The sequence below is a fragment of the Pseudoalteromonas sp. CNC9-20 genome, assembly GCF_022347875.1.
GTDB lineage: Bacteria > Pseudomonadota > Gammaproteobacteria > Enterobacterales > Alteromonadaceae > Pseudoalteromonas > Pseudoalteromonas ruthenica.
Genome location: NZ_JAKRFS010000001.1, coordinates 57,672 through 115,342 on the forward strand (window position 1 = coordinate 57,672; position 57,671 = coordinate 115,342).

General features: G+C 47.8%; 48 protein-coding genes and 7 tRNA genes (2 of these 55 cut by a window edge). 31 read left to right on the forward strand and 24 right to left on the reverse strand.

The genetic code is table 11. From position 1 onward, the window contains the following. The 4 genes from MHM89_RS00235 to MHM89_RS00250 form a co-directional block, all read right to left on the reverse strand. Positions 1-3,065, reverse strand: partial view of an efflux RND transporter permease subunit gene (locus MHM89_RS00235; protein ID WP_239407799.1) — the 5' portion only. The gene continues 97 nt to the left of window position 1, outside the view; only the first 3,065 of its 3,162 coding nucleotides appear in the window; it begins with the start codon at positions 3,063-3,065; its stop codon lies off the left edge, out of view. Between the two features lie 3 nt (positions 3,066-3,068). After that, positions 3,069-4,241 (reverse strand): efflux RND transporter periplasmic adaptor subunit, encoded by a 1,173-nt coding sequence (locus MHM89_RS00240; protein WP_138509079.1) that lies wholly within the window; start codon positions 4,239-4,241, stop codon positions 3,069-3,071. Positions 4,242-4,379: 138 nt separating this feature from the next. After that, on the reverse strand, positions 4,380-5,291 hold the full coding sequence (gene folE2 / locus MHM89_RS00245; RefSeq protein WP_239407800.1) for a GTP cyclohydrolase FolE2: 912 nt from the start codon (positions 5,289-5,291) through the stop codon (positions 4,380-4,382). A 54-nt stretch (positions 5,292-5,345) separates the two neighbouring features. Continuing rightward, positions 5,346-6,023: a DUF1826 domain-containing protein gene (locus tag MHM89_RS00250; protein WP_239407801.1), complete on the reverse strand. Its 678-nt coding sequence runs from the start codon at positions 6,021-6,023 to the stop codon at positions 5,346-5,348. Positions 6,024-6,149: 126 nt separating this feature from the next. Here MHM89_RS00250 and MHM89_RS00255 point away from each other — a divergent pair, with 126 nt between their 5' ends. Beyond that, positions 6,150-6,398, forward strand: coding sequence for a YkgJ family cysteine cluster protein (locus tag MHM89_RS00255; RefSeq protein ID WP_022946194.1), 249 nt, complete (start codon positions 6,150-6,152; stop codon positions 6,396-6,398). An 18-nt stretch (positions 6,399-6,416) separates the two neighbouring features. Here the strand turns inward: MHM89_RS00255 and MHM89_RS00260 are convergent, their stop codons facing one another. Next, on the reverse strand, positions 6,417-6,962 hold the full coding sequence (locus tag MHM89_RS00260) for a DUF4136 domain-containing protein (protein WP_235418812.1): 546 nt from the start codon (positions 6,960-6,962) through the stop codon (positions 6,417-6,419). A 349-nt stretch (positions 6,963-7,311) separates the two neighbouring features. Here MHM89_RS00260 and MHM89_RS00265 point away from each other — a divergent pair, with 349 nt between their 5' ends. The 3 genes from MHM89_RS00265 to MHM89_RS00275 all read left to right on the forward strand — a co-directional run bounded on the left by MHM89_RS00265 (position 7,312) and on the right by MHM89_RS00275 (position 9,812). Next, positions 7,312-7,521, forward strand: coding sequence for a cold-shock protein (locus tag MHM89_RS00265; protein WP_022946196.1), 210 nt, complete (start codon positions 7,312-7,314; stop codon positions 7,519-7,521). Between the two features lie 196 nt (positions 7,522-7,717). Further along, positions 7,718-8,023: an H-NS family nucleoid-associated regulatory protein gene (locus tag MHM89_RS00270; protein ID WP_022946197.1), complete on the forward strand. Its 306-nt coding sequence runs from the start codon at positions 7,718-7,720 to the stop codon at positions 8,021-8,023. Positions 8,024-8,063: 40 nt separating this feature from the next. Then, a complete protein-coding gene (locus MHM89_RS00275) occupies positions 8,064-9,812 on the forward strand; it encodes a DEAD/DEAH box helicase (RefSeq protein ID WP_239407802.1) in 1,749 nt (582 codons plus the stop codon). A 30-nt stretch (positions 9,813-9,842) separates the two neighbouring features. On the opposite strand, the gene MHM89_RS00280 is transcribed toward MHM89_RS00275, so the two are convergent. Next, the gene (locus MHM89_RS00280) at positions 9,843-10,166 is read right to left on the reverse strand and encodes a ribonuclease E inhibitor RraB (protein WP_045980333.1); all 324 of its coding nucleotides are present in this window, start codon (positions 10,164-10,166) and stop codon (positions 9,843-9,845) included. A gap of 267 nt (positions 10,167-10,433) precedes the next feature. Here MHM89_RS00280 and MHM89_RS00285 point away from each other — a divergent pair, with 267 nt between their 5' ends. Genes MHM89_RS00285 through MHM89_RS00300 form a run of 4 tightly spaced genes read left to right on the forward strand, consistent with a single transcriptional unit; the run spans position 10,434 to position 17,514 of the window. Further along, complete coding sequence (locus tag MHM89_RS00285) at positions 10,434-12,101, forward strand: autotransporter assembly complex family protein (RefSeq protein ID WP_239407803.1); 1,668 nt, start codon at positions 10,434-10,436, stop codon at positions 12,099-12,101. Beyond that, positions 12,098-15,808 carry a translocation/assembly module TamB domain-containing protein gene (locus MHM89_RS00290; RefSeq protein WP_239407804.1) on the forward strand — a complete coding sequence of 1,237 codons (3,711 nt, stop codon included), beginning with the start codon at positions 12,098-12,100 and terminating at the stop codon, positions 15,806-15,808. The genes MHM89_RS00285 and MHM89_RS00290 overlap by 4 nt, the downstream gene beginning before the upstream one ends. A gap of 3 nt (positions 15,809-15,811) precedes the next feature. After that, entirely contained in the window at positions 15,812-16,666 is an 855-nt protein-coding gene (locus tag MHM89_RS00295) for a hypothetical protein (protein ID WP_152440954.1), read from the forward strand. After that, the gene (locus tag MHM89_RS00300; protein ID WP_138509071.1) at positions 16,663-17,514 is read left to right on the forward strand and encodes a peptidylprolyl isomerase; all 852 of its coding nucleotides are present in this window, start codon (positions 16,663-16,665) and stop codon (positions 17,512-17,514) included. The genes MHM89_RS00295 and MHM89_RS00300 overlap by 4 nt, the downstream gene beginning before the upstream one ends. Here MHM89_RS00300 and queF read toward each other — a convergent pair. After that, positions 17,501-18,349 carry an NADPH-dependent 7-cyano-7-deazaguanine reductase QueF gene (gene queF, locus MHM89_RS00305; RefSeq protein ID WP_239407805.1) on the reverse strand — a complete coding sequence of 283 codons (849 nt, stop codon included), beginning with the start codon at positions 18,347-18,349 and terminating at the stop codon, positions 17,501-17,503. The genes MHM89_RS00300 and queF overlap by 14 nt on opposite strands. Positions 18,350-18,407: 58 nt before the next feature. Here queF and syd point away from each other — a divergent pair, with 58 nt between their 5' ends. Then, positions 18,408-18,950, forward strand: coding sequence for a SecY-interacting protein (syd, locus tag MHM89_RS00310; protein ID WP_130148379.1), 543 nt, complete (start codon positions 18,408-18,410; stop codon positions 18,948-18,950). Positions 18,951-18,953: 3 nt separating this feature from the next. Here syd and MHM89_RS00315 read toward each other — a convergent pair whose 3' ends face one another. The 3 genes from MHM89_RS00315 to MHM89_RS00325 all read right to left on the reverse strand — a co-directional run bounded on the left by MHM89_RS00315 (position 18,954) and on the right by MHM89_RS00325 (position 20,359). Next, positions 18,954-19,727: a Zn-ribbon-containing protein gene (locus MHM89_RS00315; protein WP_022946702.1), complete on the reverse strand. Its 774-nt coding sequence runs from the start codon at positions 19,725-19,727 to the stop codon at positions 18,954-18,956. Between the two features lie 3 nt (positions 19,728-19,730). Then, entirely contained in the window at positions 19,731-19,997 is a 267-nt protein-coding gene (locus MHM89_RS00320) for a hypothetical protein (RefSeq protein ID WP_022946703.1), read from the reverse strand. 131 nt (positions 19,998-20,128) lie between these two features. After that, a complete protein-coding gene (locus MHM89_RS00325) occupies positions 20,129-20,359 on the reverse strand; it encodes a DUF2789 domain-containing protein (protein ID WP_022946704.1) in 231 nt (76 codons plus the stop codon). A gap of 70 nt (positions 20,360-20,429) precedes the next feature. Between MHM89_RS00325 and MHM89_RS00330 the strand changes: the two genes are divergently transcribed. Continuing rightward, a complete protein-coding gene (locus tag MHM89_RS00330) occupies positions 20,430-21,065 on the forward strand; it encodes a GNAT family N-acetyltransferase (protein ID WP_022946705.1) in 636 nt (211 codons plus the stop codon). Positions 21,066-21,591: 526 nt separating this feature from the next. On the opposite strand, the gene MHM89_RS00335 is transcribed toward MHM89_RS00330, so the two are convergent. Next, positions 21,592-21,891 carry a DUF3301 domain-containing protein gene (locus MHM89_RS00335; RefSeq protein WP_022946706.1) on the reverse strand — a complete coding sequence of 100 codons (300 nt, stop codon included), beginning with the start codon at positions 21,889-21,891 and terminating at the stop codon, positions 21,592-21,594. Further along, positions 21,888-22,922 carry a DUF3549 family protein gene (locus tag MHM89_RS00340; RefSeq protein ID WP_239407806.1) on the reverse strand — a complete coding sequence of 345 codons (1,035 nt, stop codon included), beginning with the start codon at positions 22,920-22,922 and terminating at the stop codon, positions 21,888-21,890. Before MHM89_RS00340 ends, MHM89_RS00335 begins: the two co-directional genes overlap by 4 nt. 106 nt (positions 22,923-23,028) lie before the next feature. On the opposite strand from MHM89_RS00340, the gene MHM89_RS00345 reads away from it, so the two are divergent. Genes MHM89_RS00345 through MHM89_RS00355 form a run of 3 tightly spaced genes read left to right on the forward strand, consistent with a single transcriptional unit; the run spans position 23,029 to position 24,575 of the window. Then, positions 23,029-23,340, forward strand: a complete 312-nt coding sequence (locus MHM89_RS00345; protein ID WP_130148385.1) for a YqcC family protein — start codon at positions 23,029-23,031, stop codon at positions 23,338-23,340. Beyond that, entirely contained in the window at positions 23,337-24,125 is a 789-nt protein-coding gene (truC, locus tag MHM89_RS00350; RefSeq protein ID WP_239407807.1) for a tRNA pseudouridine(65) synthase TruC, read from the forward strand. The genes MHM89_RS00345 and truC overlap by 4 nt, the downstream gene beginning before the upstream one ends. Further along, a complete protein-coding gene (locus tag MHM89_RS00355) occupies positions 24,126-24,575 on the forward strand; it encodes a flavodoxin (RefSeq protein ID WP_022946710.1) in 450 nt (149 codons plus the stop codon). A gap of 45 nt (positions 24,576-24,620) precedes the next feature. On the opposite strand, the gene MHM89_RS00360 is transcribed toward MHM89_RS00355, so the two are convergent. Further along, entirely contained in the window at positions 24,621-26,180 is a 1,560-nt protein-coding gene (locus MHM89_RS00360) for a LysM peptidoglycan-binding domain-containing protein (RefSeq protein WP_239407808.1), read from the reverse strand. A 92-nt stretch (positions 26,181-26,272) separates the two neighbouring features. Further along, entirely contained in the window at positions 26,273-27,040 is a 768-nt protein-coding gene (gloB, locus tag MHM89_RS00365) for a hydroxyacylglutathione hydrolase (RefSeq protein WP_239407809.1), read from the reverse strand. Positions 27,041-27,094: 54 nt separating this feature from the next. Between gloB and MHM89_RS00370 the strand changes: the two genes are divergently transcribed. After that, positions 27,095-27,853, forward strand: coding sequence for a class I SAM-dependent methyltransferase (locus tag MHM89_RS00370; RefSeq protein WP_130148395.1), 759 nt, complete (start codon positions 27,095-27,097; stop codon positions 27,851-27,853). Here the strand turns inward: MHM89_RS00370 and MHM89_RS00375 are convergent. Both MHM89_RS00375 and rnhA read right to left on the reverse strand, forming a co-directional pair. Then, positions 27,801-28,622, reverse strand: coding sequence for an MBL fold metallo-hydrolase (locus tag MHM89_RS00375; protein WP_239407810.1), 822 nt, complete (start codon positions 28,620-28,622; stop codon positions 27,801-27,803). The two genes, MHM89_RS00370 and MHM89_RS00375, sit on opposite strands and share 53 nt — an antisense overlap. A 90-nt stretch (positions 28,623-28,712) precedes the next feature. After that, positions 28,713-29,183 carry a ribonuclease HI gene (gene rnhA, locus MHM89_RS00380; RefSeq protein WP_130148399.1) on the reverse strand — a complete coding sequence of 157 codons (471 nt, stop codon included), beginning with the start codon at positions 29,181-29,183 and terminating at the stop codon, positions 28,713-28,715. Between the two features lie 66 nt (positions 29,184-29,249). On the opposite strand from rnhA, the gene dnaQ reads away from it, so the two are divergent. The 9 genes from dnaQ (at position 29,250) to MHM89_RS00425 (ending at position 32,185) form a co-directional block, all read left to right on the forward strand. Beyond that, the gene (gene dnaQ, locus MHM89_RS00385; protein WP_022946716.1) at positions 29,250-29,963 is read left to right on the forward strand and encodes a DNA polymerase III subunit epsilon; all 714 of its coding nucleotides are present in this window, start codon (positions 29,250-29,252) and stop codon (positions 29,961-29,963) included. A gap of 24 nt (positions 29,964-29,987) precedes the next feature. Continuing rightward, a complete protein-coding gene (locus MHM89_RS00390) occupies positions 29,988-31,358 on the forward strand; it encodes a TIGR03503 family protein (RefSeq protein ID WP_138548978.1) in 1,371 nt (456 codons plus the stop codon). A gap of 100 nt (positions 31,359-31,458) precedes the next feature. After that, positions 31,459-31,535, forward strand: a tRNA-Asp gene (locus tag MHM89_RS00395). Positions 31,536-31,560: 25 nt separating this feature from the next. Continuing rightward, positions 31,561-31,637: transfer RNA gene (locus MHM89_RS00400), tRNA-Asp, on the forward strand. Between the two features lie 27 nt (positions 31,638-31,664). Continuing rightward, positions 31,665-31,741 (forward strand) — tRNA-Asp (locus tag MHM89_RS00405). Between the two features lie 29 nt (positions 31,742-31,770). Continuing rightward, positions 31,771-31,847, forward strand: a tRNA-Asp gene (locus tag MHM89_RS00410). 43 nt (positions 31,848-31,890) lie between these two features. Next, positions 31,891-31,967: transfer RNA gene (locus MHM89_RS00415), tRNA-Asp, on the forward strand. A 38-nt stretch (positions 31,968-32,005) separates the two neighbouring features. Continuing rightward, a tRNA-Asp gene (locus MHM89_RS00420) sits at positions 32,006-32,082 on the forward strand. Positions 32,083-32,108: 26 nt separating this feature from the next. Next, a tRNA-Asp gene (locus MHM89_RS00425) sits at positions 32,109-32,185 on the forward strand. A gap of 241 nt (positions 32,186-32,426) precedes the next feature. On the opposite strand, the gene MHM89_RS00430 is transcribed toward MHM89_RS00425, so the two are convergent. Further along, positions 32,427-34,352, reverse strand: coding sequence for a S9 family peptidase (locus MHM89_RS00430; protein ID WP_239407811.1), 1,926 nt, complete (start codon positions 34,350-34,352; stop codon positions 32,427-32,429). A gap of 188 nt (positions 34,353-34,540) precedes the next feature. Beyond that, complete coding sequence (gene fadE / locus MHM89_RS00435) at positions 34,541-37,000, reverse strand: acyl-CoA dehydrogenase FadE (protein WP_022946719.1); 2,460 nt, start codon at positions 36,998-37,000, stop codon at positions 34,541-34,543. 452 nt (positions 37,001-37,452) lie between these two features. Between fadE and MHM89_RS00440 the strand changes: the two genes are divergently transcribed. The 5 genes from MHM89_RS00440 (at position 37,453) to MHM89_RS00460 (ending at position 46,505) form a co-directional block, all read left to right on the forward strand. Further along, a complete protein-coding gene (locus MHM89_RS00440) occupies positions 37,453-38,217 on the forward strand; it encodes a class II glutamine amidotransferase (protein ID WP_022946720.1) in 765 nt (254 codons plus the stop codon). 108 nt (positions 38,218-38,325) lie between these two features. Beyond that, a complete protein-coding gene (locus MHM89_RS00445) occupies positions 38,326-39,276 on the forward strand; it encodes an acetoacetate decarboxylase family protein (RefSeq protein WP_239407812.1) in 951 nt (316 codons plus the stop codon). Further along, a complete protein-coding gene (locus MHM89_RS00450) occupies positions 39,269-41,485 on the forward strand; it encodes an FAD-dependent oxidoreductase (RefSeq protein WP_239407813.1) in 2,217 nt (738 codons plus the stop codon). The genes MHM89_RS00445 and MHM89_RS00450 overlap by 8 nt, the downstream gene beginning before the upstream one ends. A 68-nt stretch (positions 41,486-41,553) precedes the next feature. After that, on the forward strand, positions 41,554-43,794 hold the full coding sequence (locus MHM89_RS00455) for a TonB-dependent receptor (protein ID WP_239407814.1): 2,241 nt from the start codon (positions 41,554-41,556) through the stop codon (positions 43,792-43,794). A 20-nt stretch (positions 43,795-43,814) separates the two neighbouring features. After that, positions 43,815-46,505, forward strand: coding sequence for a 7TM diverse intracellular signaling domain-containing protein (locus tag MHM89_RS00460; RefSeq protein ID WP_239407815.1), 2,691 nt, complete (start codon positions 43,815-43,817; stop codon positions 46,503-46,505). A 60-nt stretch (positions 46,506-46,565) separates the two neighbouring features. Here MHM89_RS00460 and rsmS read toward each other — a convergent pair whose 3' ends face one another. From rsmS to dinG, 6 genes are read right to left on the reverse strand one after another with little or no spacing between them, the layout of a single operon-like run. Further along, a complete protein-coding gene (gene rsmS / locus MHM89_RS00465) occupies positions 46,566-46,727 on the reverse strand; it encodes a pleiotropic regulatory protein RsmS (protein ID WP_053910977.1) in 162 nt (53 codons plus the stop codon). Beyond that, positions 46,699-46,989, reverse strand: a complete 291-nt coding sequence (locus MHM89_RS00470; protein WP_053910976.1) for a late competence development ComFB family protein — start codon at positions 46,987-46,989, stop codon at positions 46,699-46,701. Before MHM89_RS00470 ends, rsmS begins: the two co-directional genes overlap by 29 nt. 53 nt (positions 46,990-47,042) lie before the next feature. Next, the gene (locus MHM89_RS00475; RefSeq protein ID WP_239407816.1) at positions 47,043-47,957 is read right to left on the reverse strand and encodes a histone deacetylase; all 915 of its coding nucleotides are present in this window, start codon (positions 47,955-47,957) and stop codon (positions 47,043-47,045) included. Next, complete coding sequence (locus MHM89_RS00480; protein WP_239407817.1) at positions 47,954-48,562, reverse strand: primosomal replication protein; 609 nt, start codon at positions 48,560-48,562, stop codon at positions 47,954-47,956. Before MHM89_RS00480 ends, MHM89_RS00475 begins: the two co-directional genes overlap by 4 nt. Next, positions 48,562-49,338 carry a TSUP family transporter gene (locus tag MHM89_RS00485; protein ID WP_022946729.1) on the reverse strand — a complete coding sequence of 259 codons (777 nt, stop codon included), beginning with the start codon at positions 49,336-49,338 and terminating at the stop codon, positions 48,562-48,564. The genes MHM89_RS00480 and MHM89_RS00485 overlap by 1 nt, the downstream gene beginning before the upstream one ends. Then, complete coding sequence (gene dinG, locus MHM89_RS00490; RefSeq protein ID WP_053910973.1) at positions 49,339-51,411, reverse strand: ATP-dependent DNA helicase DinG; 2,073 nt, start codon at positions 51,409-51,411, stop codon at positions 49,339-49,341. It abuts the gene before it with no gap. A 147-nt stretch (positions 51,412-51,558) separates the two neighbouring features. Between dinG and MHM89_RS00495 the strand changes: the two genes are divergently transcribed. The 3 genes from MHM89_RS00495 to MHM89_RS00505 form a co-directional block, all read left to right on the forward strand. Continuing rightward, positions 51,559-53,859: a DNA polymerase II gene (locus MHM89_RS00495; protein ID WP_239407818.1), complete on the forward strand. Its 2,301-nt coding sequence runs from the start codon at positions 51,559-51,561 to the stop codon at positions 53,857-53,859. A gap of 246 nt (positions 53,860-54,105) precedes the next feature. After that, on the forward strand, positions 54,106-56,967 hold the full coding sequence (locus MHM89_RS00500) for a TonB-dependent receptor (protein WP_235418830.1): 2,862 nt from the start codon (positions 54,106-54,108) through the stop codon (positions 56,965-56,967). Between the two features lie 95 nt (positions 56,968-57,062). Beyond that, on the forward strand, positions 57,063-57,671 hold the 5' portion of the coding sequence (locus MHM89_RS00505) for a sulfotransferase (protein ID WP_239407819.1). The gene runs 1,026 nt beyond the window's last position; the window shows 609 of its 1,635 coding nt (coding positions 1-609); its start codon is at positions 57,063-57,065; its stop codon lies off the right edge, out of view.

Genomic DNA, 57,671 nt, shown 5'->3' on the forward strand with positions numbered 1-57,671 from the left:
ACATATTGGCAAGGAATGAGTACCAAGGTGATCACCGTTGCAAAGAGCACCCCGAAAGCCAAGGAAACCGCCATAGGGATCACAATTTGTGCCTGCAAGCTGGTTTCAGTGATAATCGGGATAAGGCCGATAAAGGTGGTGATTGAGGTAAGCAAAATAGCGCGAAAGCGCTTGCAACCTGCTTCGACCACCGCATCTTTTATAGCGATACCCTGGGCACGCGCTTTATTGACAAAGTCCACCATGACCAGTGAATCGTTAACCACCACACCGGCCACGGCGATGATGCCAAAGAATGACAGGCTACTCATGGTCATGCCCATAAATACATGGCCATAAACCGCGCCGACCACGCCAAAGGGGATCACCGACATGATCAACAAGGGCTGGGTGTAAGAGCGCAAAGGAATTGCCAATAACGCAAAGATAATCATCAGCGATAGCACTAAATCGCGGATTTGCTCGGCAACGCTTTCCATTTCCTCTTGCACGCGCCCAGCAACCTTGCTTTGTACGCCGGGGTAGTTCTTCAATAAAGCTGGCAGATACTCATCACGGATCTCTCGGGCAATGGTGAAAGGTTCAGCTTGATTGGGGTCTACCGCAGCCCACACGTTAACCGTGCGTTTGGCATTTTCGCGACGGATGCGGTTAACACCGTCGACCAGCGTTACCTCGGCTACTTCTGCCAGCGGCACTTCTGCGCCAGCAGGCGTGATAATGCGCACATCATTGATTTCACTGATGGAATTTCGCTGTTCAATGGGGTAGCGGATCATCACTTTTAACTCTTCGCCATCGCGAAGAATGCGCTGCGCCTCTAAACCATAAAAGCTAAAGTTCACCTGCGATGCAACATCGGCTAAGGTCAGCCCTAAGCTGTAGGCAATAGGTTTTAAATCCAGCTGTACTTCTTCGGTGGCACTTTGCATGGAGTCATTGATATCACCCACACCGGCCATGGTGGCAAGTTTGTCTTTGAGTTTGGCGGCCACTTCTTTCAATTGTTCGTTATCTCGACCCTCTAAACGGAAGCTGATATCGCCATCATCACGACCGCCGCCATTCATGATGCTATCGTCGATGGTCATTGATTTCAGTCCCGGCAGTGGCGGCATATTTTCACGCCACAGAGCACTGAGCGCAAAGGTATCCATAGGACGCAAATGCGGCTCTACCAATACCATCATCAAGCGAGCGTTAGTGCGCCCTTGCATGTTGACAGAAATATCGCGGATCATTGGCTGGCCGTATTGCTGTTCAATTTGTTTTTCAACATCGAGCACCACTTGCTCAACTTTGCGAGCCGTTGCCAAGGTTGCACTCTCTGAACTGGCGAGATTCATTTCGATATTAATGCCAGGGAAATCATGAGGGATTTTTGGGTTGGCGATAAACTTAATGAGTCCACCGGCGAATAGCCCCGCACTGACAATTAAAATACCCAAAAAGCCCACAATGACGGTGTAACGGTAGTGAATACACCAGGTAACCGCAGGGCGGTATAGTGATTCAATCACGTACTTTAAGCCCGCATCAAAGCGACTGCGCAAACGATGCAACGGGTTGCGTGGGTTAACCGGGCGGTTTTTCATCGCCGCCAAGTGCGCTGGAAGGATCAGTTTTGATTCCACCAAGGAGAACAGTAAGCAGAGGATAATAACGCCGCCTATGGCTTTACTGAATGCTGCGCCAGGGCCGGAGGCGAGTGTTTGTGGTAAAAAAGCGGCGACGGTGGTGAGCACACCAAAGGTGGCGGGCACGGCGACGCGTTTTACGCCGCGTACGACGTTATCTAAACTTTGGCCATGCTTTTCTATCTCCGCATGGGCCGACTCACCCACCACAATGGCATCGTCTACAACGATCCCCAGAACCAAAATAAAAGCGAACAGTGAGGCAAGGTTAATGGTGATGTCTAGCCCCACGGGCATCATCAGGAAAGCGCCGAGAAAGGACACCGGTAACCCCATCATCACCCAAAAGGCCAAACGAATGCGTAGGAACATCGCCAGCATCAGCATGACTAACACACCGCCCCAAATCATATTCTCGATCATCATATCGAGACGCCCTTCGAGGTAGTAGGTTAAATCGACCATAGGCGTTAATTTAACACCTGCGGGTAATTCGGTTTCTTTGCGCTTGAGGTAGTCATCCATTACCGCAGCAACGCGGGTGATGTCTTGATCTTTGGAGGCTGCCACCTCGAACATCAGCGAGTTTTTACCATTGTATTTCGAATATTGTAGGCCTTCTTCAAAGCCGTCTTGAATGGTGGCCACATCCCCCAAAAAGACTTGTGCGCCATCTTCAAGGGTAATTAATGGCAGCTTCTCAAATTCATTACCGCGATAGGCTTGTTTTTCCACGCGCATGGATATGTAGCCGTTATCGGAGCGGATTTGTCCGGCAGACATATTGGCCGAGAAGTTACGCACCGCCGTGGCGATATCGCGGAAGGTAAGGCCATATTCGCGCAGCTTATCGGGGCTGACTTCAATACTTATCTCGTAATCCAAGCCGGAGTTAAATTCGACTAAGTTCACTAGCGGCAGACTGAGCATTTCATCATGCAGCTTATTCCCGAGCTCCTTAAGCTGATAATTACTCATATCGCCGTAGAGAGCCAAAATCATGACTTCCTGAGTAAACTTTTGCCGGCGAATATTAGGGCGCTCCATCTCCGCAGGGAAGCTGGAAATTGCATCGACCTGCATTTTTACTTCATCGAGCACTTCTTGCGGGTCGTAAGACTCTTCGACCTCAATCCAGCTTTGTGAGTAGCCACGATTAGAGTAGGTGATCAAACGTTTGATCCCCTCCAATCCCTGTAAAGACTCCTCAACCTTGATGGTGATCCCTTCTTCAACCTCTTGAGGGGCCGCACCGGGATAAACCGCCTGAATACTTAACCAGTTATTCTCAAACTGTGGGAACATTTGTTTGCGAATAGATAGGGCGCTAAGGATACCGCCAACAATGATGAATACCATCAATAAGTTGGCTGCCACCGGATTACGCGCAAACCAAGCGATTAAGCCTTTTTCTCTTTGCTGCGTCATCACTTAGTCCTCTTTCAGTGCCAATTGCGTGTGTGGCTTCTGGGTTGGCTCATCATTTAAGCGCAGCGCCATGCCCTCAGTAGGGTATTCAAGCGCTGAGGTAATGAGTTGCTCTCCGGTAGTCAAACCGGTGTCAACATAAGCCATACCGTCTTGTTCGCGAATAACATTAAGGGCACTGAATTCCAAAGTATTGTCGTTATTCAACAGTGCGACGCGATTTTCTTTGATTAAGTGGCTGGGGATTATTGCCGCATTTCGCAGTTGTTTGCCGGTAATAGTCGCATTGGTGTAGGCACCAAAACGCAGCGGTACGCTGTGTTGGTAAGGGGTGTTTACATAGGCGACCAGATAGGTCATGCGTGAACGTTTATCAACCACGCCTTCATTACGCACTATGGTGCCTTGCCAAGTCACCGCTTTGCCGGCGATATCGCTTTGTAAACTGACTTTCGCGCCGACGCCGCCGTCGACAAGATACTGCATATCGTGATTGGCAACCGGTAAACGCACTTTGGCAATGTCGGTGGCATCGACTTGACCCAGTTTACTACCTGGGCTGACAACACTACCTAAACTAATATTTTTTGCTGTTACTAAGGCATCAAAGGGAGCACGAATCGAGGTGCGCTCTAAATTGCGTTTGGCGCGTTTCACTTGCGCTTGTGCAGCTCTAAAGTTGGCGAGCTTTTCTGCCAGTTGCGGTTTGCGTAAATACAGCTCTGAGGGGATCACCTCATTGGCATTGTCTTTAATACGCTGCCATTCAGCTTTAGCCACATGTGCCTGTGCCTGTTCAATTTCTAGTGCTGATTGAGCTTGAGCTAGACCTGCCTGCGCCTCAATGAGCGCCGCTTCATAATCATTCGGGTCAATACGCAGCAATTCATCGCCTTTGGCAACAAAGCCACCTTTTACAAATTGCTCAGAAACAGAGACTACCTGACCGCTTACTTGCGCCACAAGCTCCGTTTGCTCTTGCGCCATAACCTCGCCATACGAATGCACTTTTAATGTTACGTCCGTTAATTCCACTGGCGTTACCTCAACCAGAGGGGCGATATCCTGTTGTGCTTTTTGTGGTGGCGGCGACTTCATGGCGCTGAGGGCGACAAACACCCCGATGGCGCCTGCCAATACCCCTAGCGGCAAAAATATTTGTTTTTTACTAGCCACAGTGTTGCTCCCGTATATTTCGATGACAGCTTAATACTATCGTGAATGATGTTTACAGGTATGTGGAAGATGTAACAAACCATGAATTGTGTGTCAGCAGCGCGCAAATAATAGGCGGCAACTTCAATGCAACGCTGTTTATTCCAGCGTTGACATCCGTTTATAGTCAACGACGACTGCGTTATGGGCATGCAGACTTTCTTGGTGTTCAACCTTGAACCAATAACCGAGTAGCCTGGGTTTGTACTGCAACGCCTGTTTTATACGCCGGGCGGCGTCTTCACAAAACAGCAGGTTTTCGGCATTGAGCTTGGCAAAGGCTTGCTCGTCCTCTCTTTTCACTGCGGTTTGCACGGCGGTGGCAATGACGGCCTCGAACTCGGTGATAAGATCACTGATATAGCCCAAGGTATGACCTTGCATCTGCATGTGAATGTAGGCGAATGAACGCTGACTGTGCGGCGTGGCGATAGAGCCTTGTTCGCTACTTAGCCAGTTGAGCAATGTGTTCTTGTCGATGGCATCGTCTGTAAACTCGCAGGCAATAGCGTCGCTCAGAGCTTGGCGCGATAATGCAGCGGAGCAAGGGCAGGTGCTGGAATAAGGAATAGACAAGCCGAGCTCAATAGTAAACTGGCCTTGGTGATATTCACAATGTAGCGTCACCGGGTAGCCTTGGTAGCCGCTCTTATCGCTGATTAAGGCTTTTTTCTCGAGTATAAGGTCAAAACTCAGCTGCAGCTTGGCACTGTGGCTTAGCCCTTGCTGCGAACTGATAAGCTCGCGAAGCAGATGCTCTAAGCGATGGGGCGTCATCGCTTTGTTGCTCAAATGCTGGTTCAGTATTTGATAAAGCCGTGACATATGAATCCCTTTTGCCTGCTTACTATCTAGGCTGACAAAAACATCTGCTTGTGCATGAGTTTGCTGTATCTGCGAGCTGGAAATTGGAACGTGTATGGGTAGGGCAATGTGCTCCATCCCGACCCATTTCAGCGTTAAAGCGGTATCTGCTGGTTGCACTGCAGTAATATCAGGTAAATGGCCCATTTTTTCCTCATTTGGTTAGTCGGTGTGGGGGTTATTAAATACAGCTATACAGGGCTAAAAAATGCCATCGAGAGTCAGTAATAGCCTCGGTTGCTGATCATGTTGTGGGGGAGAGCGATGCACCAATGCGCTATGCTCACCGTCAGGCCAAAGTTGTCCTTTGAGCAGTGCCACATCACCTGCTTGTAATTGATGAATATGCTCAGCATGGCGATACAGCCCTGATTTTTCGTCACTGAGCCCTTGATTGCCGCTGCCAAGCTTGCTGTAGTCTGCATCGGCGTGGGCTAGCCACTGCGACCCCGGGCCTTGGTAAGTGGTTACTAAGCGCACGGGCACGCGGTCAATGTGAAACCGAGGGCACATGGCTTGGCTGATCACTTTGAGCCGTAAACCAACGTGTTCACAGTCAAGCAAACAGCTGAACATATCCACTAATGTAGAGATATCGCTGAACAAGGCCTGATAATCTTGGTGGTTATCAAAGTTACTTTGCAAGGTGTGAAGTACTGACTTTGCGCTCACCGTCGAAGTCAATGCGAGATTTGGCTGCGCCTGAATAAGGGTTTGGATTTGCCCGCGTATCGTTGAGTCGAGTGCGCGTTTCCAAATGACGATGTTATGAGCTGGCTGGTAAATTGAAGGTAATACATCAACATTGCTTGACACTCTCGCTGTTTTTGGCTGATGCACGGGGGGCGCATCAGGGGCATGGGACTGTGTTACTTGCATAGCATCTCTCGTTATTTATAGTTTGTTATAACATATCATTTATATTGTACTCTGCATAGACAGAGTCATGGCTCGAAGCGGGCTATGGTATACTGCGAATTTATATCATGAAGAGGTGAGCGATAGATGGATTGCCGTTTAGGGTGTGGCGCTTGCTGCATCGCACCGAGTATTTCCAGCGCCATTCCGGGTATGCCGAACGGCAAGAAAGCGGGAGAGCGTTGTGTTCAACTGGATACTAACAACTTATGTAAGTTGTTTAACCAACCTTCGCGGCCCGCTGTATGCAGTCAGTTTAGTGCCACCACGGATGTGTGTGGTCGCACTGATGCCCAAGCAATGTGGCGCATCACCCAATTGGAGGCGCTCACGTAAAGCGCCTCTGTTTGAGCTTTACTGAGCTTGAGGAGGGAAGTTGCTGAGAATATCTGCCACTGATTCACGTACCACTTCGGTGCGCTCAATCGGGGTTTGATTCTTTTTCAGGCGTCCCTCTTTAGCTGCCCGCCACACTAACTGGTTTGAAGACTTATCAACGACATCAATGACTAACGTACCTACCTCATACTCACGCGTGGTGGTTTGCACGTTGTAACCAATGCCCCAATAGTCCCAGCGAGCGCCGTAACCTGTAGAAAACGTATCGACATCGACCTTGGTATCAACGGATGCATGGTAATTAATTAACACATCTGCTTGTTGCGGGGATACCAGTTCCATGCCCTTGGCGCGAAGCTCATCATTGACCGCTTGTTGCACGCGGCGTTCCATTAGCTCACTAATTTGATAATTATTAGTGCCTTTGGTGAGGCTGGCATTGGGGATCCATGCGAAGGTTTTATATTGCGAGAAATCGACCGATTTGTCGTAGTCAAAATCCGGGTGCGAAGCACAGGCGCCCAGTAATAGTACCAAACCGGCTAGCAGAAGGTTTTTCATTGAATGCTCCTTAGTTGGGCAAAGTGTAAGTCCTACGAATAACATAACACAGGTTCTTAGAAAGCGAGAACTGCGTAGTCTGTTAGTTTTTTACCGCAGCCGTTAGTTCCCCGTAAAGAGAAAATTCGAATTTATTTAAAGCTAATTATATTTTTCTGTGGTAGTCTTTAACTTGCCTTGAGTTAAGGCGTGTAATGTGACGGTTTTGTGCGGCCAATGCTGTAAGAGTGACTATTTAGCTAGTGTGCCCTTAGTACTGTACCTGACCCATCGGCGGCGACACTGGCTCAGGGAGGATAGTGCCTAATTTTAGGCGATTGATACAAATTGACTTACAGGAAAACTAAGTATGTCAGCAGAAGCACAAGGTAAAGTAAAGTTTTTCAACGAAGCAAAAGGCTTTGGCTTTATCGAACAAGAAAATGGTCCAGACGTGTTTGTTCACTTCAGTGCCATTAACGGTAACGGTTTTCGTACTCTTAACGAAGGCCAGCAGGTAACTTTCGGCATCAAACAAGGCCAAAAGGGACCAGAAGCGGAAAATGTAACACCCGTTTAATGCTTATTTGCTCACGCCTGTGAGCGAGTAATTGGTGAAGTCGACTCGGCTTCACTTTTCCCCCTCAAATTACACCTTCTTTGTCATATTAATTTAAAATAAGCCTTCCCAGCGTATAGTGCCTTTTTATTTTTGATATATTATCAATCTTCAATTATTATTTAATCTCCATGTTCAACAATTAAAAGAGACCATAGTGAGAGAGATCAGAGCCTTTGCCAAAACGGCATCGATGAATGAGTTAGAGAAAGCAATTAATATTCTGAATACTGCGCTCGAAAGTCAGCAACAGCAGGAAAAAGCGAAACAGGAAGTTCTCGAACTGATGAAGGAAAAAGGGCTCAGTGTGGATGATATTGTTGACTCGAAACAGGACAAGCGAACTAAGGTTGAACCTAAGTATCGTCGCGAGTTTGAAGGAAAAGTAGTTGAATGGTCAGGCCGTGGTAAGCGTCCCAAAGCATTCCAAGATGTTGACCTAACTAAATACCTCGCAAAATAATAACCTCCAAGGCCCGGTTTCGGGCCTTTTACTCACTTGGGTGTTAGTTGTGTTTACACTCCGAGATTACCAACAAAAAGCCGTTGATAGCACCTTAGCCCACTTTCGCCGCTCAGATAGTGCAGCCGTGATCGTACTTCCCACTGGGAGTGGCAAAAGTGTGGTTATTGCTGAACTTACGCGCCTTGCGCGATTCCCTATTTTGGTGCTGACTCATGTTAAAGAATTAGTACAGCAAAATGCCGAAAAATATAAAGCATTGGGATTAACACCGGGGATCTTTTCTGCAGGTCTTAATGAGAAAGAGTTAAACCAGCAAGTCACCTTTGCCAGTATTCAATCTCTCGCTAAAAGTAGAGATAAGCTAAAAAGGCAATACTCACTTATTATAGTCGATGAGTGTCACCGTATTAGTGACGATGAAAACAGTCAGTATTCACAGCTTATTCAGCATTTAAAAAAAGCAAATAGCAGATTGAAAGTGCTAGGTCTAACCGCGACCCCATATCGCTTAACATCAGGATGGATATATCACCGCCACTATCATGGCTTTGTGCGTGGCTCGGCAGGTGCGCCATTTAGCGAGTGTATATATGAATTACCGCTGCGTTATTTAATCAATAAAGGCTATTTAACCCCGCCGAATTGCGTTGACGCTGCAGTGCAAAACTATGACTTTAACTCATTGGCATCCGGCCCCTCAGGTATACCCAGTGAAGGCGATATGAATACACTATTGCAATCGAGTACCCGGGCAACAAAAAGTATTGTCAGTGATATTCAAGCGCAAGCAAATGCTAGACAAGGGGTGATGATATTTGCTGCTACAGTCAAACATGCTTATGAAATAGCTGACTATTTGAGTAGTGAGTCAGTAGCGGTTATAACTGGTCAGACACCGGCGGCTGAGCGTGATGAAATTATCCTTAGGTTTAAACGCAAAGAGCTAAAATACCTTGTTAATGTATCGGTATTAACCACGGGCTTCGATGCTCCACATGTGGATTTCATCGCCATTTTAAGGCCCACCGAGTCGGTTGGCTTATATCAGCAAATTGTGGGTCGAGGTCTGCGTTTGTGCGAAGGGAAAAAAGACTGCCTAGTGATCGATTATGCTGCCAATGGCTTCGATTTATTTTATCCAGAAGTGGGAGCGAAGCGCCCAGACCCATTAAGTGAACCCGTTCAAGTCGTATGCCCTGGGTGCGGGTTTGCCAATATTTTTTGGGGAAAAACGGATGCCAGTGGTCAAGTTATCGAGCATCATGGTCGGCGCTGCCAGGGGCTGCTTGATGATGGTGAGCAAACGCAGCAGTGTGACTATCGCTTTAAATTTAAAGAATGCCCGCAGTGCGGCAGCGAAAATGACATTGCTGCGCGCGAGTGCAGCGCCTGCCAGCATCAGCTGGTTGACCCAGATGATAAACTGCGAAAAGCACTTAATTTAAAAGAAGCCATGGTACTGCGCTGTAGTGGCTTAAGTTGTCAAATTACTCAGCCAGGCAAACTCAAAGTTACCTACTTTGATGAAGATGGGGCCAGTGTCGATGAGAGCTATGACTTTAATAATGCCAAGGTAGTGGCTCGATTTAATCGCTTTTACGCTAAGCGGCACACCGTTAGCGGAGTCACAACTTGGCACCATGCTCAGCAGGTGGTTGACCATCAGCACTGCCTGCAAGCACCTGATTTTGTGGTGGCGCGAAAGTCGAAACGATATGGGTGGCAGGTGAGTGACAAACTCTTTGACTATGAGGGCGCTTTTCGCAAGGCAAACGCCCTGTATTAGGGCGTGTGAAATGCTCCTGTACGGAATGCTTTAAGCCATTAGCCCCCAGCCGTCACCATAACCATTGTGCTTATCAGCTAGACTTTCCAAATAGGCTTCGGTATCCATGATAACATCATGTTGCGGCACCATTTTGATACTTACTTTGACTTCAAATACGCCAGTGTCCGGGCAAGTTCCCAATTGTGAATCGGCGCTTAGTTCGGAACTTTTCAGTGCTTCTTGGTAACTAATAGCATGTTCTTGCTTTTCAAATAGAATAAAGAAGTCCAATGTATGAAAGCCTGTCAAGTCCACACCTTCATCGTGTATTTGCTGTAACATGTGTCCGGTGTCGTCGTCGGGAAATTGCATACCATGTCTCGTTTTTTTAAGAATCGATAAATTGTCTATTATCTTGTAAGAAATAAAAAGCCTTGAAGGCAAATTTTATTTATTCAGTGGGTGCGCGAAGTCAGTGGCATTTGTTAAACTGATGGACCCACTTTGGGACGTATGAGTGATCTGACCATTCATTGTTGCAGTATTCTTAGATCATGGAGTTCTAGTCGTTTGATTTTCTGCCGCTTTTTCATTCTTCTATCTATTTTAATATGGCCTGCTGTCACTGCACATGCTGCTGTGCAACAAGCAACAACCATTACTGGCTACAGCATTAACGGGTTATCAGGAGAGTTAGAAGAAAATGTTGCGCTTTATTTAGTGCAATTAAAAGGCGAGGTCCCCTCCAGGCAATTACAGCGCTATGCAAGTGCACAAGTTAAAGCGAGTATGCGCGCACTGGGGTATTACCATAGCGAAGTAGAACTCAGCTTAGAGCGCAGCGAAGGCAAAGCGCAAGTAATTGCGAACATCACACCCGGCAAAGCGACGCGCATCGCTAGATTGGATTATCAATTTAGTGGTCCCGGAGAAGACGATCAGCAGCTTAAGGCGGTGCTTGATAGCTTACCTCTGCAGCAAGGGCAGGTTGTGCACCATGGCCAATATGATAGTGCTAAATCAGCCATAGATAGGCAGTTGTTAGAGCTTGGCTACTTTGACGCTAAGTGGCAACAATCTAAGTTGGCGATTAATCGCTCTCAACACAGTGCAGAGGTAGTGCTGCATGTGCAAACGGGCCCACGCTATGATTATGGGCCGATTAACATCAGCTCTGATACACCAGCAAGTAACTATATTTATTCTCTGGCGCATTTTAAAACCGGGCAGCCCTACCGTGCTACTAAGGTGTCAGAATTCAATCTTGCGTTATCGCAAACGCCTTACTTTAGCAGCGTCCGCGTTTATGCTGATATTCCCGCTCGGACTAATGGCGAGGTGCCGATTCGTGTGGAAGTCTTGCATAAACCACAAGATAGCTTTGAAGTGGGGGGCGGCTACTCAACGGACTTAGGCCCCAAAGCCAGATTCAAATGGTCTCGTCCTTGGATCACCGAAGACGGCCACTATCTTGAGAGTAACCTGAACATTTCCAAACGTCAGCAAGACATCAGTTTTGCCTACACCGTGCCGGTGGACGACCCTAATGACGATATCTGGCGCTTTAGCCTCGGCTACAAGCTCGAAGATAATGTCGATACGGATATCTTCTCGAAAACACTGACTGGCTTAGTGCAAAGACAGTGGAAAGTGGGAGAAGATTGGATACGCACCGCATTTTTGCGTCGAGAGTATGAAGAGTTTCGCATTGGCGAGCAGCATCAGCGCACTAAGATGTTGCTACCCGGAGTGAGCTTTGCCCGCAAGCAAAGTAAAGGAGGCACCACGCCGTTTTGGGGTGAGCAATGGTTAATCAGCACCGAAGTCGGCACTGAGCACTTGGCTTCGACCACCGATATTGTCAGAGTACAGCTACAGTATGCGTGGTTAAACACTTATTGGCAGCGCCATATGTTTTTTACCCGAGTCAATCTGGGTGCTATTTACGTGGATGATATTAATGACGTGCCGGTTTCTATGCGCTTCTTTGCCGGCGGCGATCAGAGTATTCGCGGCTATAAATATGAGTCTATCTCGCCTGAGCGTAATGGCTATAATATTGGTGGTAAATACCTAGCCACCGGCACCTTGGAGTATAATTATCAGTTTGCTGAGAATTGGCGGGCGGCGCTATTCGTTGATGCCGGAACCGCCACCAATGACTTCTCTGAATCATGGTCGGTTGGCACCGGCTTCGGGGTGCGTTATTTAACCCCAGTGGGCCCCATTCGTATTGATCACGCATGGGCATTATCCACACCTAATAACACCACTCGTTTGAGCATTACTGTGGGGCCGGAATTATGAGCAAAGGATATAAGCATATTCTCCGATGGTTTGGCGGCCTTGTGGGCATTATTTTAGTCACCTTGTTTTGTTTGTTATTTACAGAGGTGGGTAACAAGGGCATTGCTTATGTGGCCAATCACAGCGTTGATGGGTTGCGCATTTCGCTCAAAGAGGGGCGGTTTTTATATGATGACCCATTTGATATCTCTTTTACCAGCGAACAGATAAGCATCGACGCTGAGGCTGTGCGTATTGACTGGCAGTTATTGGGTTGTGCTGGGCTGTGCTTTCGCCAAGTTGGGGCTGAGTCGCTGACGGTGCAAGTGGCTGATCAGCAAAACGATAAGGCGGCAGCGACTGATGTACAGCCGCCGGCCAGCGAGCCAATATCATTGCCGACTATCACCATCAAAAGTCTATTTTTAGGACAAGCCAATATCCGTGCTGCGGGCCTTAGCGTGTCAGCACGGGATTTTAAATCAGCGCTTGAGGCGCATCAACGAGACGTTAAGGTGCAGCCGTTGCGTCTGCGCTCGCTTGAACTTACTTTACCTGAGAGTGAGCAGCAGCCTTCCTCAGCACCACTTGAGGCGCTGCCACCGTTACCGCCTATCGCTTTTGATTTGGGCATCAATGCGCAGCTTAAAAAAGCACAGGTTGATGACATTATTATCACTCAAGGGCAGCAAAGCCACCGTATCAGTGATTTAAAAGTGGCTGTGGCACTGCAACAACAACAGTTGTCCGTTTCACAACTATCCGCCGCTTACCAATTGCCTGCTGATATCGCGACAAACGAAGGGGATACACTTGAGGCCCAAGCTCAGGGTCAATTCTCTTTTGCTGATGGCAACCCTTTAACAATGTCGCTGCAATTAGCTGCCTTGGGCGAGCGCAGCGAGCTTTCATTCACGGGCAGTTTAGATGAACTTAATGTTCAGGCGCGTAATCAAGGCAAATATACCTTCGAATTAGACGCACAGGCACAATTGCGACAGCAAAATTGGCCTTTTGAATTAGCGTTTGCGCACACACCTTGGCAGCTTGAGGTGCAAGGCCAGCCGTTACAGATAGAACGCACCAACATTAATGCATCGGGTACTTTAGATAACTACCGCGTCGATGTCGATGCATTGACACAGCTAGCAGCATACCCACAAGTGAGCACTTCTTTACAGGCTCAAGGAAGCCTTACCGGCATCAACGCTGCGCCGTTACAATTGCGAGCGAATGATAGCCACGTTGAGGTAACAACATCGGTAGCCTGGCGCGATGGTATTAGCGCCAATTTTTCTGCGCAGCTAACTAATTTACACAGTGAGTACTTATTAGACACCGTGCGCAGCGACCTATCGGGCCAGCTGCAAGGCCGAGTGAGTGTTGAATCACCCCAGCAGTGGTGGGTGGAGCTTAAACCGTCGTCATTATCAGGCACGATAAACGAGCAACCGCTCACATTTAATGCCGAACTGAATATTGATAGCGATCTCAGTGGCGATATTCATGCCTTTAGTGTGCGCCAAGGCGAGAATACATTGGTTATCAATGGCCGCATTGATGAGCAGTGGCAACTAGCCGGCGAATTAAACTTGTCATCATCATCGCCACTTTATCAAGGTTATTCAGGGCAGGGACACGCTCAGTTTAGTATCGAAGGGCAACGTTTATCTCCTAAGCTGCAATTGCAATTGCAATTAGCGACTCTGCAAGGTGAGGGATTGCGAGTGAGCGACGCAACATTAGATATTACAGGGCAATATCAACAAGCCGACTTAGAATATGACCTGGATGCAGAAGTAGCTAACGTTAGCCTTGATGGCCAAGTTATCAAGGGCATTCAAGTACAGTCTCAGGGCTCCCAACATCACCAACAAAACCATATTCGTGCTGGATTAGCTCAAGGGCAAGCGCAGTTGGCGTTTCAGTCTGAACTGCAACAGCGGCAATTGAGCTTGGCAATTACCGAGTTGGAATTGCGCGGCGACGAGTTTCAGGTCGCACTGGAGCAAAGTACCCAGTTGGACATTGATCTGGCCCAGCAGAGCGTGCGCACTAAGCCCTTTTGTTTGCAGGGCAATGCCATGCACTTGTGCATAGAGCCCAGTGATATCAGCGCCAAGCAGGGACACGTCAATGCTAAGCTTGACTACTTTCAGTTACAGTCTCTTACCACTTTGCTGGGACCCAACCTGGGTATAGAGGGGCAAGCGCAAGGACATGCGCAGTTGGCATGGCAAGACAACCAAGCAATGCAGATTGATGCTGAGTTCCACACCCAGCAATTACAAGGGTTGTATCGAAACCAAGGGCAGTTGCAGCGATTGCCTGTGGAAACCTTAATGATAAAGCTAAGCAGTGATGCAAAAAATGCCAATGCTAAGCTAAGCATAGACTCCTCAGTGGTTGGCAGTATTGACGCTGATTTAGCCGTAGAGGATATCACTCAAGCGCAACAACTCTCTGGAGAGGTGCACCTAACAGATACCGACATTAGCAAATTCGCTCACTTTGTGCCTGATGTGAGAAAGTTAGCGGGCAGGTTAAGTGCTAACCTCACTCTCAGCGGTACGCTAGCGCAGCCCTACCTCAATGGTGAGCTCAAGGCGCATGAATTGGCAATTGAAGGGGACGCACTGCCAGTAGCACTTGCTAACTCTCGTCTCGAAGCTGAACTCGAAGGTGAGAGTATGACCTTGGAGGGGGAATTGCTCACGCCCGATGGTGGCAAGCTTGCTATTGACGGCTCAGGTGTGTGGCTCAGTGATAATCCGGAACTTACCATTTCACTCTCGGGCGAGCGCTTTATGGTGGTACCGCAGCAAGGGGTCAATGTCGCTATTTCTCCGGATTTAAACATAGATATTAGCGCCCAAAGTGTGCAAGTTGATGGTCGTGTTGATGTTCCTTACGGACGTATCAAAATCAAAGAGTTACCTAAAGGAGCGGTACAGGTCAGTGATGATGAAATCATTGTGGACGCACCACAAAAGCAGCAAAGTGCGCCTTTCGCTTATCAAGTGCAGTTAGATGTGGGTGTACATGACGATGTGTATATAGACTCGTTTGGCCTGAAGTCCTACATCATGGGCGATTTGAAGCTAACCGCGAGTAATGAAAGTCCGCCATTGGCAAGTGGCGAGTTAAAACTGGTGGATGGTAAATACCGTGCATTTGGCCAAGATTTAGTGATCCGTACCGGGCAAATTGGGTTCAGTGGTGCGCTTGATAAACCTTACTTAAATGTGCGCGCGATCCGTAATCCAGACACCACCGCCAACGGGGTGATAGCGGGTATCGAGTTAATCGGAAATGTTGAACAGCCGAAATTAAACGTGTTCTCGGAGCCTGCCATGGATCGTTCACAAGCGCTTTCTTACGTGCTTAACGGTCAGCCTCTTGGTGATGGTGATACGAACACCGATGCCATGCTAACGCAGATTCTTCTAGCCCAAGGTCTCAATCGCAGTGAGGGGTTTGTATCGCGAGTAGGGGAAACATTTGGCCTCAGCGATATAACCTTAAATTCAAAAGGCAGTGGTGATGATACTAAGGTTGAAATTGCTGGCTATATCGCGCCGGGGATCCAAGTAAAATACAGTGTTGGTGTCTTCGAGTCTATCAGTGAAGTGGCTGTGCGCTATCAAATACTGCAAAAACTATATATAGAGGTAACCAGCGGGCTTTATGATACCTTAGATATATTGTATCGGTTTGATGTGGACTAACGCATGTTTAAATGCTGGCTATGGGCATTGTCTTTATTACTGGTGATATGCGAGTGTGGTGCGCAGCAGTCAGTGACGATGCGTGTCGCACAGGCCGATCATCCTTATATGCAGGCATTATTTACTAAACTAGCTGAGCGCATTGAGTGTTTGCACCAAAAGCAGGTCACATACCAGTATGTTGACCATCTGCCATCACAGCAACGAGCGATTCAACTGTTGGGGGATGAGCACGGTATTGATTTATTCTGGGGTGTGACTTCGCAGCAGCGAGAGCAACAAGGGTGGGCGATTTTAATCCCGATAGCCAAAGGCTTACTGGGTTATCGCATTGCGCTAGTGCGCTCTGATAATCCCGATATCCTGGCGCAAAAAAAGTATATAAGCGATTTTTCATCATTACGAGTGGGTCTAAGTGAAGATTGGCCGGATGCCAACGTGTTCAGCCGTAACGGTTTCACGGTGGATGCATTTTCTAAATCATCGTCTCATTACGATATGCTGAGAAAAGGCCGCTTCGACTTTCTGCCTGAGGAGCTCACAGCATTTGACCCCCAATCACTGCCTAAGGGGCTGATGTACGACAAACACAATGTCTTTTATTACCCGTCGGCGGTGTACTTGTTTGTTGCAAAAGGTGATAAACAGCGCCACCAATTGCTGAGCTCGGCGCTGCGAAGCTTATTTTCAGATGGCACCATAGAGCGCTTACTGCACACCCATTTAGTCCCCAATATTGATGCGGCGGAACTGGCAACACGCAATTATATTCGCTTGACCAATCCGTTATTACCCGCCTCAGCACCGTTACATATTTCTCATTATTGGTATAACAATAAACAAGGAACTCGCCAATGATCACACGCCTACTTATAGTTGTGAGCTTATTTTTAAGCGCGACTACCAGTGCAGACGACAATCCCTCTCCTACAACCATTATTGATAACGCCGATGCCAGCGAATGGCGAGCCGTTACTGATGAAAACCTAATGATGATTACCTTAGCGACAGGGATAGTGTATCTGGAGGTAAACCCAGAGTTGGCGCCGGCGCATGTTGAGCGCTTGCGCTCACTAGCTAGCCAAGGCTTCTATCGTGGGCTAAGTATGTATCGTTTTGTCGAAGGCTTTGTTGCCCAAGGCGGCGCTGGAGACAAAGACACGGATGTGCCGACGCTGAAAAACGAGTTTGTCAGTCACAGCGAAACAACGCGGCCGTTAGATATCGTCATCAATGAAGATGATGGTTACAGCGCGCGCAGTGGTTTTATTAATGGCTTTGCCGTCGGCCAAAATAAGCAGGGCACACAAACGTGGCAAATTCACTGTCCTGGCGCATTAGGTATGGCGCGGGGCAATGGAGTCGACAGCGCAACCAGTGAATTTTTTGTAGTGCTTGGTCAGGCACCGCGTTACTTGGATAAGAACATTAGCGTATTTGGTCGCGTACTTGCGGGCATGGCCCATATACAGCAGCTACAGCGCTCGCCAAAGCCAGGACAGCCTTTTAACCCAATTGTTGATATCCAATTTGCCGATCAACTGCCTGCCAAGCAGCGCCCGGTAATTAAAGTAATGCGCACCGACTCACACAGCTTTGCAGCGCTCGTTGCAGCGCGTAAAAATCGCCCCGAGGCGTGGTTTGTGACCACGCCTGATTATATTGATACCTGCGCCATGAATGTACCGATGATTATTGGCGGTTAATGCGCACGTCAAATAAGGTTTTGTCGCTGTGTGTGGCGCGGTAAGGGTTAATATCCAAGCCGCCACGGCGGGTGTAGCGGGCATAGACCTCCAGAGACTGCATGGGTGCACAGGCCATAATATCGGTAAAAATGCGCTCCACACACTGCTCGTGAAACTCGTTGTGGCTGCGAAATGAAATCAGGTAACGCAGCAGCGACTCATGACAAAGAGCCGGGCCTTGGTAGCGTATGACCACGCTGGCCCAATCGGGTTGTGAGGTGATCAAGCAATTAGACTTCAATAAGTGACTATGCAGCGTTTGTTCAACTTGCTGCGCATCCTCGGCTAGGCGCAGTAAGCTTGGTGTCAACTCATAGGTATCGACGGTGATATCGAGCTCGTCAATGCACTGACCTGGTAACGCGGTGGCTGCGAAGTGCTGATAATCCTCAGGGCCATACAGTGTTACTTGCACCTCACTTTGGGTCGCCGCACTTAAGTCTTTAGCCATAGTTTGCTGCACTGCTTGCATGCTTTCAAAACGGCTTTGATTGAAGCTATTTAAGTACAACTTAAACGATTTAGACTCAATAATATCCGGGCTTTGACAAGGGAAGGTAAAGGTGGCCACCGCGACCTGTGGTTTGCCTTTAGGATTAAGCCACGATAACTCGTAACCGGTCCAAATATCCTCCCCTTTAAAGGGCAGGGCACGCTCATCTATTTGCAAATCATCACGATTAAGCTTGCGTGCTATGGGATAAAGTAGGGATGGATCGTAGCTGTCTTTATACTCAGTTGCCTTGCCGAGTAGGCTGGCTTTTAACTCTGGGGCGTTGCTGTAATCTGTCATGCTGTGCTATTTGGCGTTACAATATGGCGTAATTATACCTAAATTATTTGAGGCATGCATGAGCGTAAGCACAGAACTTCAGCGCTGTTTACAGGCACACATTAGCAACGAGCAACAACAGTATGGCCGTAACCCGCTGGCGTTTTTCGACCCGGACTCGCCAAGCCCTGCAGCCATTGCCGGCACTGAACAACAGCAGCAAGTTCAATGGCAAATTCATGAGCGTACCCCCAGTGCTGACTTAAATGAATTGGCAGCGGCCCTGGAAGTGCCTTTCCCACAACAACTGAGCGAATTATTTGGCAGCTACTACAGTGGTAATCTGCCGGCGAGCATCGACGGTCATGGCGTGGAGCTCCTTTTACCTTGGAACGAGGACGACTTTGTGCGCTTACAGCAAAATATAACCGGTCATGTATTAATGAAACGCCGGTTAAAGCAGCAAGACACCGTGTTTATTGGGCTGACTGAGCAGGATGATTTGTTGCTGAGCGTGCGATTGAACGATGGTGCAGTCTGCTTAGAATATGTCGGTAAAGAACCGCACCATGTTTTGGCGGATGATATCAGCTCGTTGTTACAGCAATTAGACGTGCTGTAAATACTATTGGTGATCCCAGGAAATATTAGATACCAACTGACATTGTTCACAGCGAAAGTCGAACAATCCAAACCATGGCTCTGCTAGATGCCAATGACCATCGCAGCTTGGGCAGCGACGTTGTTGCTCGGCTGTCAGGCTCTCACCACCGACACGGTACAAGTAATAGTAGACTGGCTTTTTGGTTAGATAACGGATCCGCTTTGCCAAGTCCAAGCCGCGACGAGTCAGGTCGCTATCAAAGGCGCTGATCTCATGCAGCGCCGCAAATTCGCAGCGTGTTGCACCATTAATTTGGATTTGATCGCATGCCTGCCAGTCTTCTTGCCATTTTATCAGTGTCTTGTAATCGCCATTGGCGATAGCAGGAATGTGATACAGCGGCACCGGTAAAAAATCATCACCACAATACAACGGGCTGCACGTATGCAAATAGGTGGTGTAAAGAATGTAACTGCTCGGTGCAGCGCAGTTATCTGCACTATTGGCGTGAATATCTTGCCCTATTACCTTGACCTTGGGCGCTAACAACCCGGCATCGTTTAACTTATCGAGCGCAAACTTCACAAACGGACTGTGGTTGAGCGGGTGCAATGAGTCCTCTTCTGGGCACATTACCCGAGTCACGAAGAAGCCTTCTTTCAATACGGTTGGAAATTCATCGCCGATGATTTGGCCATTGGCTCGAAGCGCCACCACCGTCTGATTTATCGCCTGTTCGGCAGCGCTGAGTTGGGTGTCTTGGTAACAGTCAAAAGTGAGGTCTACAACAAACATTCGCTATTTTGAGTTCTCGAGCAAAGCGAGTAGTTTATCAAGTTTTTCCTCAATGCGATCAAGTTGTGTCGACTTTTGTTCGTTATTCGGCAATTGTGGCTCTATGACCATGTTTTTGAATGCCTCGGGGTTATTTTTATATTGGCTTACAGCGGCAATAATCATTGGCATCGGCACGGGCTCTTTGAGCATCGCTTTGGTCATTGCTACGGTAGGTGTTTTGTTTTGTGCTAATAAGGCTTTGATGGCGTCAAAAACCACAGGGTTCATACAAATGGATTCCTTCTTTTTAATCGCTGAACAGTATAAAGCAAAGGGCCGCAAGGACCCTAATTTTGGATGTTCAATATTAACGAAGAAAGTATGAACCACACCTGTCTTGGGCGAGCTTTATCGCTGTATTAATGCCTTAGCTGGGCGTCTAACTCGTCAATTAATTCGCACCAATCCGCATCTTGTTCCAAAGATTCTGTAATAAAGTGGCGCTGCGCCTGTGACCAAAACGGCGCATCAGCGAGTTTGAGCTCAGGGCTTAATTTGTGGTCAGTCACAAATTGTTCAATTTGCTCATCGCTGCTGGGCAGGCCGAGCTGTTGAAAAAGGGTCGTCATCGTATGTTTTGAGGTATCCATATAATGTTTCCATTGTGCTCATAAAAGGCTATGGTTAACTATAGAACAACAACGATAACAAGGAAATACCATGCTCGGCGACTATAAAGTTAGGTATCTTACTCCGGAAGATTTGAACGTGGCTGCGAGCCTGATTTATCAGGCTTATCATGACGACCCGCTAATGCGAGAAATATTCAGCGCCGAGAGCAGTAAAACCCAAGAGTATGAAAAAAAGTTACGCGCGCTCATCCGTGAAGAACTACACAGTTTTTGGCAGGCCAAACAACCATTAGTTGGCTTGTATGTTGATGATGCTCTGCGAGCCATTGCTTGTGTATTTCAATCTGACGCCAGCATGCAGGCGGATCGTTATTGGCACTGGCGACTGAAACTGATGCTCAGTGCTGGCTATTTGACGACTCAGCAGCTCATTGAAAAGGAAAAGACCATTCGCAACGCCTTAAAAACGATGGGGCGCTACTTATTTTTAGCCTTTATTGCGGTGGATCCTCACTATCAACGCCAAGGTTATGGTCACTACCTTCTTAAAGGCCTTGATAATCTTGTTGAGGAAGATAACGAAACGCAAGGACTTGCAGTGTTTGTTACGCAGTCTCAGCATCAAACTTTCTTTGCTAACCACGGTTTTGAGACCATGCAAACATTGCAATTTAGCAAAGTCAGTGGAGAGTTGTTATTCAAAAAAAGTCCACATTGCGTTTAATGGAAATTTCAATGTGAGAGATCTCTCACATTGGTGTGGGTTTAACGATGAATATGTCCCTACCTTTAGCTCCATAATAAGTTTAACCTATTGATTTATATAGGCTGCTTCATTGTTTCTACATTATTGCAATAAAACTTTTTGCAAAGCACTTGCTGCATCTTTTTGGCTTTTCTCTAAACTTATCATTGTCAGGACGACAACAGTGCAGGATGCACTTGGCTAAGGAACGGATGTAGGCCAACCACGCAAAGTAATGCAGGAATAGTAATGGAATAGACGGTAACGGACGCCGTTAAAGGACAGGAGCACAGGACGTGCAGGGAAGGCGGGATGCCTAGGAATGGCCAAGGAGGCAAGAGGAACACTTCAGGATGAAGCAAGGAACAAAGCACAGGATGTGCATCGGTTAGATAGGGTAATCGAGCAAGGAAAGCAAAAGGGACGACCTTAAGGTCAGCGGTGATGGATACCGCGCAAGGATGATGCAGATTAGGGCGTGACTTACAGTCACGCCTTAGTTTTTTTAGATTCTGTGCGGTGGGATATCGGCCTTACGTAAACGTTCATTCTCCATCCACAACTCTCCCTCGTACAAGGTTTCGCCATCACTGGAAAACTCAAACATAAAGCGGCTGCGGATCCCCAGCTTACCATTACTTAAAATCGCTAAACGCCACTGTTTGCAAGCAACACTAACAAATTGCACGCCTAATTGTTCAGCTTGACGCTGAGCATGTAACCGCGCAGTTTCTGCCACTTTACGGCGATACCAAAACAACGCTATCACGCCGCCACACAGCAGCAGAATCCATAAGGTTTTCACGACGAAAATAACCCACCAATTGCACGAGAAAGCGCATCAGAACGCTGCTCACACCGTAATATAGCTAATACATGAGGGCGCAACATTGGGATTGCAACTAAGTCGGCAAAAATACTGGCGAACAATGGCTGCTCAGTGTCTATTCGACAGCAGTGCTCTAAGAACTGTGCTAAGGTTTGCGGTGCTTCTAAATAAGCCCAAAGTCGCCCAGCGATGACCTGGCATATGTCAGCATCCTGGCCGTAATCACTGTTCATTACTTGCCCTAGCGCTTGCTCAACCAGCCCCACTGCGCGTGCACTGCTGATGGCGCGAAGCGCATCAATAAGTAGCGCTTTATCCTGATGTTGAATCGCTTGATTGATACTTGTGAGCAGGGTTTGCGCTGCTTCAGTACCTAGCTCACTATTTTCGAGCTGGGCAGCGAGAGGTTGGCGTACTTGTGCAGGTAACTGCGACCATGCTTGGCACAGCAGGGCTTCATTATCTTGATGGTCAATGCGCGCAGCAAAATCGGCAAGGCCTTGCACAGCGACGCTTTGCCAGTCTTGCCAGCCCAACTTACCACTCAAATATAGCTGTGCATGCTCATAGTACTGAGATGCGCTTTGCCGTAACTCTACTTTGATACGGGCATTGAAAGCGGCACGCTTATTGGCATTGGGAGTAAATACATAAGGGTTATTATCGAGTTTGCTTTGCTCACCCTCAGCCCCGGTTAACGATGTGCCAATGGCTTCTAGCACCATATTGGCAAAATGGTCACGACTCGCTGCTACCAGCTTACTTTGCTCATCTAACGGCATTTTCAAAAACCACACATAAGGCTCACTCGATGCTTTTGGGTCCCAAAACTGAATCGCCAGTAGCGCATGCTGTGCCAGTGGATATGGATAAGGAATAGTTGTCGACTCAATATCAGCAAAGGTTGCTTTATCTATTTTTTGCACCCGACGACCAATGTCAAATACACGCCATGTGGTGCCGGCGGCATCTAATAATTGTGCCAGTGTGGCGATGTTGTCGCTCATACGCGGCTCCTGGAAAATAAAATTCCGCAAATTATAGGCATATTGCGTCATCAACCCAAGAGAAATGCTAATATAGCGTTTTTGAAGTTACCGCAATAACCGTGTTATGTCGTATTCCATCACTCAATTGCTCACGCAGTTGCAAGGTGAATTAGCTAATGCAGGCTTATGGCAAGATAAGCCCGTTGCTGAGCATTTATTGCAATCCAGCCAACCCTTTTGTGTTGATACCCTGAGGTTCGAACAATGGTTGCAGTTCGTCTTTATTCCCAAAATGCGTGCCCTAATACACGCAAAACATCCTCTGCCTTCGGCTATAGCTTTAACACCCATGGCTGAGGTCTATTGGTCAGGGCAGTATGCGCAATTGCACACAGTGCTTAAGCGCATAGATATTACTCTCGGAGGGGGAGAGTGAACGACTTAACAGATTCGACAAATGTTGCACCAGTACAGCCGCTCGATATTCTATATCGTGATGAGCACTACATCGCTATTAATAAACCGTCGGGACTACTGGTTCATCGCTCTTTTTTGGATAAGCATGAAACCCAATTTGCAATGCAAATGCTGCGCGATCAAATCGGTCAACATGTGTATCCACTGCATCGCTTAGACAGACCCACATCCGGTGTATTATTGTTTGCACTTAGCAGTGCCGCCGCCAATCGTGCAGGACAGCTGTTTAGTGAAGGAGGGATGCGCAAACGTTATCTTGCGTTAGTCAGAGGTTTTGCCCCTGAGCAGCAATGTATCGACAGGCCGCTAAAGGAAAAACTAGATAAAATTGCCGATAAATACGCGCAACAAGACAAGCCAGCACAATCAGCGCGCACTGATATACGCTGCTTGTTGCAAGCAAGCCTGCCTATCGCCTTAGGAAAGTTTCCCAGTGTTCGTTATTCGCTGGTGGAGTGTTGGCCTAAAACAGGGCGTAAGCATCAGATACGTCGCCATATGAAGGGCATTAACCACCCTTTGATTAACGATGTAAACCACGGTGATAATACGCAAAATCACTTTTTTGCAGAGCACTTCGAGGTTTCGCGGCTAATGCTGTTTGCAACCGATGTGTACTTTGGGCATCCTTACAGCGAAGAATTGATTCACATTAATGCACCACTAGGTGAACACGCACTCGCCGTTTTTGAGCGCCTCGGGTGGCCGGTGTGTGAGCAAGCTTATTATGCGAAGGAGTTTTAAATGGCCAAGATTAATATTTTTTACGGCAGTGTCTATGGCGGTGCGGAGCGTCTAGCCGACAGTGCCGAGGAGCAGCTACAAAAGCACGGCCATGAAGCCACAGTGATCGATAACCCGCAAGTGGAAGATGTTAGCAACAGCGAATATATATTAGTGATCACATCGACCACAGGGCAAGGGGATATTCCCGATAACCTCATGCCACTGTTCGCCGCTTTACAAAGCCAGTTTCCTTTATTAGGTGGCACCCCGTTTGCGGTCATTGCCATGGGTGATAGCAGTTATGGCGATACTTTTTGTGGTGCGGGTAAGCAAGTTGAAGAGCTTTTGATGGAGCTGCAAGGTAAGCCGCTGCTGCCACGCTTAGATATTGATGCCCTAGAGGACTTTGATCCCGAGCCGGTGGCGCAACCTTGGTTGGCTCAGTTTGCTGGTGCAATAACCAAGTAGCATGATGCCTTAAGACAAAAAAAGCGCTCTATATGAGCGCTTTTTTTAGCCGCGTTTTACAGCCACGATGAGTTTGAGCTTTTGCCCAGGGTAGAGGTACTTTTTACCGTTTAAGTTATTCCATTTGCGAATGTCGCCAACGCGCAGCCCGAATTGCTTAGCAATGCGTGATAATGAGTCACCACGACGAACCTTGTAGGTAATGGTGCGGTTGGTCGTTTGCGGTAATGCTTGGCCTGTGGATTGGCGAATTTTTAGTTTTTGCCCTAACCGTAACATGGCGTTGTTACCCAGATTATTCCAGGCTTTTAGCTGTGCTACGGTTACGTTGTACTCACGGCTGAGGTCCCACAGCGTATCGCCGGACTTTACGGTATGGCTACGTGTTAGTGATGTCGTACCATTGACCGCTAAACGTACTTTTTCTGGTAAGTGCGAGGCCGCCTTGTCAGATAAAGGCACCATTAGCGTTTGCCCTGCGCGTATGGTGCTTGACTCCAATGCGTTTAAAGTGCGAATAGCACCAACGCTGGTATTAAACTTTTTAGCGATCACCGATAAGCTATCGCCCGCAGCCACTTCATACTGTTGCCAACGTAAGCGGTCTTGCAACTTCGCTGACGCTAATTGTTGTTTGAATGGCGTGATGCTATCAAGCGGCAATAGTAAGTGATGTGGCCCCTGTGGATCGGTGGCCCAGCGGTTGAATGCCGGGTTGAGGCGATATAGTTCGGAAAGCGAAATACCTGCCATGTCTGCTGCTAAAGCTAAGTCAATCTGTGAGCCAACATCAACACGGTCAATCACTTGGGCATTAACTATTTTGTTCCACTTAATGCCAAACTCATCATGGCGTTTAAGTAGGTCTGCCAGTGCCAATAGTTTTGGCACATAGGCGGTGGTTTCCCGTGGCAGATCAAGTGACCAGAAATCGGTAGGCAGGTGCTTACGGCGATTTTTCTTAATGGCTCGCATGACTCGCCCTTCACCGGAATTATAGGCAGCAATTGCGTTTAGCCAGTCGCCTTCAAGGGTTTTATGCAAATAAGAAAGATAATCCAACGCGGCGCGGGTTGATTCGGCAATATCGCGACGCCCGTCGTACCACCAGTTTTGTTTTAAGCCAAAGCGTTTACCCGTTTGCGGCATAAATTGCCAGATGCCACTGGCACTGCGATGGGAATAGCCATAGGGGTCGAAAGCACTCTCGACAATCGGCAGCAGCGCAATCTCCATCGGCATTTTACGCTTTTCGACTTCCTCAACAATGTAATATAAATAAGGCTCGGCACGCTTGGCAATGCGATCCATATAAGCTTGATGGCGCGCATAGTAATTACGCTCAGCAACCACAGGACGATTTTGCGGAACTTCTATTGAGAGCTGATAGCGGATCCGCTCCCAGACATCGTCAAATACAGGTGCTTCTTCTAGCTGTTCAACTACCTCATCGCCGCCTAGGGTGTCGATTGTTAGCGCATCGCTTATCTCTTGCGGTGACGCAGTATTGCTAGGGAGTTTAGTGATGGGAACATCCCTAGAGGTGGTTTGGCAACCACTTAAAAACGCAGTTAACACCGCTGCGATGAGTATATGTTTATTCATGAACTGTTAATCTTTGGGCAAAACTGCGGCGCATACTAGCAAAAATTGATGAGATCCTACAAATTTTGCGCAATTGTACCGCAGTTAGAGACTCAGAAATTGTCCTTCCAAGCACGAAGACCTGCAAAGATTGCACTGGGTTCACCGCTGGTAGCGGGTCGATATGCCGTAGGGAGTGCTTGTGGCGATATTTTATCGGCACGAAGGAAAGGGTTGATGCGTTTTTCCTGGCCGATAGTGCTAGGGAGGGTCATCTGTTGTTGCTCACGTAATGCATTGACTTTGTTTGTGTAGCGCTGCACCTCTGCATCCTCAGGTTGAGCTGCTGAGGCAAAGGCCATGTTTGCCTGAGTATATTCGTGCGTGCAATACACCAAGGTATCGTCGCTCAGGGTAAGGAAGGTTTGCATTGATTGCCACATTTGTTCTGGCGTGCCTTCGAATAGGCGGCCACATCCTCCACTGAACAATGTATCCCCACAAAAGACCAACTGCTCATTGATATAGCTGATATGATCAAGGGTATGCCCCGGGGTGGCACGCACTAAGAAATTGAGCCCAAATACGTCAATGCTATCGCCATCTGCGAGCGTGTGCTCGATGCCGGTAAATGGACTATTCTGTGGTCCGTACACCGGCGCCTCTGGGTAGGCTTGTTTCAGTGCGGCGACACCTGTTGTGTGATCCCAATGGTGATGAGTAACTAGTATCCCCGTCAGCTGGTAGTCATGCTGTTCGAGGTAGTGCATTACGGGTTCAGCATCCCCTGGATCGACTACATAAACGTGAGGTTTAGTGGGGTGCACCAGGGCCCAAATATAATTATCATTAAAGGCGTTGATTGCGTCGACTTGCACCATAGCGAATAGCTCTATATCGTTAACTTATGCCCCTTAGTATAACGAGCTAAATCTGTGAAACCAGCACTAAGCTTTCAACAACATCCTGCGCCCTATACCTGGCAGCAGTTTCCTCATGGTGACTACTTGCAAAATGACGTAGAACGTAAGATGCAGCCGTGGTTAGAGCGCATGTTCGGTTATCACCTGTTAAAAATAGGCGATCTGAGCGTACAGCTAGATACGTCCGCGAGCCCCATAAAGCATCAAGTTGGGGTGGCAGCGCGTTCACAACAAGCTGGCGTACTTGCCGAAGTCGATGAGCTCCCTTTCTATGAAGGCAGTGTGGATGCGTGTATTCTGAGCCTGTGTTTGGAATATAACAGCGACCCCCATCATATTTTGCGTGAGGCCCATCGCACACTGATCGCCGGTGGTTACATTGTTATTACCGGCTTCAATCCGTTTAGCTTTTGTGGCGCTGCTAGCCTGATCCCATTTAGCCGTCAAAAACTGCCTTGGAGCGGGCGCTTCTTTACCCCTTCCCGAGTCAAAGACTGGCTCGACCTATTGGGCTTTGAGCTGATAGCCGATGAGCGCTTTTTACATGCTTCACTGGCTCGAGGCTCGCGTTTATCGCGCTTTGCCCGCTGGCGCAGTTTTTGCCGTCAATATTTAAAACCCATGGGCAGTGTGTACATGCTGGTGGCACGTAAGCGGGTGACACCCCTGACCCCCATTAAGCCTAAATGGCACGCACGGCCAAGTTTTAAACCTGCTATTAAAGGCGTTGAGGTGAGTCGGCGGCAACGACGCGCGCACCCTGAAGATTAAACGGCACAGCTTTATCCATTAACTTAGGCTTATTGAGGGTGGCATCACGTTGCTGACGCTGTGCGATAAACTGCGGTGCTGATTGTTGTAAATGCACGTTTTGTTCACGCTGACAGCCAATGGTGCTGTGGTAGTCTAAAGCTCGCCCCTCAGGTTGATAGTCGTGACACACCCACACCTTGGTGTCACTGGGTAGAGATAACAACTTTTGGATTGAATGGTAGAGCTGTTCAGCACTGCCTTTAGGAAAGTCACAGCGCGCGCTCCCAGAATCGGGCATAAACAAGGTATCGCCAATAAACACATGGCCATCAACGTAAATGCTAATGCCATCTGGGGTGTGCCCAGGTGTTGCAAGGACCTTGAGCTCATAATCACCTAAGGGCAGGCGGTCGTCATCATTGACCAGCTTGTCAAATTGCTCGCCATTAGTGGCACACGCTAGTTGGTATATGGGTTTAAGTGTTTTTTGCACATCGCGGATATGTTGACTGACCACCGTTTGCCCACCACATTGCTCACCAACGTAGTTACATGCGCTGAAGTGGTCGGCGTGTACATGTGTTTCAATGAGCCATTTAAGTGTTAATTGGTGGCGCTCAAGGTAGCGGATAATGATATCAGCACTGGCAAAACTCAGTGTGTCTGTCGCCGCATCGTAATCAGCGACCGCATCAATCAACGCTGCATGTCGCGTGGTAGGGCAAAACAGCACATAACTTAACGTGTGACTAGGAGAATGATAAAAAGGCACCACGGTGAGAGACATAGTTAATCCGCTTTAGGTATATGATATAACCAAAACTTATATCATATGTCGGCGTCTGTAAAGAGGGACAAGGTGGGTGCCTCAACACCGTCAATCTGTTGGTTGATAGCCGGTGTCTTCCAACAACGATGCGCTGGTTGCAGCGGTGCGTGCGAGCTCATCGACAATGTCATTTTCTTTATGTCCGCTGTGGCCTTTAACCCAGCGCCAATCGATGGTGTGGCGTTGGCAAGCCTCGTCAAGGCGCTGCCATAAATCAACATTTTTAACCGGTTGCTTGCTGGCGGTACGCCAGCCGCGTTTTTTCCAATTCGCTAACCAGCTTTCTATGCCTTGTTTTACATATTGGCTGTCGGTAGTAAGGACAATGTCACAGGGGCGGGTGAGCGATTCCAAAGCGACAATTGCAGCGAGTAATTCCATGCGGTTATTGGTCGTGGTTTGATACCCCTGACTTAGCGTTTTCTCGTGCTTTCCGTAACGCATAAGAACACCGTATCCCCCTGGACCAGGATTCCCTAAACACGAACCATCGGTATAAATTTCTACGCTTTTTTGCACGCTTTACCTTGTTATTATGTACAATGAACGAAGCAGCAAAGATAGCAAATATGAGCGTAAACTGATATGGCGCAAAGACAAATAGTGCTTGATACCGAAACTACAGGCATTAGCCCGAAAGAGGGGCACCGCATTATTGAGATTGGTTGTGTGGAGTTGATCAACCGCCGGCTAACCGGTAACAATTTTCATGTTTACATTAATCCCCAGCGCGACATCGAAGACGAGGCCATCGACGTGCACGGGATCACCAATGAGTTTTTGCAAGATAAACCGCTATACCACCAAATAGCCGATGAGTTTCTTGACTATATCCGTGGTGCAGAACTCGTTATTCACAATGCCCCGTTCGATGTGGGCTTTATGGACCACGAATTTGCCATGCTGAATCGAGGCTATCCTAATACTGAGCAGGTGTGCCAAGTACTCGACACTTTAACCATGGCCCGGGAAATGCATCCTGGACAAAAGAATAACCTCGATGCGCTTTGCCGCCGTTATGATATTGATAATGCAAAGCGAACGTTGCACGGCGCATTACTGGATTCTGAGATTCTTGCTGACGTCTACTTAGCGATGACCGGCGGTCAGAAGAAACTTAATTTGGCGCAACATAATGAACAGCAAAACCAAGGCGACGATGGTGACATCATTCGTTTAAACCCAGATAGACCTGCCTTAACGGTGCTGCGTGCTGACGAACAAGAGTTGGCGGCACATGAGCAGCGTCTAGACTTGGTAGAGAAAGAGGGCGGTCATTGTTTATGGCGCACTCAGTAGAGATAAAAGATGAAAAGGGTGGTGATGGCAAAATTAATTTTCATCAGTATGGTGCTGCTACTTGGTGTCGGTGTCAGTGCGCCGGCACTGGGCGATGAGCAGGAAAAGCTGACCGTATTGGCCGAGGGCAATGAAATCCCGCTGTTGGATAACCGCTTTCGGATTGACCACGATGTTGACAAGATTACGCTGCTCTTTTTTCGCCGCCAAGGCTCACCCGCCGTTGTGTTGGTGCGCCCAGATGGTAGTAAAATTTATGCCACCCACTCACTCAATGACGACAACCTACAGTGGCATGACGAACTCGGCTATGACTTAATCGTGCTCAACAAACCGATGCCAGGGCCATGGCAAGTGGTTGGGCAAATCTTGCCGGACAGCCGTATTATGGTTATCGGCGATATCTCTCTTCAAGTTGATGAGCTTCCCCCTCTGCTTTTTCGTGGCGAAATTATTAAGCTGACGGGGAAGGTGTTAAATGATGGTGAGCAGGTGAAAATTGGCCGCTTCCGTGATGTCATTAACATGCAAGTTGATTTCGTTAGTACTAATAATAATGAATACAGTAACTTTGGTGCCCGCACAGAGCATGTTGCCAACTTTAAAGATGATGGTCGAGGTTTTGATGAGCGCCCGGGTGATGCGATTTTCACGGGGGAGTTTCGTCTTGATTTTGCCGCCGGGCAGTGGCGGCCAGAGATAGCCCTGACCACGCCCATCATCCAACGTAAAGTGGTGCAAGAGCCAGTGGTGGTCAAAGAGCCGCCGCTCACCTATGAGCTTCATGAGGGAGCCAAAGGCGAAAGCCACGAGTTACACATTACCCTCGATGAGCAGCTACTCGATCCGCAATCGGTGTTGCTCCAAGGAAAGATCTTTTATCCCAATAACGATGAACAAGCCTTTTCATTGCCAGCTGAGCAAGATAACACGCGCGTGATCACCATTAGCAATTACGAATGGGGGCGTTATTCGCTGCAAATAGAGTTATACGGCACGAACAGTAATGGCCGTGAGTTTATGGCGGCCCTGCCTGATTATGAATTTGCCATTGCTCGGCCCATAGAAAAGGTCGAAGAAATAGCGCCCCCGGTGAGCCAAGGGCCTACCGAATTGGCAGAGCAAAGTGATCAGCCAAGTGCGATGAGTAACGCGTTATTCTACAGCTTAGTGGTGTTGGGGAATGTGTTTATTTTGCTCGCTGGATGGGCAGCCATTCGCGTGTTGGTGCAAAAAAAGCCACTTTTAGGCAATATTAATTTATTGTTCTGGAAGAAAAAAAGTGCCCAAAGTGATGAGCAAGAAACAAACAGCTCTGAAGCTAACTCAGATAAAAATGGCTCAAAAAGTGATAAATCAGGTGAAATTTTAAACCTTTCGATGTCAGATGACTAAAAAAGCCCTAAAAATTCAAAAAAACTATTGACTCACCAAGGGGTGATTCGTATCATTCACGCCGCTGTCAGGGCAGAGCTTCTGGCAGTTTGGATATCGCGGAGTGGTAGTTCAGTTGGTTAGAATACCGGCCTGTCACGCCGGGGGTCGCGGGTTCGAGTCCCGTCCACTCCGCCAGTTATCCAGTGTTTGCTTACTCGTTGGAGTGGTAGTTCAGTTGGTTAGAATACCGGCCTGTCACGCCGGGGGTCGCGGGTTCGAGTCCCGTCCACTCCGCCAGTTAAGTAAACAGCCTTATTCCGTCGCGGAGTGGTAGTTCAGTTGGTTAGAATACCGGCCTGTCACGCCGGGGGTCGCGGGTTCGAGTCCCGTCCACTCCGCCATTCGGAATAGAAAAAATATAAATCTCTGCGGAGTGGTAGTTCAGTTGGTTAGAATACCGGCCTGTCACGCCGGGGGTCGCGGGTTCGAGTCCCGTCCACTCCGCCATCTTTATATTTTTTAGTACATTGCTTTATTCAGCGCTTGTCGCGGAGTGGTAGTTCAGTTGGTTAGAATACCGGCCTGTCACGCCGGGGGTCGCGGGTTCGAGTCCCGTCCACTCCGCCAATGTCTGAATAAATCCTATGTACACACATCGTCACTGCGGAGTGGTAGTTCAGTTGGTTAGAATACCGGCCTGTCACGCCGGGGGTCGCGGGTTCGAGTCCCGTCCACTCCGCCACTTAGACGATGCACTCATACCACTGCGGAGTGGTAGTTCAGTTGGTTAGAATACCGGCCTGTCACGCCGGGGGTCGCGGGTTCGAGTCCCGTCCACTCCGCCACTGAGTGTGCTCACTCAGTATTTCCAGATACATTCTTGTTATTCCTTTATATATTTCTTTTCAATACCCGTTGGGTGCTGCTTCTATTTACCTGTAATAAGCCTAGATAGGCGGGTGCTGTGTTTTCAGTAAACTGATAGCTATAAGCGCGCTAACAAAGAACGACGCTACATGTGTAGGCGGTGCGTGAAGGCCGTTAACAGGGAGAGGGTGTGGCCAGCATGCACTGGCCACAGCAGTATTATTGACCTCTTAAATGTTTATCAAGAAAAGACAGGTACGCATTGGCCGCTGTAATGCGGTTTTCACGCTTACTAAAGCCGTGGCCTTCGTCGGGGAAGAGTACATACTCAACTGGCACCCCGTTGGCTTTCACTGCGGCAACAAGCTCATCGCTTTCAACCTGCAGAACTCGGGGATCATTGGCTCCTTGTACCACTAATAACGGTTTTTTGATGTTATCGGCGTGGAACAACGGTGAGATATGACGATGACGCTCTTCATCGGTGGCCGGATCGCCCATCTCATCGTAGAGTGCCTTTTTGTAGCTCTCCCACCAAGGTGGAATGGATTTTAGTGTCCGCACCCAGTTAGTAACGCCAAAGATATTAATACCCACTTCAAATTCGTCGGGGGCAAAGGCGAGTGCTGCCGCCGTCATATAGCCACCGTAACTGCCGCCGATAATGCCAATCTTATCGTTATCGACCCAATCCAGCGTTTGTAAGTGCTTTTTGCCGTAGATAATATCTTGTAAGTCTTCTTCACCGTGCTTTTTGTCATCAAGGTGAAAGAAGGTTTTGCCATAGCCGGCACTGCCACGGTTATTCACTGCAAAAACCGCGTAACCTTGGTTCACTAAGAACTGTCGCATAGCACTATAACCCGTGCGACTTTGGCCACCTGGGCCACCGTGCACCCAGACTAATGCCGGGACTTTATTCGTGGCTGAGGCCTGCTTAGGCTTGTATAAAATGCCGGGAATGGTGAGTCCATCAAAGCTTTTAAAACGGACCACTTCGCTGCTCACGAGGTTTTCTTCAGCAATGTTTGCACTCAGGGTGTTGGTGAGACGCTGCGCTTGATCGCTGCCAATGCGCCATACATATAGATTGCGTGGGCTGGTATCTGAGCTTAAATAAAATGACATGATTTGTTCATTATCACTAAATTCGACGCCACTGAGCGTGCCCTTAGGCAGTGTCGATGGCAATGCCAGCTCTTGGTTTGTCTTGGTGTCTAAAATCGTTACCTGGGTGCTGGCATCGGCATTGACGGCGCTGACGCGGTATCGTCCAGACTTTGAGTACTCCATAAAACTGACATCCCAGTCGGCGTCCAAAGCCAGCTCATGCTCTTGTGTGGCCAAGTTATAGCGCCACATTTGGCGAAACTCGCCTTTGGCATTCGTAGTGTAATACAGTGATTGCCCATCAACACTGAAACTCCAGGCGCTATACTTGGCTGGTTGCTCGTGAGCGCTGAGAAGCTTAGGGCCTTCACCCGATGCAGTATCCAGTAGATAAAAATCACTATCACGGTTATCGTGGTGCTTAGTTAGCGCAATATATCGACCATCTGGGCTGATGTCACTGACGTCGAGCCCTGTTTCGTTGGTATAAACACGCTGAGACGCATAACTATTGCTATCGAATTTGTATAAGTCCATAAACTTGGCGTCACGCTGGTTGCTCAGCACATAAAAATGTTGCCCGTCTTGGCTAAAGCCTGCAAATGCCGCGCGGGTCTCTTCGCCGGGCGTTAAGTCGGTGATCTCGCCTTGCTGATCGCGAACAAACACGTGGGTGCGCTCGTTACCCCCGCTATCTCGACTAAACAGAATTCGGTCGTCCTTGGGGAAAAATGCCAGTGCATAAGTGCTGTCTTTGGCGTCGGTCAGCTGTGTGCGAGCGCCGGTTTTAATGTTAACTTCATAGAGGTTAAACACCCCATTCTCATCACTGCTCAGTAGCAGTTTATCACCATTATGGTTGATGCTATTGCCCCTTAAACTCACGGTATCGTAGAAGGTCTCGGCGCTGTAAGTTTGGAACTGGCTTTGCGTTTGTACACTTTGTAGCTCGTTAGAAGCGCTCTGCTGGCATCCAGTTAGAGAGAGCGCGATGGCGCCTGCCAAGGCACTGGCAATAAAATGCTTCGCTATCATAAATATATATCCTGTTAGTTTTTTAGATATTGTTATTGGCGCTTTTAGTGTTCGGGTTCAGGCTGGGAAAAGCAAGGTTAGGCAGGGTCTTTTTTAGGTGCAAATTGTTAGCAAATTTTGCAATAGCCATAAAAAAGCCAGCATATGCTGGCTTGGTGTCGTGGAAAAGTGCAATTGTGCACAAGTTATTAGGCAGCAGACGCCTTTTTGTTTGGTCGTCTACGCGCCGCTTTACCAGCGAGTAGGTCGGCGGGATCAAAGTCATCAACGTTGATCACATCCAAACGTTGCTGCTCGACATCGCGCAATTGATGGGCTTCTTGCTCACTGAGCACGCCTTCATCAAGGCCCATTTGTGCAACCTTATCAAGCTGAGTGAAAGGCAGCTTTTTGCCCGTCGCGCGGCATACCTTATCGAACAGCGGCTCCACAGCAAGAATGTTGCGTAGTGTCTGCTCTTGTTTACCGAGTAGACTGTGTGGGCCATCGGTTAAGAAGATATGCTGTGACAAGCGTTCACGAGTCTCGTTAGGCGTTTGCAGTAGCTGGGCAATAACATGCTCTTGCTTATCAGTTGGCTTGCGCACTGGGCGGCCCCAAGGGAACAAAATAACCTTAAGCACACCGCGCAAAAACACTGAGGGCATGTTATTGATTAAATCAGCCAGCGCACGCTGACAGCGATACAAGTATTCCTGACAGGCCCATTTAACTAATGGCAAATCTTCTTTGCGGCGGCCTTCGTCGTTGTAGCGTTTCAAAGTCGCTGATACTAAGTACAGGTAACTTAGCATATCACCAAGGCGTGCAGAGATGCGCTCTTTGCGTTTTAGTGAGCCACCAAACACCGCCATACAAATATCAGACATCAGCGCCAAAGAGGCACTGAAACGCGCCGCATCGCGATAAAACTCTGTGGTTTCATCTTTATAAGGCACGCTGGTAAAACGCGCTCCGGTTAATGCTAGCCACTTCGTACGTACCAAGTTAGAAATGGTGTAGCCGATATGGCCCATTAGAGCATTGTCGAATACATCCAAAGCTTCGTTGCTGTCTTCGATGCTACAGGCATTCAGCTCGGTTAACACAAACGGGTGACAGCGAATCGCGCCTTGACCGTAAATAATCATGTTACGAGTGAGGATGTTGGCGCCTTCTACGGTGATCGCAATAGGGGCACCTTGATAACCTCGGCCAAGGTAGTTATTTGGCCCTAGGCAAATGCCCTTACCACCATGAACATCCATAGCATGCATGGTGGACTCACGCATTTGCTCGGTCAGGTGATATTTCAAAATGGCTGAAATGACAGATGGCTTTTCACCTAAATCAACCGCGCCGGTAGACATACTGACCGCAGCATCACTGGCATAGGCGTAACCGCCCAGTTTCGCCATGGCTTCTTCAACACCTTCCATTTTGCCAATGGGTAGGCGGAATTGGCGGCGAATACGGCTGTAAGCACCGGTGGCAACAGCAAGCGATTTAATGCCGCCCGTTGAATTTGACGGTAGGGTAATAGCACGACCAACCGACAAACACTCAACCAGCATACGCCAGCCTTGACCAGCCATTTTTGGACCACCAATGATGTAGTCTAATGGCACGAAAACGTCTTCGCCTTGGGTTGGGCCATTTTGGAACGGCACATTCAAAGGGAAGTGGCGACGGCCAATTTTAACGCCTTCCATATCGGTTGGAATAAGCGCACAGGTAATGCCGAGCTCTTTTTCATCGCCCAGCAAGCCGTCTGGATCACGTAGCTTAAAAGCAAGACCAAGCACTGTCGCAACCGGTGCAAGTGTAATGTAGCGCTTGTTCCAAGTTAAGCGAATACCAGTCACTTCTTCGCCGTTAAATTCACCCTTACAGACCACACCAAAATCAGGAATGGCACTGGCATCAGAACCCGCTTCGGGTGAGGTCAGTGCGAAGCATGGGATCTCATCACCTTTAGCCAAACGAGGGAGGTAATGGTCTTTTTGCTCTTTCGTTCCATAGTGCTGGAGCAGCTCGCCCGGGCCTAATGAGTTAGGGACACCGACAATTGACGATAACAAGGTCGACTTACTAGTGAGCTTTTGCAGCACACATGATTGGGCGTATGCTGAGAACTCTAAACCACCAAATTCTTTTTTGATGATCATGGCGAAGAACTTATTGTCCTTCAGATATTGCCAAACCTCTTCCGGTAAATCGGTAAGCTCGTGGGTTGCTTCCCAATCGCTAAACATACCGCACACTTCTTCCACGGGTCCATCAAGGAAAGCCTGCTCTTCAGCGCTCAGCTTTGGAATGGGGTACTGATGTAGTTTATTCCAGTTAGGACGACCACAAAAAAGATCCGCTTCCCACCATGTAGTACCAGCATCAATGGCTGACTTTTCGGTATCTGACATCGTCGGAGTGACTTTTTTGAAAGCCGCAAAAAGAGGTTTTACGAGGTATTGCTGTCGAACTGTCGTTACAGACAGAGGCACGGCAATAACTAAAAAGATAAGCCAGCTAATGATACCGAAACCACCGGCAATGGTGCCGACAATCATTGTTGCAACGGCAAGACCGAGGCAGGTATTAAAACTGGCGCGATGGTAACTGGCGTAAGACAGCACCACAATAAGCGCAAGTATAAAAAAAAGAAGTGTCATAATCTGATTCCTTGTTAGAGGTCTGACCACTAGCAGCTAGATTAGCGTTACTCAATTAGGGTTGCAAGCCCTCTTGGACTAATTATAGGGTGCTTGCACCTTTTATCACTGACAAATTTTAGTCGATGATAACAAAGGTGATAGGCTCTACTCGTTTTATGCTCAATCTAGTACGTACAAACGGTAATAATGGCGTAAGTCTGATCATTTTAAAATGGGCTGTGCACCTTGCCTTCTCGTTATTTATTCAATAATCAAGTGGTAAGAGTGCAGCCAGATAAGCAGGGGAAAGTTTGAATTTGGCTCTGGCTTTTAACCCCTTGGCGTTTTTGTGAAATAATAGCAGTATAGAAAGCTGGCGAATAACCCCTTACTACTAGTTGCACAGCTTGAATACCAAAACATGCTTGTTCTTAAGCTAGTTTATCTTTGATTTTATTGGGAAGTGTTAAATGTGTGAGTTGCTTGGCATGTCTGCCAACGTACCAACAGATATTTGTTTTAGTTTTACCGGCTTGTTAGAGCGTGGCGGAAATACGGGCCCGCACAAAGATGGATGGGGGATCACGTTTTATGAGGGTAAAGGGTGTCGCTCATTTAAAGACCCATTGCCGAGTAGCGAGTCGGAAATAGCCAAACTGGTGCGTGCGTATCCCATAAAAAGTAAGTCGGTGATCAGTCATATTCGTCAAGCGAATCGTGGACGAACTTGCTTGGAAAACACCCATCCGTTTACTCGCGAGTTGTGGGGTAAGGAGATAACCTACGCGCACAATGGTCAGCTCTCAGACTACAGTGATTTAAAGCCCTCTTACTATCGTCCTGTTGGTAATACCGACAGTGAGCTGGCGTTTTGCTGGTTGCTCGACAAAATTCGTGAAAAGTACCCCACAAAACCCAGCAATATGGCGAGTGTTTTTCGTTACGCAGCCAAACTGGCGCACCAACTAAGAGAAAAAGGCGTATTTAATATGCTGCTAACCGATGGTGTGTTTGTACTGGCGTATTGTACTAACAATTTGCACTGGATCACTCGCCGTGCACCTTTTGGTAAAGCCACGCTAATCGATGCTGATATGGTGGTTAACTTTCAACAGGAAACCACACCTGATGACATAGTGACGGTCATCGCAACGCGGCCATTAACCAATGATGAGCGTTGGCAAAAAATGCAACCTGGCGAGTTCGTCTTGTTTAAGTTGGGCGAGAAAATTTAGCGACGTACTTGTTTAAATAATGTGAACAAATAAAAAGCCATCTATACTCGGTGCACGCGTTGCCCTAACTTTTGGGCCTAAAAGATTAAAACCAGCGAGTAGAGTAGGATGGCTTTACCTTATATTCATTACCCTTCAAACCCCATCGCCAAACCGCCGTGTGGCATGAAAGATGTGCGCATGTTCGGCTTTTTCTTAGCGGGCTGTGAGCAAAAAATGCAGCACTTTGTTGATACCACGTTGAATTCAATCGACTCCTCACCTTACTTTTTTAAAGTACTGGGCTCATCGCCGTTACTAAGCTTTACTGATATCACCCGCATCGCTTCGTTGCAGGCGCCCTTTAGTGAGTATGGCTGGATGCAAGAGACTGATATCATCATCTGGTTGCCGGTCGTCAAACAAGCAAAGGGTGATGACCGCGCTTTGCATCTATATTGGTTTCCTGCCTTTATTTGTGTAAATAACATTAATGCTTTGATTAATGGCCGCGAGATTTGGGGTTATAACAAATATTTATGTCGCTACAGCATGCCCGAGAATAAGCAGGCAAACAGTGACTTTTCGCTGCAACTAGAAACCTTTCAACCTTACCACCCAAACACGCAAATGGCCTGGCATGAGCTATTACGGGTTCGTAGAGTGGATGATAATGACAATTGGCTAAGCGAAGCGTATGAGACGACTAAAGAAATAGCCGAGTTGTTGTCGCAAGGAGCGCAAGGGGCGCACCTGAGCAAAGAGCTCATCAAACAGTTGTTAGGCGGGGTTACACACCCTTATTTAGACCAAATTTTGTTTAAACAATGCCCGGATGGAATGGCCCAAAACAGTCTTTACAGCGCCGTGCTGCACTCGCCCTCAACCATCAATGCGATTCATGAGGTGGGGTTATTAGAAGGGGAGTATGAGGTTGATATTCGCCATCTTGATGCGTTTCCACTGCAGCAACTCTTTGGTATCGATACAGGTAAGCAATGGGCGCGGCTGCCTTATTACGTCAATATGGACTTTGAGCAGGCTGGAGCAAAGGTAATTGTGGAGCAAGGCTATGTCTGAGCAGCAAAAAATCGCGATTCTTGGTGGTGGCGTCAGTGCTATGACCGCTGCTGTGTATTTAACGGAAAAAGCCAATTGGCAACAACAGTTTGATATAACCGTGTACCAGCAAGGCTGGCGTTTGGGCGGCAAAGGTGCCAGTGGTCGCAACGCAAATATGGGCCAACGTATTGAGGAGCATGGCTTACATGTTTGGTTTGGCGCCTATGTAAATTCGTTCCGCACCATAGAGCGAGTTTATCAAGCACTGGATAGACCTGCGACTCACCCTATGGCAACGTGGCAACAGGCATTTAAACCCCATGATGTTATCGCCTTACAAGAGCATATTAACGGCCAATGGCAGCCTTGGGCCATTGAATTTCCACGAATCGAGGGGAACCCTAGTGCGGGCACTTTGGATTTACACTTTTGGCAAATTGCTCGGCTTTTGGTCGCCTGGCTAGAGAAGTTTGTCGACGATATAGAGCATGAGCTGGCACATAAACCTGTACTCACCACTCGGAAGCGGCGTGATCAGCATCTTTTAGCCAGCATTATGGAGCAAGTGCAAAGTACCTTCAGCAGTATCACTCTGGAGGTAAGTCAGTTTTACACCGAGCTACGCCAAGATGCGCAGCAGGTTGTTTCTAACCCTAGGTTATTATTAGAGCAGCTCAGTGCTTTACTCAATTTGCGTGTTAACGACGAAAGTTTTAGTCACAAGTCGGATCGTTTGGGAACTTGGTATATTGTCCGTAAGCTTAAGCGCTGGCTTCGTGAAGAAGTTCGTGAATTACTCGATGACAATGCGAAGCTGCGTCAAGCCTATATTTGCGCCGATTTAGCGATTGCCATGTTGGTTGGTTTAATACGCGACAAAATTCATGAGCGTGGCTTTGCCAGTATTAATGACCGTGATTTACGCCAGTGGCTTAGCGGTAATGGTGCAGACCCACACTTTAGCGTTGATAGTGCTCCAGTAAGAGGGTTTTACGATTTAGTGTTTGGCTACCAAGATGGCGATTTTAGCAAACCGAATGTGGAGGCGGGGGTTGCAGCCTTGGCTATCCTACGAATTCTGCTGTGTTACCGTGGCGGCGTAATGTGGAAGATGCAAGCGGGAATGGGCGATGTTATTTTTGCGCCCATCTACGAGCTATTAAAGCAGCGCGGCGTGAAATTTGCCTTTTTTCATCAGGTGCAGCAATTGTATCCCGATAGTAGCGGGCGCTTTGTGCAAAAGATTGAGCTGTGCAAGCAAGTTGATCTTAAACACCCAGATTATCATCCTTTAGTGGATATCCACGGCTTACCTTGCTGGCCAAGCGAGCCGTTATATACACAAATTAACGCAGACCAAGCGCAACTATTAAAGACCCACAACATAAACCTTGAGTCACATTGGAGTGACTGGGAGGCGGTGTATGAGCGTCATTTTTCTGCACCGCTTGAGCGCATTACCCTAGAGCGCGCAGTGGACTTTGATCATGTGATATGTGGTGTATCAGTGGCAAGCATGGAGCATATAGCGCCAGCGCTTTTAGCAACAGACACTCGGTTAGCGACGAGTGTTAAGGAGCTTGGCACCGTGGCTACCCAAGCAATGCAGCTGTGGCTAAATAAAGACGACCGGCAGCTAGGTTGGCAAGCATCGACAAAACCGCCTATCCTCAGTGCGTTTTCCAAGCCCTTCGACACCTGGGCCGCGATGGCACATCTTTTACCTTGGGAACAGTGGCCAGAGGATAATCAACCAGTTAATGTCGCGTATTTTTGCAGCGCGTATACGTGCGCTGATTTCCCTCCCGCGAGCGACACGGGCTTTGTGCAGCAGCAATTGCAAAACGTGAAAAACAATTGCCTCGACAAACTCAAGCACAGCATGCATTATTTGTGGCCAGAAGCTGGCGATAGTGAAGGCTTTCAATGGCATACTTTGTATGCTCCTGCGAGCGCACAGGATGAGCAACGTTTTGATTATCAGTATTGGCGCGTAAACCTCGACCCCAGCGAGCGCTATGTGCTGTCATTAACTGGCACGAGTCAGTACCGTTTGCATACGCAAGAAACCGACTTTAGCAACCTCTACATTACTGGAGATTGGATTAGCACCGGCGTTAATGCCGGTTGTGTAGAGGCGGCGGTGATGGCTGGCATGCAAACAGCACGGGCGCTATCCGGCGTGCCAACCCATATTAGTGGTGAGCGCGGCTTTTTACCTTGGTAACACGCTACTGTTATGACGAGGTTTCTTCTATACTAAGATCAATAATTAAATTAATGCGTTATAAAAAAATGACTTGGCAACTTAAGCGGACTCTGCTGTGTATACCTTTTGCTTGTACGACGGTCGCACAGGCTCAACAAACTTCAGCTGATGAGCAGATGGAAGTGATCGAAGTGTACGCGCAAAAACGGGCTCAGCAAGCCAGTGAAGTCGGTGTATCGATTACCTATATCGGCGAGCAACAGCTCACGGATGCGGCTATCAAAGATACCACCGAGTTAGGACGGTTCTCGGCAAATGTGAAAATATCGCAAAATGCCGCCGAAGGTACACCGCCGGCCATTAATATTCGTGGTGTCGGGCTGATTGATTACAATACCGCTAATACTTCCCCGGTCGGTTTGTATGTTGATGGGGTAAACAGCGGCTCTGCCAGCCATCAAATTGCTAATCTATACGATATACAGCAAGTGGAGGTTCTTAAAGGGCCACAAGGTACGCTTTTTGGCCGTAACACCACCGGGGGGGCAATTTTAGTACGCACTGCACGCCCTGAGTTCGATAACTACGGCTACGTCAAAGGCGCTATTGGCAGTGATGATTGGCGTCAAGCGCAGCTGGTGGGGAATATGCAGCTGTCCGAACAGCAAGCTTTGCGAGTAGCGTTAAATCATCAGAAATATGATTACACTAGTTACAACCTAGCCCAAGCCTACCCCGAAGCCGGCCTTGAGCAAAATGACGCCCGGGTTAGTTATTTAGGGCAGTGGCAACAGCTCAATTGGTTCACTAAAGTTGAGTACAGTCGCTGGCAGGGGCTGACACAGCCTGTCGGAAACATTGGAATTATATCTCCCAGCGATGGCTCACCTTGTACATTGGCTCAAATTAACCAAGGTGGGTGTGTTGACGCATTTGGTTTTAATGATGGCAGCGATGACTTCTGGGCGGTGAAGGTAAACAACAACAATGCCCATGAAACTACCCGTTGGGGACTCACTAATGAGTTAGGTTGGCAAGTGAACACTCACTGGCAAGCGCTCTGGTTACTGGGAGTGAGCGACCTTGAGCGCGACCATGGTTTTAATTGCGATGGCTCGCTCGCGCGGTTGTGCGAAGGAAACCTCGGGTTGCAGACACGCAGCTTGAGCAACGAACTAAGACTGCAAGGACACTATCAGCAGCATCATATTACCTTGGGTGCATATCAGTTATCCGAGCAAATAGAGCAGTTAAATAACAATGATTTGCTGCGTGACTTTCGCGGCATCTTAGACCCGAGCCTGACGGCTAATTTTTTATACGATAACGAGATAGACACTCGCTCTTGGGCACTGTTTGCTCATGCCCAATGGCAGTTATCGCCGCGTTGGGCATTGGTAACTGGGGTACGCTACAGCGATGAAACTGTCGAGTATGATTCGGTCTCCACACTCAATGTGCCGATTGCCGCAGACCCTCAAGGCGGCATCACCATTGATTATTACCAAGTCAGTGGACAGCAAGATGATGACGGCGTTTCTACGGAGCTGGCGCTGCACTACACTGATAGCCGTGATAACCTTTATTATTATCGTTATTCAGACGGCCACAAGAGCGGGGGCTACAATGGCGGTTTCTTATCTACGCCAGAGCAGGCGCAACAGGCTAACTACGGACCAGAGCAGCTTAGTGCCCATGAGATAGGGTTTAAAACGCCATTAATGCGCTCAGGCTTTGGTTTTGATGGGGCTATTTTTTACTATCAGTACGACGACCAACAAGTCTTCATGAATCAAGCATCAGCTAACCCACAGCAACCGCCTTTGCAACTGTTGGAAAATGTCGCTAGTTCGCGTATTAGCGGAGCGGAGCTGGCAATGCACTATCGCCCTAAAGGGCCCTGGCGTGCACACTTAGCACTTGGTTATATCCCTAATGCAGAGTTTGAGCAATATACAGATCCCCTAGGCAACACCTTGACGGACCATAGGTTGCCATTTACCTCTAAGTGGAATATCAATGGCGCACTGGCTTACTCGTGGGCATGGACCAACGTCGATATGAGGGCGGGGGTGTCATTTGATTTCCAATCAGATTATTATTTTGATCAAAACGAAAACCCTATTGCGTCTCAAGGCGATTATACACTGTGGGATGCGCATATTGTGGCCGATTACCAGCAATGGCAAGCAAGGTTATGGGCAAAAAATGTGTTTGATACACACTACAGCCATTTAAAGTTCGATCTCAGCGAGTTTTTAGGAATGTATGAAGACTTCAAGGGCGAAGGCCGGCGTGTAGGTTTGGACGTAACCTTCCATTTTTAAGATAGATCCTTGAGGTTGTTGTGACGAGGCACTTAATACAGGTATTGATGGGGTTACTGTTGCTGATAAGTGCCCAGACACATTCGGCGAGTTTGCAGCACGTGGTGGTAACACAGAATTCCATGGATTTTGACGCGCCACCCCATTACTACCGCATCAGCGAAACAGCTCAATTACCGACATCAAAAAAACAGTTACTTAGCTGGCTGGAACAGCAGCCTAAAGTAGAGCGTCCGCAGTTATTTGGTGGGCGTTACGTTAGCGTCTACAAGGTCACGAATCAGTCTTCGCAGCAGCAATGGGTTTATGCCCCTTACAATAGCGTGGTATCTGTCATTAATACGCAGGTATTTACGCAATCAGGAAGCACGCTTTATCAAAGCGGTGAGCGCGGTCAGTATGAGTTTGCTTTTCACTATGGGAAAACACTCACCCTGCCGCTAGATGAGTCGGTAATTATCGTGACCGAGTTTCATAGCGCGGCATTTTATACCCCGCCAAAGATAAAGCTATCTACGTCGGGTGACTATCAGCAGCAAGCCATTTGGGAAAACCTCATCATGATGCTGTGTTTCAGTGTGGGTATTGTGCTGGGGCTCTACAACTTATTGATTTACCTAGGCTCGAAAGACAAGACCCATCTTTATTATGCATTTTTTACTGCCGCCTGGGTGTTTGCTTGGAGTCACTTCTTTCATATTCCGAGCCAGCTTTTTGCCATCGACTTGACCGCTCTGCACTGGTTTGGCTTTATTCTAACACCATTGGCTAATACCCTATTTTACATCCACCTGCTCAAGCTTAATGAGACCCACCCACGGTTTGCCCGAGGAGCGTTAATCTTCTCATGGGTGTCGTTAATTGGTTTGCCAATAAGTGTGCTCTCCCCCGGAGCTGGGTTTATCTGGGCCACATTTGCGACCGCGATAGCGCTGTGTTTAGGGCTTTACATTGGTATTAGACGAATAATGCAAGGCTACAAACCAGCCCGTTATTTTGTGTTGGCTTACATGTGTATGGCGCTACCAAATATGGTGGGCAACTTAACTAATCTTGGGTTATTGCCTTCGGTCAATATTAATTTGTATCACCTTGGTTTAATCGGTACAGCGTTGGATGCGTTGTTACTCGCTTTTGCGGTGGCCGACAAGTTTAGACTGATTAATGATGCCAATGTTGAATTAACTAAAAATCTTGAAGCAAAAGTGCAAGAGCGTACGGGGGAGTTGCAGGCGTTAACGGTTGAGCTACGGGATGCCAGCGAAGCAAAAACTCGCTTTTTGGCGAACATGAGCCATGAGATCCGCACTCCTATGACATCTATCATTGGTTACGCCGAAGGGCTGTTATTAGGGGATGTAAAAGCGAATGAGCAAAGCCAAGCGACTCATGTGATCGCACAAAACGCCCGCCATGTGCTTGGGTTACTCAATGATATTCTCGACATGTCGAAAATAGAAGCCAACCGTCTTGAGGTCGAAAGCGCGAAAACGCACTTATTTAGCGCCATAGGCCAAGTGGAGTCTATTCTTGGTAAGCAAATTCGCGATAAAGGTTTGGGATTTTCGTTGCATTACCACTTTCCATTGCCGGACTATATCTACACCGACGCCACTCGGTTGCGACAAATATTGTTAAATTTAACCGCCAACGCCTTAAAATTTACCAGTGTTGGCAGCATTAATATTGATGTTGCAGCAAAGGATGAGCGCCTTATTATCACCGTAAAAGACACCGGTATTGGCATGAGTGAGCAAGAACAGTTTCAGCTATTTGAAGCCTTCTATCAGGCGGACTCTTCCACTTCACGTAAATATGGTGGCACTGGGTTGGGCCTAAATATATCAAAGAGCTTGGCGCGCAAACTCGGTGGCGACATTGACGTGCAGAGTATTCAGGGGCAGGGCACCGCTTTTACTGTCGATTTGGCGCTTAAAACAACCGAGCAAACGCAGTGGTTAGAGAGCTACAGCAAAGCGCTCAATGCGGATGAGCATAGTGAGGATTGTATCGCTCAAAGTGAGCTGCATGGTCATGTACTGTTGGCAGAGGATAACCGTGATAATGCTAAATTGCTGCAGCGTATATTGGAGCGCATGGGATTGCAGGTGACTTGGGTCGAAAACGGGCAGTTAGCTGTCACTCAGGCGTTGGAAAGAGACTTCGACCTAGTGTTGATGGATATCCAAATGCCCATTATGGATGGCGAGCAAGCACTGTCGTTTTTGCAAGCGACGGGATGCACCACGCCGGTGATAGCACTCACGGCGAATACCATGAGCCATGAAATTGAGCGATATTTAAAGCTTGGATTTGCGGATCACCTTGGCAAACCCATCGACAGAGAACAGTTTGCTAAAAAGATTGCCCACTATCTCGCACTGCCGGAGCAATTTGTTGATATTGATTTACCTGAGTCGGATATGCAGGCTCTTCGCGATGACTATGTATCAGGATTGGCTGAGCAGCGGGTGCAGCTAGAAAACCAATCCAGATATGGGGACCTGATCGGGCTTGGTAAGTCGGTTCATGCCCTTAAAGGAAGCGCTGCAATGTTTGGTTTCGAGCAGCTTCAAGCGTTAGCGGAGCAAGCGGATAAGATATTAAAAAGTGAGCACCCAGAACAGGCTATGGAATTAATTGATGGCCTCATCGCAGAGCTGGCTAAGCTTGAGCACGATGCGCTTAAGCGCGACCCGAACTTATGTTAATGGGTCGCTTTTTCAAGGTAAAGCAAGCGAGGACGGGTGGCGCAGTTTAGATTAAACGACTCAGTCTGATTGTAATCGCCTTTGCATATCTTGGCGCACAATTTCCAGTGCCGCGAGCGCGGTACTTGGTTCAATGTCGTTTTGTTCCAACAGCATGATTAGGTCTACGGCTAATTTTACTTCTTCTGGTGCGTTATCGAGATTGTTCTCGGGTTTGGGCATGACTTCCTCGCTTTGCGATTAGGCTTAAGGCTACTTTTATGGCGGCCTCAACCTTCTCCTGCATTTGCTCAGCTTCAGCTGTGGATAGGTAAAATGCCATGTCAACATCAAAGCGAATATAGCGGGGTGGAAGTTGATTGAGCACCGTACAACATAGGTCCGCTAGTGTATCGCTGTCATACATATGCTGCAATTGTTGGCGATCGATTTCCTCTAATACCAACTTTTCGTAATAATTGTGGACGTCGTCATGTAGTTTCATAACTCACTGTTTTCCCGTAACTATACCATCTTAATTAGCATAGCTCAGGTTACCTAACTGTCCAATATAAAGCACTGATGAAATTGCTTTAAAAGTTGCCAATGCACTTTGACAAGCTGCTCTACATTGCGTTGATATCCGCCGCCAAGCATAGTGCAAATTGGGATTTGATGGTATTTAGCATGAGTAAGCACCTGAGCATCACGAGCGCCGACACCGGCCAAGCTTAAGCTCAGGGTTCCTAACTCGTCATCGTTGTGTACATCGGCCCCGGCATTATAGAAAATAATATCCGGGCGATGCAGACGCTGCGTTAACTTTAGCGCCTGTGTGAGTGTCTCCAAGTAAACACGGTCGTCGCAATGCAAGGGCAGAGCAAAGTCGTAGTCTGAGCTTTGCTTGATGCGTGGAAAGTTACGCTCACCATGCAATGACAAGGTTGTAATGGCGTCGTCACTTCCAGCGATGGCGGCGCTGCCATCACCTTGGTGAACATCTAAATCAATAATGAGGGCGTTATCAATGAGCCCCGCTTGATACAAATATCGGGCTGAGGTGATAGCATCATTAAAAATACAAAAGCCACTGCCATAGTTGCCAAAGGCATGGTGGTAACCGCCTGCTAAATTCATCGCGGCCCCGTCTTTAAGTGCCGCTTGGGCTGCGCCCAAAGTGTTGCCAACTGATTGTAGGGTGCGCTCTACCAATGCGTCGCTGTGGCTAAAGCCGATGCGTTTTTGCGCTTTATCCGCCAACGTGCCAGTGATGAACTGATGAACATAGTCAGCATCATGAGCAAGCTCCAGCGTGCTCACCGAGATAGGTTCGGCGCAACTAATAGTAAAACCTGATTTGAGTTCTGGGTGTGCGCACAGCATGTCGAAGAGTTGTTGATATTTACTGATTGGAAAACGATGGTGAGCAGGTAGGTCGAGCTGAGAGTAGATAGGGTGATAAAATAATTTCATCGTATCGCTTGTTTCTCTGCTAATTGTATTTTTTCTTCACAGGCGCTAATGGCCTTACGACAGCGTCCTAAGCGTGCGTGCAGCGCTAAGACTTCCTGATTTAACTTAGCAACGGTGGTGGCTTCAGCGCCATGCATCTGTTGTTTACGGTCGTCAATCATTTGCCCCAAGCGACGTTCAAATTCGTGATTTTTAGCCAGCTCTTGATAAAGCTCATTGATTGGCTGAATAATTTTTTTCACTACTTTTTGGTACTTTTTTGCCCTCGCCGTAGGTGTATTTTCTTTCGCCCACACAGAGGTTGCTTTAAGCACTTTGACGATGGCTTCTATTTGCTCGGTAATGTGCGTGAGAGCGAAACCATATTGATGACGACCTTGATGCTCAAGGCTTCTCCTTAGTCTTTCAAGTTGCGTTTGCACTTCATCAACGTAATCAACGAGCAGCATACTTTTGCTATTGAACACACTGCGATCGAACAATGCATGTTTGGATTGCATAAAACGATTTTTAGCAAACCAATTGGCTTTATCAAACTGTTCAGCATCGCTGCGCAGACGCTCCAGTTGTTGCTGTAATCGCGCTAATGCATGGCCAGAGCTCATTACAAATAAGCCTCATAGACGAGTTTCAGTGCTAACACAATAACAACGGTGTTAAATACCGGGCGGATCATTTTTGAGCCGAAGCGAATAGCTGAATGAGCCCCCAGCCAAGCCCCTAACATCAAGAATAACCCCATGGTAGCGCCGAGTAAGAAGTTAACATGACCAAGGGCTACAAAGGTGATCAGCGAAATAAAGTTACTGACAAAATTCATTGAGCGGGCTAAACCGCAATTGATCAGCAGGCTCATTTTATAAAGGAGGCTATTTGACGCGGTCCAGAATGTGCCCGTGCCTGGGCCAGCCATGCCATCGAAAAAGCCTAAGGCCAAGCCTTGGAGCCACTGTTTTATGCGCATAGCGCCAGAAAGCAGCGGTAAATCGTTACTCTGCTGTGGACTGAGCTTGCCAAATAAGGAGTAGATAGCGACGGCGATGATCACTACAGGAATGAGTTTGTTGAGAAACTCGGTGCTCATACTATCGACCAATAAGGTGCCTAGGGTAGCGCCGATAGCGGTGGCGAGAATTGACGCAGCCCAGAACTTAGGGTCGAACAAACGTTTACGGTAATAGGTGACACTGGCTGTCAGTGAGCCAAAACTGGCCGCTAACTTGTTCGTCCCTAGAGTTAAATGCGGGGGTAATCCGGCAGTAAGTAGGGCAGGTACGGTTAACATACCGCCGCCGCCGGCGATAGCATCTATAAAGCCTGCAGCAAGGGCTACGGCGCATAAAATGGCCCAAGTCGATGGGTCGAGAGCTAGTTCAAACATCTAATAATCTATTTTTCGTTTAAAGGGCGGCAAGGTATCGAGCATGGCTTTACCATAACGCTTGGTGATTAAGCGGCGGTCGAAAATGGTAATCACACCACTGTCTCTTTCTTTGCGCAGCAGTCTACCACAGCTTTGTACTAATTTCTTGGCGGCGTCCGGTACGGTAATGGATAAAAACGGGTTGCCTCCTTTTTGCTCTACAAACTCTGCTTGCGCTTCTTCAATCGGTGAGGTGGGCACCGCAAACGGGATTTTTGTGATCACTAGATTAGTCAGGTAATCGCCTGGCAAATCGAGGCCTTCAGACAAACTTTGGGTGCCAAACAGCACACTGCCTTGGGCATCATCAATACGGCGCTTATGGCGTCGGATCAGTGTATCCCGAGAGAGCTCGCCTTGCATTAAAATGTCCCACCCCTGTTTACGCAAACGCTCGGCGACATGGTGCATTTGCCAATAGGAAGCAAACAACACCAGATTGGCTTTGGATTTATCTAGGGTATTGGGCAGTGCTTTGGCAAGGTAATCGCTAAACGCTTTGTCGGTTGGTTCACACTCGGTTTTGGGAATATGCAGCTGCGCTTGATTGGGGTAATCAAACGGTGAGGGCACCTTGATAAACTTAACTCCTTGCTCTGAGCGTAGCCCGCTTTCATGGGCAAAATGTTCAAAGGAGCCCAAGGCGCTGAGCGTGGCCGAGCACAATACCGCTCCTGCACACTCGCGCCATAATTTATCTTTGAGGTAAAACCCCACTTCAATAGGGCAGTCACTCAGGAGGTAGTCATGGTGGTTTTTATACTCCATGCGCTTTATCCACCTGGCATGGGGAACGCTTTCGCTTTCTTTAGCATAACTTTGCCACAGCTTTTGTAGCGTTTCTAAACGGGCTATATATTGCCCACTTTCAGCTAAAATAGGGTCAGCAATAAACGGCTTCACATCGCCATCATTCACGTCGCTACTGAGCGCTTCGTGCATCTTGTTGAGGGTGCGTAGCGCCGTTTTACTGGCTTCACTGATATCTTTGGCTTGCACTGTGAGCTGTTGCGGCAGCACTCCGTGTGAGAAACGATAGGTGTCGTCTTCGGTATATTGAAAGTCTGCACTATCAAGCATACTCAGCACGGCTTTCATGCCTCTGGCCACATCATCAAGGGCATCATTGAGTTTAAATTGGCTACCTGATGCGCTGGCGCTAAAAATGGTTTGCGCCATTTTGCCGCTGAATTTGAGTAGTTTCTCGAGCCAATCCTGAGTCCCTTTTAAGGTGGCTGCGGCAGATGAAAAGTCGCGAGTGATATGCGGTAAGTGGTGTGCTTCATCAATCACATAAATACAGTTTTCTGGCTCCGGCAAAATCACGCCACCGCCGAGCTCCAAATCGGCCAATAATAGACTGTGATTGGCCACTAACACATCCATTTGCGCTATTTTTTGCCGCGCAAGATGGAAAGGACAGGTTTGGTGTGCTTTCATCTGCCGTTGGCAGGCATGCTTATCACAGGCAATAAGGTGCCATACGCGATCTGGGATCACGTCGGCCCATGAGTCTCGGTCACCTTGCCACTGTTTGTTTTGGTAAGCATCATGCAGCTGATGCAGGCATTTTTGCTCCATGTCACTCAAAGGGGAGCTTAAAGTGGGCATCAACGCGAGTTGCTCTTGTTCGCCATTGACGGCGTTATGGAGCTTATGGGCGCAGATATAGCGCCCCCGGCCTTTGACCAAATCATAACTAAAAGTAAGACCGCTGTGCTGGGCAAAAAAGGGTAACTCTTTATAGAGCAACTGCTCTTGCAAGGCCACTGTAGCGGTTGCAATCACCAGCTTTTTATTACGTTTGAGTGCCAGTGGTAAGGCACCTAAGCAATATGCCAAAGATTTGCCGGTTCCGGTTCCGGCTTCGACCACGCAAATGCGCTGCTTTTTATCATATTCACCAGCGAGTGTTTTTGCTATTTCTGCGACCAAGTAGTTTTGGCTAGCACGAGGGCGATAATCGTCCATGCTTGAAGCTATCCGCTGATGAGCGTTTCGGATTGTTTTTTTCAGCGGATCGGATAGCATGGTGTATCAACTTATGTATATATTTACAGTGCGACCATTTTAGAGTGTGGCTGCATATGACTCAAGTGACAATTCACTTATGTTGTGATGCTTGGGCAAGACATAGAAAACAACGCGCTGTATTTACTCACTTCTATAGGTATTCGGTTGGCTCCAATAGCAGGGTTTATCCTTTCCGCGCAAACACGGCAACTGAGCGATGGTATCAGTCATGTCTTTTGGCTGGCCACAGACAACGGCCCAGTTAAAGCACAATCTGTCGCTGAGTCTGCGGTATTTTTCGTTGCCCAATCGCAGCAGCAGCGAGTGATAAAATTACTCCAAGCCGCTAACTTACCTTGTGATATCCGCACAGTAACGCTGCACTCTTTTGCCGGTAAACCCATGGCAGGGTGTTATTTCACGCACTTGAATCAGTTTTATGCGGCGCGAGAACAGCTTAAAGAGCAAGGAATTACGTTATACGAGGATGATATCCGCGCGCACGAGCGCTTCTTAATGGAGCGATTTATTCGCGGCGGCGTTTGGGTAGACGGCACCTTTAGTGCTAATGGCACCTTAGCTCAAGCGCGGTTTAAAAGCCATCCCCACTACCGGCCCACTTTGCGGGTTTTATCGCTGGATATTGAATGCAGTGGCGATGGTGTGCTTTACAGTGTTGGCTTGGTGAGTGAACGGTTTAAAAAGGTGCTGATGGTTGGGCGTAGCACCGAAGAGCGCTCGTGGCTTGATTATGTTGAGGATGAGGCCGCTTTGCTCGTGCGGTTACAAGAGCACATACACCATATTGACCCTGATGTGATCGTTGGTTGGAATGTGGTCGACTTTGACTTTCAGCTGCTGTGCTATCGCGCTCAGCAATTGGGTATTCGTCTTAATTTAGGACGCAATAACGAGGCGGTTGTGTGGCGCGGAGGAAAAGTCGCTAAGCTTATAGTTCCCGGGCGCGCTGTACTTGATGGCATTGATATGCTTAAAAACGCCACATATTACTACCCCAGCTTTGCCCTTGATAATGTTGCCCACGAAATCCTTGGCGAGCGAAAGCTTATCGGAAATAAAGACAAAGTTTCCGAGATTTCCCGGCTTTTCAACGAAGATAAACTGCAACTTGCTGAATATAACTTAAAAGACTGTGAGCTTGTATTAGCCATCTTTGCTCGTCTTGAATTGGTCGACTTTGCTATTGTGCGGACCAAGCTTACAGGGCTGCCATTAGAACGGCTAGGAGGGTCGGTGGCGGCGTTCACCAACCTTTATTTGCCATTGTTACATCGCAGTGGTTATGTGGCTCCTAATTTAGGCGATCATGGATTGACCTTCGACAGCCCAGGCGGTTATGTGATGGACTCGGTGCCCGGTCTTTATCAAAATGTTGCAGTTCTTGACTTTAAAAGCCTTTATCCGAGTATTATTCGTACCTTTTGTATCGATCCCATGGGCTTAATAGAGGGGCTCAATGCTCCTGAAGACGCAATTGCTGGGTATCATGAGGCATTTTTTTCTCGCAGCAAGCATCATCTTCCTGATTTGGTTGCCAGCCTCGCACAGGCCCGTCAAGAGGCCAAAAAGCACCGTGACCCTCATCTTCAGCAGGCCATCAAGATTATCATGAACAGCCTATACGGTGTGCTTGGCTCAAAAGGTTGTCGTTTTTACGACCCTAGACTAGCCAGTTCGATTACCCTGCGCGGGCACGATATAATGCAAACAACGCGACAGTGGCTGATTGAATATGGCGTTGATGTGATTTACGGCGATACCGACTCTACCTTTATCGCACTACCCGAAGAGCTTAGTGACGAACAAAGTCATACGTTAGCCAAAGAGTTAGTGACAAAAATTAACAACCGTTGGCGGCAAACACTTGAACAAAGCTATGGAATGCCTAGCTATTTGGAGCTTGAATACGAAAGCCTATATCGGCCTTTTTTTATGCCCAAGGCAAGGCATAAAGACGTGGGAACGAAGAAACGTTACACTGGTTTATTGGTCCAGAAGCACCGAGAACTCGTTTTTAAAGGCATGGAGTCGGTGCGTAGCGATTGGACGCCACTGGCGAGAAAGTTTCAAGGTGAACTGTTTCAAGGATTATTCACTGGTGCAAATCTGCAACATATCATTGATAATTATGTTAACACTTTACAGAAAGGGGATAACGCTCAGCTCTTAACTTATGCCAAACGCTTAGGGAAAAACCCTGATGAATACACCAAAGCAACTCCCCCTCATGTGAAAGCTGCACGAAATAGTACTCAAAGTTACGCTAAAGGTGATTGGGTTGAGTACGTTATAACAGTTGATGGTCCTCGCTGCACCCCTAGCAGTAGGCCACTGGACTTAGCACATTACCTTGAGACACAGCTAAAACCCATCATCGATGACATTGCTGATGTGTGCGACGTATCGCTTCACTGCCCTCTAGATAGTCAGTTTACATTAATTTAATCTTAAAGACCTGCTATTTACACGCTGATTTGGTTTGCTCCAGATTTCCAATATGGTGTCGTGTTGTTCTGTCTGTTTTTTGATTGGTTGTTACTTTTGGTGGTGTTTTGTTAATTTGGTGTTGACCCTGGATTCTTTAATTGTTTATTATCGTAACCAAAGTGCATTGCTTAGTGCATTTAATTACAAGCGGTTAACAGCCGCGATAAAAACAATCACGTCTACAAGTGATCCAGGGAGAATCTAATGTTAAATAGCAAAATCGCAAAATCAGTGCGTTTAGCACTTGTTTTTGGTGCTGCTTCAACAGCAGGCATTTCAGCAAGTGCCATTGCTGCTGAAGAAGGTGCTGATGATGTTGAGCGTATCGAAGTAACCGGTTCGCGTATCAAACGTACTGATCTTGAAACAGCTACTCCAGTACAAGTAACGTCTGCAGAAGATATCGCTATGTCGGGCTTTACCCGCGTCGAAGATATCATGAATAACCTGCCGCAAATCGAGGCATCGCAAACTGCGTTCCAATCAAATGGCGCAACCGGTACAGCAACGCTTGACCTTCGTGGTATGGGTCCTCAGCGTACACTAGTACTTATCAATGGTCGCCGTGCACAGGCTGGTGGTATTTACACACAATCAGCTGATATTAACCAAATTCCAGCTGCACTAATTAAACGCGTTGAAGTAATGACCGGTGGTGGTTCAACAACTTATGGTGCTGATGCAGTAGCGGGTGTTGTTAACTTCGTAATGAATGATGATTTCGAAGGTTTCCAAGTTGATATAGGCGGCTCTGCGTACCAGCACGATAATGACAATGGGTACATGCAAGGGTTGATGGACGAGAAGGGCTTCGAATACCCAAGCGGCAGCGATGGTTTTGATGGCGCGGCGTTCGATTTCAGTGCAACACTTGGCGGCACCTTTGATGGTGGTAAAGGTCATGCAGTTGGTTATGTAACCTACACCAAGCAAAATGAATTGCGTCAAGGAGCGCGTGACTACTCTTCATGTGCATTGAACGCCGCAGGTACTGAGTGTGGTGGTTCTGCCAACGCTATTGTGCCAAATTTCTTTATTGCTCCGCTTAATGGTCCTGGTGGTACTTATAACGCTAGTGAAGAGGTTTTCTGGAACTTAACCCCGGATGGAACGTTTGTCCCTGATGATGGCTCCAACCGCTATAACTATGCGCCAGTCAACCATTTTATGCGTCCTGATGAGCGTCATACCTTTGGTTTATTTGCTAACTATGAAATTAATGAGCACTTCAACCCTTATCTAGAGACAATGTTCATGCGAGACCGTACAGGCGCGCAAATCGCTGAGTCTGGAACGTTCTTTGACACGGCGTATGAGTTGCCAATCTCTAGTCCATTGTTTTCTGATGCTCAACGCCAACAATTTAAAGATGCGTTTGGAATTGGCGACGATGACTCTATAGGTGCTTATATTGGTAAGCGAAATGTTGAAGGTGGTCCTCGTACCGATGAGCTAGAGCATAGTTCTTTCCGAATGGTACTTGGTACGCGTGGTGAGCTGAGCGATCTTTGGACGTATGATGTGACTGCTCAATACGGCTCAACGTCGTCGTCGTCAGCATATATCAATGACTTCTTTGGTCCACGTATTACCACAGCGCTTTCAGCGAATGGTGAAAGCTGTGCTGACACAGAGGGATGTATTCCTTACGAGGTGTTTACTTACGAGGGCGTGACTCCTGAAGCGGCTGCAGCATTAACAGGTACAGCTATCTTGAATGGTGTTACTGAACAGCTCATCCTAGGTGGTTTCGTATCAGGTGAATTTGATTACTCGCTACCGAGCTCTGATTACCCAATCGCAGCAGTATTTGGTGCAGAGTACCGTGAAGAAACCTTCGAACGTACAGCGGATGAAGTATACGCGCAAGGTCTTCTTCTAGGTCAAGGTGGCACGACTAAGAGTTTGGAAGGTAGTTACGATGTAACTGAATTTTACACAGAGGTAAGTTTACCAATTGTTGAGGGTAAAGCCGGCTTCGAAAACTTCACTCTTGATTTAGCTTATCGTTGGTCAGATTACAGCACCTCAGGCTCTGAGCCTGCTTATAAAGCCGCAATTAACTGGGATATCACGTCAGACTGGAAAGTTCGCGCTAGTTATAACCGTGCGGTACGTGCTGCTAACAATGGCGAATTGTTTGCGCAAGAAACAACAGGCCTTTGGGAAGGTTCAGACCCTTGTGCCGGAGCTACACCAGAGCTAAGTGCTGCGCAGTGTGCAAACACAGGTGTAACAGCAGCTCAGTACGGTACAATTAATCCTAGTCCGGCTTCTCAGTACAATGGACTTTTCGGAGGAAATCAGGAGTTAAAACCTGAAATCGCCGATACTGTTACTTTTGGTTTGGTAGCTGAGCCAATTGAAGGATTAAACTTCACTATTGACTACTGGGATATCGAACTAGAAGGTGCAATTGATAATATTGATCCTCTAATTATATTAGAGCAATGTGCAAAAACTGGTGACGCATCATTTTGCGACAATGTACAACGTACTCCAGGAAATGGCAGCCTATGGGTAGGTAGTGGTCAAATTACATCCTTTGACGTTAACTTAGGTCAGCTAACGTGGGAAGGTATTGATCTGTCTGCCAACTATGATTTTGAGGTTGCTGGTGGCACTTTATCGACTAACCTTCTTGGCTCCTATTTCATTACTAAAGAGTATGACAACGTACCGGGAATTTCTGACATTTACGATTGTGTAAGCAATCTCAATGATGGTTGTTTCGCGCAACCTGAGTGGCGTCACGTGTTCACTATGGACTACGATACGGGAAGTTTCTGGCGTGCAACTTTGAAATGGCGTTATTATGGTGAAGTCAGTGACTACACAGGTCCTGATACGCTTGTTCAAGATGGTATCAGTTCACAAAGTTACTTAGACCTTAAAGGTAGCTTCACTATCAATGATTACACCAGCGTATTAGTGGGTGTTAATAACATCATGGATAAAGAGCCACCATTAGTAGGCGGTTCACTTTCTACCAACGGTAATGCGATTGCGGGTTTCTACGACACATTAGGTCGTTATTTCCACGCAAACGTAACATTCAAGTTCTAAACTTGTTTAATGTCTGAAAAAGCGAGCTTCGGCTCGCTTTTTTTGTTGCTAAATTTTAATATTAATAATCCTAATTTATGGTTTTTGGAGGCCGCTTGACTAGCTTGCAACATGCCGCAGCGCTATTAAAAGAAGACAATAAAAAGCAAGCCATTACTCTGCTCCAAGAGTTGGCTAAGAAAACCGATACAAAAGAGCCTGCGTTTCGCCAATTACTGCGTTTAGCCTTAGCAGAGCAGCACTGGGAGGAAGCGAAAAACTATGTTGTATGTTTACAGCAACTAAACCCGAGTAGTCGCGAGTACCGTCAAGTTATTATGGATCTCGGTACGCGTTTGGGAGACTTCGCTTTTATTTGTGCTGGGTATGAGCGTTATCTGCAGTGTCATGACACCGACGACACAGCACATTTCAATTGTGGGTATTACGCCCGCAAGGCGAGACGTCCTAAAATAGCGATAGCGCACTTTAAGCGCACCTTAGAGCTCGGTATTAAGGACCCTCATGAGGTGCATCTCAATCTGGCGTTAGTGTACTCCGAGCTGTTACTTGATCCAGAGACCGCGCAACAGTGGCTAGGTAAAGCATTGGAGCTAAAACCTGATTATGTTGATGCACTCTTTAACCTCGCTGCGATCAAAGAGTTTGCCGGAGACAGACGTGCTGCAAAGCAATTGTTTGAACAGGTACTGACCATTGACGCG

Excerpts from the sequence above, each read along its gene's own strand:
- folE2 (WP_239407800.1), bottom strand. The coding sequence starts at position 5,291 with ATGGGCCATTTACCTGATATTACTGCAGTGCAACCAGCAGATACCGCT.
- MHM89_RS00250 (WP_239407801.1), bottom strand. The coding sequence starts at position 6,023 with ATGCAAGTAACACAGTCCCATGCCCCTGATGCGCCCCCCGTGCATCAG.
- MHM89_RS00255 (WP_022946194.1), top strand. The coding sequence starts at position 6,150 with ATGGATTGCCGTTTAGGGTGTGGCGCTTGCTGCATCGCACCGAGTATT.
- MHM89_RS00260 (WP_235418812.1), bottom strand. The coding sequence starts at position 6,962 with ATGAAAAACCTTCTGCTAGCCGGTTTGGTACTATTACTGGGCGCCTGT.
- MHM89_RS00265 (WP_022946196.1), top strand. The coding sequence starts at position 7,312 with ATGTCAGCAGAAGCACAAGGTAAAGTAAAGTTTTTCAACGAAGCAAAA.
- MHM89_RS00280 (WP_045980333.1), bottom strand. The coding sequence starts at position 10,166 with ATGCAATTTCCCGACGACGACACCGGACACATGTTACAGCAAATACAC.
- MHM89_RS00290 (WP_239407804.1), top strand. The coding sequence starts at position 12,098 with ATGAGCAAAGGATATAAGCATATTCTCCGATGGTTTGGCGGCCTTGTG.
- MHM89_RS00295 (WP_152440954.1), top strand. The coding sequence starts at position 15,812 with ATGTTTAAATGCTGGCTATGGGCATTGTCTTTATTACTGGTGATATGC.
- MHM89_RS00300 (WP_138509071.1), top strand. The coding sequence starts at position 16,663 with ATGATCACACGCCTACTTATAGTTGTGAGCTTATTTTTAAGCGCGACT.
- queF (WP_239407805.1), bottom strand. The coding sequence starts at position 18,349 with ATGACAGATTACAGCAACGCCCCAGAGTTAAAAGCCAGCCTACTCGGC.
- syd (WP_130148379.1), top strand. The coding sequence starts at position 18,408 with ATGAGCGTAAGCACAGAACTTCAGCGCTGTTTACAGGCACACATTAGC.
- MHM89_RS00315 (WP_022946702.1), bottom strand. The coding sequence starts at position 19,727 with ATGTTTGTTGTAGACCTCACTTTTGACTGTTACCAAGACACCCAACTC.
- MHM89_RS00320 (WP_022946703.1), bottom strand. The coding sequence starts at position 19,997 with ATGAACCCTGTGGTTTTTGACGCCATCAAAGCCTTATTAGCACAAAAC.
- MHM89_RS00325 (WP_022946704.1), bottom strand. The coding sequence starts at position 20,359 with ATGGATACCTCAAAACATACGATGACGACCCTTTTTCAACAGCTCGGC.
- MHM89_RS00330 (WP_022946705.1), top strand. The coding sequence starts at position 20,430 with ATGCTCGGCGACTATAAAGTTAGGTATCTTACTCCGGAAGATTTGAAC.
- MHM89_RS00340 (WP_239407806.1), bottom strand. The coding sequence starts at position 22,922 with ATGAGCGACAACATCGCCACACTGGCACAATTATTAGATGCCGCCGGC.
- MHM89_RS00345 (WP_130148385.1), top strand. The coding sequence starts at position 23,029 with ATGTCGTATTCCATCACTCAATTGCTCACGCAGTTGCAAGGTGAATTA.
- MHM89_RS00355 (WP_022946710.1), top strand. The coding sequence starts at position 24,126 with ATGGCCAAGATTAATATTTTTTACGGCAGTGTCTATGGCGGTGCGGAG.
- MHM89_RS00360 (WP_239407808.1), bottom strand. The coding sequence starts at position 26,180 with ATGAATAAACATATACTCATCGCAGCGGTGTTAACTGCGTTTTTAAGT.
- gloB (WP_239407809.1), bottom strand. The coding sequence starts at position 27,040 with ATGGTGCAAGTCGACGCAATCAACGCCTTTAATGATAATTATATTTGG.
- MHM89_RS00375 (WP_239407810.1), bottom strand. The coding sequence starts at position 28,622 with ATGTCTCTCACCGTGGTGCCTTTTTATCATTCTCCTAGTCACACGTTA.
- dnaQ (WP_022946716.1), top strand. The coding sequence starts at position 29,250 with ATGGCGCAAAGACAAATAGTGCTTGATACCGAAACTACAGGCATTAGC.
- MHM89_RS00390 (WP_138548978.1), top strand. The coding sequence starts at position 29,988 with ATGGCAAAATTAATTTTCATCAGTATGGTGCTGCTACTTGGTGTCGGT.
- MHM89_RS00430 (WP_239407811.1), bottom strand. The coding sequence starts at position 34,352 with ATGATAGCGAAGCATTTTATTGCCAGTGCCTTGGCAGGCGCCATCGCG.
- fadE (WP_022946719.1), bottom strand. The coding sequence starts at position 37,000 with ATGACACTTCTTTTTTTTATACTTGCGCTTATTGTGGTGCTGTCTTAC.
- MHM89_RS00440 (WP_022946720.1), top strand. The coding sequence starts at position 37,453 with ATGTGTGAGTTGCTTGGCATGTCTGCCAACGTACCAACAGATATTTGT.
- MHM89_RS00445 (WP_239407812.1), top strand. The coding sequence starts at position 38,326 with ATGGCTTTACCTTATATTCATTACCCTTCAAACCCCATCGCCAAACCG.
- MHM89_RS00450 (WP_239407813.1), top strand. The coding sequence starts at position 39,269 with ATGTCTGAGCAGCAAAAAATCGCGATTCTTGGTGGTGGCGTCAGTGCT.
- MHM89_RS00455 (WP_239407814.1), top strand. The coding sequence starts at position 41,554 with ATGACTTGGCAACTTAAGCGGACTCTGCTGTGTATACCTTTTGCTTGT.
- rsmS (WP_053910977.1), bottom strand. The coding sequence starts at position 46,727 with ATGCCCAAACCCGAGAACAATCTCGATAACGCACCAGAAGAAGTAAAA.
- MHM89_RS00470 (WP_053910976.1), bottom strand. The coding sequence starts at position 46,989 with ATGAAACTACATGACGACGTCCACAATTATTACGAAAAGTTGGTATTA.
- MHM89_RS00475 (WP_239407816.1), bottom strand. The coding sequence starts at position 47,957 with ATGAAATTATTTTATCACCCTATCTACTCTCAGCTCGACCTACCTGCT.
- MHM89_RS00480 (WP_239407817.1), bottom strand. The coding sequence starts at position 48,562 with ATGAGCTCTGGCCATGCATTAGCGCGATTACAGCAACAACTGGAGCGT.
- MHM89_RS00485 (WP_022946729.1), bottom strand. The coding sequence starts at position 49,338 with ATGTTTGAACTAGCTCTCGACCCATCGACTTGGGCCATTTTATGCGCC.
- dinG (WP_053910973.1), bottom strand. The coding sequence starts at position 51,411 with ATGCTATCCGATCCGCTGAAAAAAACAATCCGAAACGCTCATCAGCGG.
- MHM89_RS00500 (WP_235418830.1), top strand. The coding sequence starts at position 54,106 with ATGTTAAATAGCAAAATCGCAAAATCAGTGCGTTTAGCACTTGTTTTT.